This is a genomic window from Streptomyces sp. NPDC058401 (genome assembly GCF_042722885.1).
In the GTDB taxonomy this organism is placed as follows: domain Bacteria; phylum Actinomycetota; class Actinomycetes; order Streptomycetales; family Streptomycetaceae; genus Streptomyces.
Genome location: NZ_JBHXKA010000058.1, coordinates 1 through 50,933, shown reverse-complemented (window position 1 = coordinate 50,933; position 50,933 = coordinate 1). Strand labels below are relative to the sequence as shown.

The window sequence follows — 50,933 nt, the reverse complement described above, 5'->3', positions numbered from 1 at the left end:
CTCCCGAAGGGGGCCGGGCCTTTCCGGATGCCTGCGCCGCTCTGCGTGCTCTGCGCCGCGCTACGCCGCCCTGCTCCGTGCGTGCTACTCCGCCGAGCCGTACATGCGGTCGCCCGCGTCGCCCAGGCCCGGCACGATGTAGCCGTGCTCGTTGAGCCGCTCGTCCACCGCGGCCGTCACCACCGTCACCGGGGTGCCCGCCAGCTCGCGCTCCATGATCTCGACGCCCTCGGGCGCGGCCAGCAGCACCACCGCGGTCACGTCGTCCGCACCGCGCTTGATGAGTTCCTTGATCGCCGCGACGAGCGTGCCGCCGGTGGCGAGCATCGGGTCCACCACGTAGACCTGGCGGCCCGAGAGGTCCTCCGGCATGCGCGTCGCGTACGTGGAGGCCTCCAGGGTCTCCTCGTTGCGGACCATGCCGAGGAAGCCGACCTCGGCGGTCGGAAGCAGCCGCACCATGCCGTCGAGCATGCCGAGACCGGCGCGCAGGATCGGTACGACCAGCGGCCGCGGGTAGGAGAGCTTCACGCCGGTGGTCGGGCCGACCGGGGTGACGATGTCGGCCTGCTCGGTGCGCACGTCCCGGGTGGCCTCGTACGCGAGCAGGGTCACCAGCTCGTCGGCGAGGCGCCGGAAGGTGGCGGAGTCGGTGCGCTTGTCGCGCAGAGTGGTGAGTTTGTGCGCCACCAACGGGTGATCCACGACCTGCAAACGCACAACATCCTCCAAGACTCGGCTGCCGCAGCGAAAGCTGCGACCTGCGACGCCGCTACCTGCGAAAACGGCCGCAAACCCGCGACCCACACCAAAAGGCTACGCGCTGCGCCCACCGCTTCGCGCCCGAAGCGGCGGCCACGCCCGGAAACCCCTGGAGATGCGACCCGCCCGGACCCCCAGCACGCTGGACTGATGACCAACGCAATGGTGATCGCTGCCGTAGACGGATCCGAACACAGCCTCAAGGCCCTGGAGTGGGCAAGGGCTGCGGCAGTGCGCCACGGCACCGGGCTCCTCGTCGCCCACGTGCTGTCCGACAGCGTCCAGCTGTACGCGGCACGCCGCTCCTCCCTCCACGACCGCGGCGAGCCCGAGGAGACCGAGGACCCCGTCAGCGTGCGGATACGGGCCCATCTGGCCGAAGGGGGCCCGCTCCCCTCCGAAGTCCGCTACGAGTCCCTGGAGGGCTCCGTCCCGGAGGCCCTGCGGGACATCGGGGAGGGCGCCCGGATGCTGGTGATGGGCTCCCGGGGCCGCGGCGGCTTCGCCGCGCTGCTGCTCGGCTCGAACAGCCGCGCCGTGGCCACCAGCGCCGGCTGCCCGGTGGTCGTGGTCGCGCACGAGGCGCGCGGGGCGGACGCGGCCGACCAGGCCTCGGCCGGGCGCGTGGTGGTGGGACTGCACGCCGCGGAGACGCCCGACAACGTACTGGACTTCGCGTTCGCGGAGGCCGCCGCGCGGGCCACCACCCTCCAGGTGGTCTCGGCGTACAGCATCCCGCCGTCGCCGACGCTGGTGATCGACAGCCCGTTCGCGGTGATCCCGCCGGAGGCGCTGGTGGGGGAGGACGAGAACGCGGTGCCGGCCGAGCGGGAGATGCTCCGCTCCCAGACGGAGCGGCTCGCGCCGTTCCGGGCGAGGTACCCGGCCGTGCCCGTCGAACAGGCCGCGGTTCCCGGGGACGCGGCCGGGCGCCTGGTCGACACCTCGAAGTCGGCGGCGCTGGTCGTCGTGGGCCGCCACCACCCGCGGCGGCACATCCGGTCCCTGATGATCGGCTCCGTCGCGAACGCCGTGCTGCAGCACGCGCACGGGCCGGTGGCGATCGTCCCGACCCTGCTGGAGCCGGCGGACGCCGCGGACTCGGCGGAGCAGGCACGCCCGGCGGACTCGGCGGGGGAGTCCGGGTAGCCGGGATTGTCGGAATCCGACTGAATTCCTTCCGAGTCGTGGCAGAAGGTGGCATCAAACGGCTGGTCCGAGGGAAGGTGGGGGTTCGGGGGGACGGACCGGACCGGACCAGCCAGGGGCGGTGACCCATGCCCGAAGACGATCACGAGCCACTGGAGACGACGGCGCAGCGCAGAGCACGGCGCGCGCAGTTCCTCCGTGACCTGCACGAGGCCCGGGAACTGCGCGACCGGGTGCAGCCCCGACGTGCCCGTGCCGCCCGCATGCGCCAGCAGATGCGCATGCGCACCTTCCGCTGGTGAGCCCCGCCGAGGGCCCCGGCAGGGTGCCGCCCGGCAGCCGCCGCGGCCCCGGCGCGAGGCCCCGTACAACACGCGCGGCCAGCGCCACGGCGCGGAAGACCTCTCGCATCGGCTCCGTTTCTGCCACGATGCCGACTGGGCGGGGTACGAAACGGTGAGCACTGCGGCCGTTCCACCCCCACCCACCTCCGGCCGGGGGGAACTCCAACCGGCACGCCTATGACCAGTGGGAGAGTCACGGTGTATTTCGCCGCACTGCTCGCGCGCACCGAAGACGGGTGGGAAGCGAGCGACATGGAACTCGACGATGTCGAGTCTCTGAGTGATCTGATCGATCTCGCCCGCTCCGCCTCTGTCGACGACGACACGGTGGTAGCCCTCATCGAACAGGAGGACGCCTGGTTCGGGGTCGTCCGGGTGGACGGCGAGGAGGACCCGCGCTACTACGTGTCCAACGCCTCCGCCGCCTCCCGCAGCTCCTACGGCTCGATGCTGACCGACGAGCTGCTCGGAAAGGACGACGAGGACGACGAACTCGACGAGCTGGACCTCGACGGCACCGAGGACGGCGAGGACGAGGTCATCGCCTCTTACCCGGACGGCGCACCCGCCGACCGAGACCAGGAGGACGAAGACGAGGAAGCGGACGACGGCCACGACGTACGGGCCGGCGCCGAACCGGCGCCCGCCGGCCCGCTCGGCGACCCCAGGCTGCTCGACGACCTCGGGGTGAGCAACAAACAACTGATGACCCTGGACGGGGACGCACTCTCGGAGATCGCCGATTCGCTCGGTGCCACCGAGGTCCTGGAGGCCGTCCGCTAGTGATCCCCGCGCACCACCACACCCCGCACACCACCCCGTACACGCCCGACCCCGTACGGGACCCGTGGCAGGACTCCATGCGCCTGGCGCTCCGGGAGGCCGCCCGGGCGGTGCCGGCCGGCGACGTGCCGGTCGGCGCCGTGGTGCTCGGCCCGGACGGCACGCTCCTGGCCACCGGGCACAACGAGCGGGAGGCGACCGGAGACCCGACGGCACACGCCGAGGTACTGGCGCTGCGCCGGGCGGCCGCCGCCCTCGGGGAATGGCGGCTCCCGGGGTGCACCCTCGTGGTGACCCTGGAGCCGTGCGTGATGTGCGCGGGCGCCCTCGTCCAGTCACGGGTGGCCCGGGTGGTCTACGGGGCGTCCGACGAGAAGGCGGGCGCCGCCGGGTCCCTGTGGGACCTCGTACGGGACCGCCGGCTCAACCACCGGCCCGAGGTGATCGCGGGCGTGCTCGCGGGGGAGTGCGCGCGGCAGCTCACCGACTTCTTCCGCGACCTCTGAAGGTTCCGGGGGTATGGATTTCAGAGCACGGGTCTCCTTGGGCTAAGCTCTCTCTCGGTAGCGTGTCCGAGCGGCCGAAGGAGCACGCCTCGAAAGCGTGTGATGGTGCAAGCTATCCGTGGGTTCAAATCCCACCGCTACCGCTCTGATCGAGAGCCCCGCCCCGCAAGGGTCGGGGCTCTCGGCGTTTCCGGAGTTCGGGCCGTTCGGATGCATCGGACCATTCCCCGGTCGTTCCCGGAGTTTCCGGCGTCCGAGGGACATCCGCGTGACCGCCCGCGCCCTCGGCCGTTGTCACGGCATGACCAAGACCCAGCGCATCCTCGCCGCCTTCGCCCTCGCGGGGGCCGCCGCGGGCCTCGCCGCGCCCGCCGCCTCCGCCGCCCCGATCGCCCCGCTCACCCTCCCGGACCTCCCGGCGCCGCAGGGCATGCCGGAGGGGGCGAGCCCGGGCTCGGTGCAGGAGATCGGCGGTCAGGTCAGCGGCGGCCTGAACCAGCTCAACCAGCTGATGGAGCTGCCGAACCAGCTCGCGCCCGTGATCGCCCCGGTCCAGCCGATCACCGACCTGGCCGGCGGGCTGGAGTAAGCGCTACACCGTTCGGCGGACACCGTTCGGCGGACAACGCGAAGAAGGCCCCGACCTGAGTCGGGACCTTCAACGGTTGGGACGGGGGAAGTGGCATCGGGGGGACAAGCCACTTCCCCCGATGAGGACGGAACCTGCCAGTCCAAGCCGCAGTCAGGGGGGAAGCTTGCGGCTCGGACCCCGCAGTGAGGTCCTGTCCCTCGCTCACCGATTTCCTGCCAGAACCGGTGGGCTCGTGTTCAATACTGCGCCTTCCGGGGCCGCCGGCCCACCGGCAAAGGGCCTGTGCCGCCAGGTCATTGGTCCTTAAAGGTCAGGTGAGTGTTCGAACACGACGGGCTAGACTCTCCCGACCTTGCAGGACCGGTTGGGGAGGCCGACAGCGCACGTGGAAACCAAGAAGCTGATCTCGGGCGCCCTGGCCGTCTTCGTCCTCTTCGTCATCATCACTCAGCCCGTAAAAGCCGCCGATATGGTGCAAATAGGCTTCCAAGGAATCTCGGATGCCGCAACGGCGATCGGCGAGTTCATGACCGAACTGGTGCGCTGAACCCGTACGCTGAAGCGGTTTCCGGACTTCCCGGCCCCCCACTCCGACGGGTGGGGGGCTTTTTGCGTTCCCGCACACGGGGCAAGATGCCCTGTTATGCCCAACTTGCCCTCAACACGGCGATATACGGTGCTTGCACACAGTGCACATGTCTTGTGATGCTATGACCGCTTTTGACGGATGAGTTGATGACGTGACGTGAAGGGGTGGCGTGACCGTGCCGGCCAGTACTGCGCCCGAGGTGCCGCCCCAGCAGGACCCGCAGCAGGAGCACCCGCGGGACCCGCACCGGGACTCCCCGCAGGCCCCGCACCAGGGCCCGCACCGGGATTCCCCGGAGGCGCCGCCACAGGCCTCCCAGCAAGTCCAGCCCCAGGCTCCGCACCAGGCCCCGCACTGGGACTCCCCGGAGTCCCAGCCGCAGGCCCCGCAGGCGGAGTCCCACGTACCGCCCCAGCAGGAGGCTCCCGAGGAGCCTCCGGTCGCACCCAGGCCGCAGAGCCGGGGCGCCGACACCCGGGCCCTCACCCAGGTGCTGTTCGGGCAGCTGAAGGACCTGCAGCCGGGCACCAGCGAGCACTCCCGGGTCCGCGGGGCCCTCATCGAGGCCAACATCCCGCTCGTGCGGTACGCGGCCGCCCGCTTCCGCAGCCGCAACGAGCCGATGGAGGACGTGATCCAGGTCGGCACGATCGGGCTGATCAACGCGATCGACCGGTTCGACCCCGAGCGCGGGGTGCAGTTCCCGACCTTCGCGATGCCGACCGTCGTCGGCGAGATCAAGCGGTACTTCCGCGACAACGTCCGCACCGTCCACGTCCCGCGCCGCCTCCACGAGCTGTGGGTCCAGGTCAACGCCGCCACGGAGGACCTCACCACCCTGCACGGCCGCACCCCGACCACCCCCGAGATCGCCGAGCGGCTGCGCATCAGCGAGGACGAGGTGCTCTCCTGCATCGAGGCCGGCCGCAGCTACCACGCGACCTCCCTGGAGGCCGCCCAGGAGGGCGACGGGCTCCCCGGCCTGCTCGACCGTCTCGGCTACGAGGACCCCGAGCTGGCCGGCGTGGAACACCGCGACCTGGTCCGCCACCTCCTCGTCCAGCTGCCCGAGCGCGAGCAGCGGATCCTCCTCCTGCGGTACTACAACAATCTGACCCAATCGCAGATCAGCGCAGAGCTCGGCGTCTCCCAGATGCACGTCTCCCGACTCCTCGCCCGGAGCTTCGCCCGGCTGAGATCCGCAAACAGGATCGATGCCTAACCGGATCGAGTGGAGGTCATTCTCCGCGTTTCCTGACAGACCGGCAGATTCCCGCCCTAGAGCAGGCCTATCGTGTTCTGTCGCTGGAGATACTTGTCGACATGGCGCTACAGCGTGTTGCCGACATGTGACATTCTGCTGGAACCGCGTTTGCCGCAGCCCCGCCTCCGGTATTCAGGTGGAGGCTGCGTTCCTCCGACGGGCGCGCAGATGAAGCGCGACCGTCCGCGACCTCAAGGGGGTGGCATGTCCGTAGACCAGGGCAGCTCACAGGTGCTCACGCTCGTCAAGCAGCGTGAAGTGCCGGCAGTGTCCCACCGCTCGGAAGCCATCGACACCCGGATCGACACCCGCACCCTCTCCCGCTCCCTCTTCAAGAGGCTCGCCGGCCTCGACGCGGACAGTCCCGAGCGGACCTACGTGCGGGACACCCTGATCGAGCTGAACCTGCCCCTCGTGCGCTACGCCGCGGCCCGCTTCCGGAGCCGCAACGAGCCCATGGAGGACATCGTCCAGGTCGGCACGATCGGGCTGATCAAGGCCATCGACCGGTTCGACTGCGAACGCGGCGTGGAGTTCCCGACCTTCGCCATGCCGACGGTCGTCGGTGAGATCAAACGGTTCTTCCGGGACACCTCATGGTCCGTGCGCGTCCCGCGCCGGCTCCAGGAGCTGCGCCTCGCCCTCACCAAGGCCAGTGACGAGCTCGCCCAGAAGCTCGACCGCTCGCCGACCGTGCCGGAGCTCGCGGCCGTGCTCGGGGTCTCGGAGGAGGACGTCGTCGACGGCCTCGCCGTGGGCAACGCGTACACCGCCTCCTCGCTCGACTCGCCCTCCCCCGAGGACGAGGGCGGCGAGGGCTCGCTCGCGGACCGGCTCGGGTACGAGGACACCGCGCTGGAGGGCGTCGAGTACCGCGAGTCGCTCAAGCCCCTGCTGGCCAAGCTCCCGCCCCGGGAACGGCAGATCATCATGCTGCGGTTCTTCGCGAACATGACCCAGTCGCAGATCGGCGAGGAGGTCGGCATCTCCCAGATGCACGTCTCCCGGCTGCTCACGCGCACGCTCGCGCAGCTCCGCGTCGGCCTGATCGGCGAGTAGCCCCGCCCCGCGCGTCATCGGGGCGCGGGTGCCCGGGTACACGGGTGCCCTCGGGCAATCCACCGCGCCCGCTTCCCAATTGACGACACGTCAGCAAAACTGCCGGGATGCGAAAGGTATCCCGGCAGGCCGTCGTCCTCGTCCTGAGCGCCACGGCCGCCACCGCCGCCCTGACCGGCTGCGGCGGTCCGGCGCGCGAGGGCTACGTGGCCGTGGGCGCGGCCGCTCCCGGCCCGGAGCGGGGCGCCGGGGAGAACGTCGCACCCGGGGCCGGGGTCGAGTTCCAGTCGCTCCCGCAGGCTTCGCCCGGGTCCCCCGCGGCCTCCGGCGGCACGTCGGGCAGCACCTCGGCGGACATCCCGGCCGAGGGCGCGGGCAGCACTCCGGGCGGTACTGCCGGCGGCGCCCCCGGCGGTACGCCGCCCGGCACTCCGGGTTCCCAGCCGCCCGGCGGCTCCGCTCCGGGCGGAGGCGCGCCCACCGCCCCCGGCGGCTCCGGGAACCCGCCCGGCGCCGGACCCGGCACGACGCCGCCCACCACCCCGGGCGGCAAGCCCGGGACCCCGTCCAGCCCGCCCCCGAAGCCGGGGCCGTCCACACCCGCGCCGCCACCGGCCGCGCCGGCGAAGCTGAGCATCGGCGCGCCCACCCGTACCGCGGCGGCGGAGCGCTGGTGCGAGCAGGTCACGGTGGCGTTCACCAACACCGGCGGCACGGCGGCGCGTTCGGGCACGGTGAGCTTCGCGACGCACATCATCGGCGCCCTGGGCGTCGACTGGGCCACCATCAACTCGACCCAGCCGCTGCCCGCGCCGATCGCGGGCGGCACGACGAGGACGCAGACCTACCGGATCTGCGTCGAATCCTGGCGCGTTCCCCTGGGCATGCGCGTGGAGACCCAGAAGGTCACGGCCGCCTGGAACTGAGGGTCGCGGCTCCTCGGAGCCAAAGACCGGGGCCGGAGCCCCGGCCCGGGCCGGGGCCGACGGCCGTCAGAGCGCCAGCCAGGCCACCACGGCGATCAGGACCACGGCGGCGAGGCCGACCCCGATCCAGAGGCCCGCGCCCGGTCCCGACTTGCGCGCGGCACGGTTCTGCATGCGCGAACCCGGGACGGAGGGGGCCGGTACCGGCTCCTCGACGAAGGCCCGGAACATCTGGGTGCTGCCCGCGGGGTCGTAGTCACCCTCGGGAGCCGGTGAGTTGTGGTTCGAGTCGTGATTCGCAGCCATGCGCAGGACCCTAGCCGGTTTTCCGATTCCTTTACCGCCCAGCCCTCCGATTCATTTGCCTGTAACAACCATCTGCTTCTATGGTTGCCCGAAGCAACGACATTCGGAGAGGGGCCCCGGTGACCGCACCTGCCACGCGCTACGCCGAACTGGCCCGCCAGCTCACCGGCATCGGCGCCGTCAAGCGCGACCTCGCCCGGCTCCTGCCCGCCGACTGTCCGCCCGGCTCGGCGGCCGTGCTCACCGTGCTCGACCGCCACGGCGAGATGCGGCTCGGGCGCCTGTCCGAATTCCTGGCCGTCGACATCTCCGTGACCAGCCGGCACGTCGCGCACACCGCCGACCGCGGCTGGATCACCCGCGACACCGACCCCGGCGACGCACGCTGCCGGATCCTGCGCCTGACCCCGGCCGGCCGCACGCTCCTCACCGAGCTCGGCACCCGCCACACCACCGTGCTGGAGAAGGCCCTGGCCGACTGGTCCGACGCGGACCTCGACCACCTCAACATCCTGCTGGCCCGACTCCGATCGAGCTTCACGCTTCCAGACAGCTAGACCGAAGGAAACACATGGCTACGACCACACCCACCGGTGTGCGGGGCGACGGCCGGCCGGAAACCGCTTCCGACAGCGCGCCCATGACCCACCCGCAGATCATGAAGGCGCTCTCCGGGCTGATGCTCGGCATGTTCGTGGCGATCCTGTCCTCCACGATCGTCTCCAACGCCCTGCCCCAGATCATCGGTGACCTCGGCGGCACCCAGTCCTCCTACACCTGGGTGGTCACCGCCGCCCTGCTCTCGATGACGGCGACGACCCCGCTGTGGGGCAAGCTCTCCGACCTCTTCAGCAAGAAGCTGCTGGTCCAGATATCCCTGGTGATCTACGTCCTCGGCTCGATGGTCGCGGGCATGTCCCAGAACACCGGCATGCTCATCGCCTGCCGCGTGGTCCAGGGCATCGGCGTCGGCGGGCTCTCCGCCCTCGCCCAGATCGTGATGGCCGCGATGATCTCCCCGCGCGAGCGCGGCCGGTACAGCGGCTACCTCGGTGCGGTCTTCGCCGTCGCCACCGTCGGCGGCCCGCTGCTCGGCGGGGTCATCACCGACACCAGCTGGCTCGGCTGGCGCTGGTGCTTCTACGTCGGCATCCCCTTCGCCGTCATCGCCCTGATCGTGCTCCAGCGCACCCTGCACCTGCCCGTCGTGCGGCGCGAGGTCAAGGTCGACTGGCTGGGCGCCTTCCTGATCAGCGGCGCCGTCTCGTCCCTGCTGATCTGGGTGACGCAGGCCGGCACCTCGTACGACTGGATGTCCTGGCAGACCGCGGCGATGACCGGCGGCGCCCTCGTCCTCGGCCTGCTCTTCCTCCTGGTCGAGTCCCGGGCGAGCGACCCGATCATTCCGCTGCGCCTCTTCCGCAACAAGACCATCAGCCTGGCCTCGGCGGCCTCGCTCTTCGTGGGCATCGCGATGTTCTCGGGCACGGTCTTTTTCAGCCAGTACTTCCAGTTGGCCCGCGGTGAGACCCCGACGATGTCCGGAATCCTCACGATTCCCATGATCGGCGGGCTCTTCGTCTCCTCCACCGTTTCCGGTCAGGTGATCACCAAGACCGGCAAGTGGAAGGCCTGGCTCGTCTCCGGCGGCGTGCTCCTGACGGCCGGACTCGGCCTGCTGGGCACCCTGCGGTACGACACCCCGTACTGGCACATCGCGATCTTCATGGCGCTGACCGGACTCGGCCTCGGCATGATGATGCAGAACCTGGTCCTCGCCGCCCAGAACCAGGTGGCCCCCGAGGACCTCGGCGCCGCCAGCTCGGTCGTCACCTTCTTCCGCTCGCTCGGCGGCGCGATGGGCGTCTCCGCCCTCGGCGCGGTCATGGCCAACCGGGTCACCCACTACGTCCAGGACGGCCTCGCCGCCCTCGGCCCCAAGGCCGCGGCCCTGGGCCACGGCGGAACCGGCGGGGGCGCGATCCCCGACCTCGCCAAGCTGCCCGAGCCCTTCCGCACGGTCATCGAGTCCGCGTACGGGCACGGCGTCGGCGACGTCTTCCTCTACGCCGCCCCCACCGCGCTGCTCGCCCTGGTGCTGGTGGTGTTCATCAAGGAGGTCGCCCTCCGCTCGAAGCCGGCCGCCCACGAACCGGCCGCCGCGTCGGCGTCGGCGGAGTAGCCGGACGGTCTACGGGGCTGCGGGCGCGGCGGAGCCGGACGGCGCGGCGGACCCGGTGAGTGCGGACCCGGTGGGTGCGGTGTGCGCCTGGATCCCCGCGATCAGGACGTCGAGCGCGAGGCAGAACTCCCCGTCGGGCGGCCGCCGGACGGTGCCCCCGCAGCCGTGCAGGAACTGGGAGACGGCCAGCCGGGCCCCGGCCCGGGTGGCGTCCGGCAGGCCCGTCGCGTCCAGCAGCCGGTGCAGGGCGGCGTCGAAGGCCCGCGCGTGCGGGCCGATGTTCGGATAGGCGGCGGTGAGCGGCGCCACCCACGGGTGGTCCACGAGCAGCCTCCGGTAGCCCCGGGCCAGCGAACGGAGCCGGCCGGGCCAGCCCTCCACGGGCGGCCCGGGCGGCTCCTGCTGTTCCCCGAGCTCGCCCAGGGCGCTGTCCAGGGCGAGTTCGAGCAGATCGTGCTTGGTGTCGACGTACCAGTACAGGGACATCGCGGTGACCCCGAGCCCGGCGGCGAGCCGCCTCATGGAGAACCGGGCCAGCCCCTCGGCGTCCAGCAGCCGCACGGCCGCGGCCGTGATCCGCTCCCGGTCGAGCCCGGCGGGGTCCTCACTGCGCCGCCGGGCGGGTGCGGCCGGCCGTACGGCCAGCCAGACGCTGGTCCGGGCCGTGCCGGGATCGGCCGGGGTGACCATGGAGGCATCCTCCTCACGCGCACGCGCACGGGACCGGCCCGGAATGCCCGGTCCGCCCCCTTGATGCTAGGGGGTGTCCAGGGCCGACGTGAGGTCGTAGAAGGTGGCGCCGCCGATGGTGGAGGCCTTGAAGGTGGCCTTGACCCAGGTCTCGATGGCACTGCTCGCGCCGCCGCCGGGGCCTCCTCCGCCGCGGACCGCGGTGCCGGTCTCCGCTCCGGCGGCGGTCTCACCGTCGGCCGTGGCACCGTCGGCTCCTGCGCCGTCGGCTTCCGTGCCGCTCTGGCCGATGAAGTAGTGGATCTTCCCGGCGCTGACGTACGCCTTGAACTGCTCCAGGGTCGGAGAGGGGTCGCTGCCGTTGAAACCGCCGATGGCCATCACCGGCTGCTGCGAAGCCAGCTGGTAACTGGCCGCGTTCTGCGAGCCGATGGCGGCCGCCGCCCAGGTGTAGCGGTCCGCGTCGGCGCGCAGCGCGGCCGTGGCCTCCGCGCTGGTCTTCGTCCCGCCGAGCAGGCCGCCCATGCCGCCTCCGCCGGGACCGCCGCCCATGGCTCCGCCGGGGCCGCCGCCGGTCCGGGTGCTCCGGCCGCCGTCCGCGGGCCGGCCGCCGGGGGTCCCGCCGCCCGGAGCCTGGCCGCCCTGGGCCGTTGCGCCCGGGGGCATGCCCTGCGGGGCGGCTCCGCCGCCGGGCATCCCGCCGCCGCCACCCGGCATCTCGAAGCCGCGCATCCCGCCGCCCGGGCCGCCCCGGCCACCCGCGACCGCGGGGCCCGCCGTGACGATGGAGCCCGCGTGCGGGGTGGTCACCGTGCTCAGGCAGTACGCGAGGGGACCGGCCAGGGCCACGCCCAGGCCGACTGCCGCGACGCCCAGTGCGGTGCGGCGGCCCAGCCGCGCGGTGAACGGCAGCAGCAGGGCGGTGCCGAGTCCGACAGCGAGGACCAACCAGCGCAACCACGGCACGAACTCCGCGGAGCGACCGAGCAACACGAAGGCCCAGTACGACGTGAGAGCGAGGGTCCCCGCGAGCGTGAGGGAGGCGGCCCGGCTGCCCCGCTCCTCCCAGAGGACCGCGATGCCCATGCCGACCAGGGCGGCGATGTAGGGGGCCAGGGCGACGGTGTAGTACTCGTGGAAGATGCCCTGCATGAAGCTGAACACCACCGCGGTGATCAGCAGCGCCCCGCCCCAGGCCAGGAACGCCGCGCGGGCCATGCCCTCCAGCGAGTCGGTGGCCCGGCGGGCCCGCCAGGTGACCACGAGGCCCGCGACGAGCAGGATCAGCGCCGCCGGCAGCAGCCAGCCGATCTGGCCGCCGATGTTGGAGGAGAACAGCCGGTCGATGCCGGTCTCCCCCCAGCTCATCCCGCCGCCACCGCCTCCGCCGCCACCGGGGCCGCCGGCCATGCCCTCGGCGGCCGCCGTGCGGGCTCCGCCGCCGACGCTGCCGGTCTCCTCGCCGTTGATCCGGCCGAGGCCGTTGTAGCCGAGGGTCAGTTCCAGGAAGGAGTTGGTCTGCGAGCCCCCGATGTACGGGCGGGAGGAGGCGGGCCACAGTTCGACGACCGCCACCCACCAGCCGCCGGCCAGCACCATCGCGAGGGTGGAGAGCAGCAGCTGCCCCAGGCGCCTGCGCAGCCCGGTCGGCGCGCAGACCGCGTACAGCAGGGCGAGGGGCGGCAGGATCACGAAGGCCTGCAGGGTCTTGGTCAGGAAGGCGAAGCCGACCGCGACCCCGGCCCAGACGAGCCACTTGGTGTGCGCCCCGTCGAGGGCCCGCAGCACGCAGTACACGGTGACGGTCATCAGCAGGGTCAGCAGCGCGTCGGGGTTGTTGAAGCGGAACATCAGCGCGGCCACGGGCGTCAGCGCGAAGACGGCCCCGCTGATCAGGGCCGCCACCGGACCGAACTGGCGGCGCACGGCCGCGTAGAGCACGGCGGTCGTGCCGACGCCCATGAGGGCCTGCGGGACGAGGATCTGCCAGGCGCCGAGGCCGAAGAGCCGGACGGACAGCATCATCGGCCACAGCGCGGCCGGGGGCTTGTCCACGGTGATGGAGTTCCCGGCGTCGGAGGATCCGAAGAAGAAGGCCTTCCAGCTCTCGCTTCCCGCCTGGACCGCGGCGGAGTAGAAGGAGTTCGCGTACCCGGACGCCCCCAGGTCCCACAGCAGCAGCACGGCGGTGGCCAGCAGCAGCCCGAGGAACGCGGGGCGTTCCCAGCCGGGCCGCGCGAGGTGCGCCCGGGCGGCCCCGCGGGAGGGGGCGGCCGGGGAGGGCGGATGGAGCGGGAGCGCTGCCGTGGTCATCAGGAGTGGTCCTTCGCGGGAGTGGGGCGCCGTTCGGGGAAGACCCAGGCGCGGAAGAGCAGGAACCGCAGCACGGTGGCGGCGAGGTTGGCGGTGACCAGGACGGCCAGCTCGGTGCCGTGCCCCGGCGTGGCGCTGGCGGCCCCGAGGGCGGCGAGCGATCCGCTGGTCAGGGCCAGTCCGATGGCGAACACCACGAGCCCCTGGGCCTGGTGGCGCACGGCGCGGGCCCGGCCGCGGACGCCGAAGGTCAGCCGGCGGTTGGCGGCGGTGTTGGCTACGGCGGAGAGCAGCAGCGCGGCGGCGTTGGCGAGCTGCGGGCCCGCGGCGGTCCGGGCCGCGGAGTAGAGGAGCAGGTAGAGCAGGGTGGACAGGGCGCCGACCGCGCAGAAGCCCAGGAGCTGGCGGGCCAGCCCGCGCGGCACCCCGGGCAGGGCCGTGCGGTCGCGCGGGTCGTCCCCGAAGGGGCGGGCGAGCCGGTCCAGCGGGAGCGCGCCCACGGCCAGAGCCCTGCCCACCCGCCAGACTCCCTTGAGGTCCTCCGCGGCGGTGCGGGCGATGTGCACGGTGGAATCGGGGTCGTCGACCCAGTCCACCGGGACCTCGTGGATCCGCAGCCCGGCCCGCTCGGCGAGGACCAGCAGCTCGGTGTCGAAGAACCAGCCGGAGTCCTCCACCAGCGGCAGCAGACGGGTCGCGACCTCGCGGCGGATCGCCTTGAAACCGCACTGGGCGTCGCTGAAGCGGGCGGAGAGGGAGGAGCGCAGGAGCAGGTTGTAGGCCCGGGAGATGAACTCGCGCTTCGCTCCCCTGACCACCCGCGAGGAGCGGGCCAGGCGGGTGCCGATGGCGAGGTCGGAGTGGCCGGAGATCAGCGGGGCGACCAGCGGCAGCAGGGCGTTGAGGTCGGTGGAGAGGTCCACGTCCATGTATGCCAGGACGGGCGCGTCCGACTCCCCCCACACGGTGCGCAGGGCCCGGCCGCGGCCCTTCTGCTCCAGCCGGGTGCTGCGTACGCCGGCCACCGAGGCGGCGAGGGCGGCCGCGACCTCGGGGGTGCGGTCGGTGCTCGCGTTGTCGGCGATGGTGATGCGGAAGGGGTACGGGAAGGTCCGGGTGAGGTGCTCGTGGAGCCTGCGCACGCAGGGGCCGAGGTCCGTCTCCTCGTTGAAGACCGGGATCACCACGTCGAGGACGGGCTCACCCGGTACGGGAGCGAGGGGCGCCCGTACCGGGAGCGCTCCGGGAGAGGTGTCGGTAGGCATGACCCGACCCTCCCGGGCCGGGCTGTCACCGCTGTGTGCTGACCCTGTGGCCCGTCTGTGAGTGCGGCTGCGCCGGAGCGGGGGCGGCCGGGTGGGCCAGGGGCAGCAGGACCTCGAAGGAGGTGTGGCCGGGGGCGCTGTGGACGGTGACCTCGCCGCCGTGGGCCGCGACCACGGCGGCGACGATGGCCAGGCCGAGTCCGGTGGAGCCCGCGGAACGTGAGCGGGAGGCGTCGCCGCGGGCGAACCGCTCGAAGACGTGGGGCAGCAGCTCGGGCGGGATGCCGGGGCCGTCGTCCTCGATCCGGAGCCGGACGGCGGATGTTTCACGTGAAACATGGGCCGTGACGGTGGTGCCGGGCGGGGTGTGCGTCCGGGCGTTGGCCAGCAGGTTCACCAGTACCTGCTGGATTCGCGCCGGGTCGGCGTGGACGGGCGCCGGATCCTCCGGGAGTTCCAGGCGCCAGTGGTGCTCGTGGCCTGCGGCCCGGGCATCGCTGACGGCGTCCACGACCAGCGGGGCCAGATCGGTGTCGCAGGTGGACAGCGGGCGGCCCGCGTCGAGCCGGGCCAGCAGCAGCAGGTCCTCCACCAGTCCGGTCATCCGGGTGGCTTCGGACTCGATCCGCCCCAGGGCGTGCCGGGTGTCGGGACCCGGCTCCTCGCGGCCCCGGCGGGTCAGTTCGGCGTACCCGCGGATCGAGGCCAGCGGGGTGCGCAGCTCGTGGCTGGCGTCGGCGACGAACTGCCGTACCCGGGTCTCGCTCTGCTGGCGTGCGGTCAGGGCCGAGGAGACGTGGCCCAGCATCCGGTTGAGCGCGGCGCCGACCTGCCCGACCTCGGTACGGGGGTCGGCCTCGGCATCGGGGACCCGCTCGTGGAGGGCGGGCTCGCCGCTGTGCAGGGTGAGTTCGGAGACCCGGGTGGCGGTGGCGGCGACCCGGCGCAGCGGGCGCAGGGCGACACCGACCAGGACCTGTCCGGCGAGGGAGGCCGCGATCAGCCCGGCGAGGGTCACGAAGACCTCCACCGCGATCAGGGTGTGCACGGTGGAGTCGACCTCGGTGAGCGGGAAGCCGAGCACGATCCTGCCGTCGGGCGAGGTCAGCACCCGGTAGCCGCCGAGTCCGGGCAGCTGCAGTTCGACCGGATCGCTCCGCACGCCCGGGCGGCCGCCGGCGGCTTTGTGCGCGGCCCCGGCGAGGACGGAGGCCTGGTCCGGGGTGAGGGGCGGGTGGGCCCCGGTGCCGGATCCGCCGACGGCGGCACTGCGCTGGCTGCGGACGCTCTCGACGGGCTTGCCCTCGGCATCGAAGCGGGCCCCGACGGCCCCCAGCGGGGATCCGGGTCCCATGACGACGCCGAGGTTGGTGTCCCGGGGGAACTTGCCCGCGCCGGGGCGGCTCGCCATCTCGACGGAGACGCGGAGCTGTTCGTCGACCTTGTCGACCAGGTACGAGCGCAGCGCGACGGTGGTGACGGTGCTGATGGCCGCGCCGACGACGGCGATGAGGGCCACGGCCGAGACGACGAGCCGGGTCCGCAGCGACCAGGGCCGCCGGCTCCACCTGGGGCGGCGGCTCCACCGGGGGCGCCGGCTCCACCGGGGGCGGCTGATCCACCGGGGGCGGCGGGGGCCCGGGGGACGCCCCGGGCGGCCCGGCCGGCGGGGACGGCGGGAGCTCCGGGGCTCGCCGGCCGCCACTAGTCGGCCGGCTTGATCAGGTAGCCGGCGCCGCGACGGGTGTGGATCATCGGCGGAAGGCCGGTACCGGCTTCGAGCTTGCGCCGCAGATAGGAGATGTACAGCTCGACGACGTTGGCCTGACCGCCGAAGTCGTACGACCACACGCGGTCCAGGATCTGCGCCTTGCTCAGCACCCGGCGCGGGTTGCGCATCAGGTAGCGCAGCAGCTCGAACTCGGTCGCGGTCAGATGGACGTCCTGACCGCCCCGGGTCACCTCGTGGCTGTCCTCGTCGAGCCGCAGGTCCCCGACCTCCAGCACCGACCCGCTGCGGGCGGCCTGCGCCGCGCCGGAGCGCCGGACCAGGCCGCGCAGCCGGGCGACGACCTCCTCCAGGCTGAAGGGCTTGGTGACGTAGTCGTCGCCGCCCGCCGTCAGACCCGCGATGCGGTCCTCGACCGAGTCCTTCGCGGTCAGGAACAGCACCGGCACGTGCGGGAGCTCCCTGCGCAGGCGGCCCAGGACGGCCAGCCCGTCCATGTCGGGAAGCATGATGTCGAGCAGGACGACGTCGGGCCGGAACTCCCGTGCCGCGCGCACCGCGCCCGCACCGTCGCCCGCGCTGCGGACCTCGCAGCCTTCGTAGCGCAGGGCCATGGAGAGGAGCTCGGAGAGGGCGGCCTCGTCGTCCACGACGAGGACCCGGCAGGGGCTGCCGTCGGGCCGGACGAGGGCCGTGTGGTTGCCGGTGGACGTGGACGCGTGGGAAGTGGTCGTCGCAGTCATGCGTACACGCTGGCCGCCGCCCGTGAGAGCGCTCTTGCGTGAAGCTGTGAATTCCCTGAGAAACCCCTCCCCGCCCTCAGGGCAGGCGCCCTCAGGGCAGGCGCCCTCAGGGCAGGCGCCCTCAGGGCAGGCGCCCTCAGGGCAGGCGGAAGAGCCGGGCCCCGTTGTCGTGGCAGACGGCGCGCAGCCAGGCGTCGCCGAGGCCGAGGCGTTCCAGGGCGTCGAGCTGGTGCTCGTAGGGGTAGGGGATGTTCGGGAAGTCGGTGCCCAGCAGGATCCGGTCGCCGAGGTCGGCGAGCCGGCCGCGGTCCTGCGGCGGGAAGCCGCTGAACTGCTCCGAGAAGTCGGTGAAGGCCATGGTGGTGTCGAGGCGGACCTCGGAGTACCGGTCGGCGAGGTCGAGGAAGTCGGCGTACTCCGGCATCCCCATGTGCGCGACGATCAGCGGCAGCCCCGGGTGGCGGGCCAGCAGCCGGGCGATCGGTTCGGGGCCGGTGTGCTTCCCGGGGACGGGCCCCGAACCGCAGTGCACGACCGTCGGGATCCCGGCCTCGGCGAGGAGCCCCCAGACCGGGTCGAGCCGGTCGTCGGTGGGGTCGTACCCGCCCACCTGGAGGTGGGCCTTGAACACCCGGGCCCCCGCCGCGACGGCCTGGCCGACGTACTCCCGCACCCCGTCCTCCGGGAAGAAGGTCGCGGTGTGCAGGCAGTCCGGGGTGCGCGCGGCGAAATCGGCGGACCAGGAGTTGAGCCAGGCGGCCATCGCCGGCTTGTGCGGGTAGAGCATGGCCGTGAAGGCCCGGACCCCGAACTCCCGGAGCAGTGCGACCCGCTGCTCCTCCTCGTGCCGGTAGGTGATGGGCCACTCGACACCGGTCAGCGGACCCACCGCGTCGAAGTAGTCCCACACCTTGTCCAGGACCCGCTCGGGCATGAAGTGCGTGTGTACGTCGACCAGCCCGGGCACCCCGAGCCGTTCCCGGAACGCCCGGACGGCCTCAGCCGTCTTCGCGGACAAAGCCGTGGCTCCGCTCGACCGTCGCGATGTGCAGCGTGTAGCTCTCGTACCAGTCGGCGCGCCCCTGCTTCATCGCCGCCTGGTGCTCCATGTCCTTGCGCCACAGGGCGAGGGACTCGTGATCGCGGAAGTAGGCGACGGTGATGCCGAGCCCGCCGGGCGTCCGCGCGGACTCGTAGCCGAGGAAACCCGGATTGCCGCTGACGAGCTCGGCCATCCGCTCGAGCGTCTCGGGGTATCCGCTGTCCTCAACGGTCCGGACACTGGTGAACACGCTCATGACATAAGGCGGTTCGAAGGCCTGCACGGGCTGAATGGTCATGCCCACCACCCTCTGCGGCCGATGCGTGGCATGTCCACTGGAAAACGGCCCGGACAGCCAAAGGGATCCAAGTTTTGACCTTGCCCCCTCCCCGCCCTCCCCCTCCCTGCCCCTCCCGGTCCTGCCCCTCCCGGTCCTGCCCCTCCCGGTCAGAACAGCCCGTCCTGCGCGGCGCCGGTGTCCCGCCCGGTCACGGGGACCACCGCCACGGGCACGTCCGTGGCACCGCCCTCCCCGGGCGCGGTCAGCTCCCACCCCGCGAGCAGCCGGGTGTCCACCACCAGCCCGTCGGCGAAGTGCAGATCGGGCCCGGCCGCGCCGACCAGCCGGCCGGCGACGGTCCCGCCGGGCACCATCTCGGTGATCACCCGGGCAGGGGCTGGCAGTGCGTCGAGCCCGAACACCCCGGCGTGGTCGGTCACCTCGCACTCCAGCCTCTCCAGCGACTCCGGCCATCCCTCCAGCGCCGCCGCCCGTCCGTGCAGGGCCGCCACCTCCGCCGCCCGCTCGGGCTCCGGAGGCAGGTCTCCCCGTACGGACCGCTTGCGGGCATAGGCGATCCGGTCGGGCACTCCGAGGGCCGCCCGCAGCAGTTCCTCGGTCCGGCGGGTGGCCATCAGCGGCCCGCGCCCCAGCCAGGCCCAGGCCACCGCCCCTTGCTCCAGCAGCCGGACCGACCCGCGCTCCTCGGCCGTGATCCCGACCTTGACCAGCCCGGCCCCGAACCAGGCGAGGTACACCCGGTAGGTGCGCGGATCACCGGCATTGGTGTCGGCCGCCACCGAGAAGGAACGGTCCAGGCCCGCGCACTCGGGGCACTGGGCGTTGCCGGCCCGGCCGGGCACGGTCCGCCGCGTCGGGCACGGCGTCCGCCGTCCGGCCCGCCGGACGCCGAGGCAGTGGCGCTCTCCCCGGGCCGCGAAGGCGAGCGGCTGTCCGTACCCGAGGAGGCTGGTGCGCTCGCCCCGTCCCGGTCCCTGCCCGTACCAGCCCATGGCGGGCCGGCCGTCATTCCACCGGAGCCCGGTGCACCGCCAGGTCACAGGGGGAGCGGTCGCTCGAAGAAGGTCTCCAGGACGACGGTGGCCTGCGTCCCGCTGACACCGTCGATGGCGTAGAGGCGGCGCAGGACGTCCTGCAGCTGCTCGGTGGTGGCCGTGCGGACCTTGACCATGACGGAGGCGCTGCCGGCGATGATGTGCGCCTCCTGGATCTCCGCGATGTCCTCGAAGGCGGCCCGCGAGTCGCCCATCCAGGCCGAGGAGTCGACCATCACGTAGGCCAGCACCCCGCTGCCCACGGCCGCCGGATCCACCTCGACCGTGGTCCGCCGGATGACCCCCCGCTCGCGCAGCTTGCGCACGCGCTCGTGGGTGGCTCCCGCGGAGAGCCCGACGGAGGCCGCCAGCGCCGCGTACGGCTGGCCCGCGTCCTCCTGGAGGCGCTGGATCAGCGCCCGGTCGATGTCGTCCACCGAACTTCCTCCCACGTCCCTGCACACCCTCGCCAAGACGCTACCTGATCCTGAAATCACCCCCCGGAGCCGAACACCATTCGGCCCCTTCCCGCCTTGCCCCGGCCCTCGCCCTTCAGCCCTCCGCCCCGGACCGGCTAGCGGGCGACGAACTGCGTCAGGATCGCCTGGACCTCATAGATGTCGACGCCCTTGGTGAAGGTCTTCGCTATCGGCGCCGAGCTGCCCGAGAGCCATATCTTCAGCTCCGCGTCCAGGTCGAAGTGACCGGCGGTCTCCACGGAGAAGTGCGTGATGCTCCGGTACGGAATCGAGTGGTACTCCACCTTCTTGCCCGTGAGCCCCTGCTTGTCGATGAGCACGAGCCGCCGGTCCGTGAACAGGATCGTGTCGCGGATCAGCAGATATGCGGCGTGCACCTGCTCCCCTTGCCCCAGCAGCCGCGCGTACTCCCGGTGCGCCGACGCCGGATCCACGGCGTGCGCGTTCCCGAACAGTCCCATGTGAGCTCCCCCTGCTTTCCCGGTGAACCGATCTCCGGTGAGTCGATCTCCGGAAAACCGTAGCCGCGCGCTTCCGCAACCCGCGTCCCCCGGCAGAGCCATCTCACCCCGTAGCTCCCCGGAGCCAGACCTCATCACTGAGGAGGACAGGAGAGAGGACAGGAGGGAGGAGAGGAGGGAGGAGAGGAGGGAGGAGAGGAGGGAGGAGAGGAGGGAGGAGAAGAGTGAAGAAGAGGAAGGACAACGCAAGAGGCCCCCCGGTGAACCGGGGGGCCTCTTGGGCTGTGCACTCGGCAGGATTCGAACCTGCAACCTTCTGATCCGTAGTCAGATGCTCTATCCGTTAAGCTACGAGTGCTTGGCTGGCCGGGGTTTTGCGCCCCGTTGGCCTTGCGAGAACAACAATACATGGACCTCGCCGGGACGCGAAATCCATTAGCTCCACCCGCTCTGACCTGCGGAAATGGCCTGGAAGAAGATCATCCGGTTGGGTGCCCGGGCATCCCTGCCGGGTGTCCGCGCGAGCAGATCCCGCCGGCTCCCCACCCCGACCGCAGACTCCGAACGCAGAGTCCAGACGCGGAGTCCAGAGGCAGGGTCCAGACGCGGACCCCGAACGCACCGAAGCCCCGGTCCGCAAGGACCGGGGCTTCGTGATGTGCGGAGGCGGAGGGATTTGAACCCTCGATGGGGGGTAAGCCCCAAACCGCATTAGCAGTGCGGCGCCATAGACCGGACTAGGCGACGCCTCCAGCACACCCCCGCGTACGAGGGTGCGTGCAGATGATGACACAGGCCAGGGGCCCGTCACCAATCCGCTCCCACGGTACAAGGAGGGCGGCCCGCAGAGCAAAGCCTTAACCGGCCCCGTGTGCAGAACGTCGGCGCCGCCCCGTCGTTGGTCTGTCGTACGACGTACGGACGACCTGGAGTTCCCCATGCTGCGTCTCGCCGCTTTCGCCGTCACCTCCGCTCTTGCCGCAGCGGCGGCCGGCCCGGCGGGCCCCCTGCCCCCGCTGCCGCCCCTGAGCCGGCTCCTGTCCGCCCCGGCCCCCGCCCCCGCCCCTGACCGGCTCACCATCGCCGTGGCCGACACCGGCAACCCTCGGGCGGACGGCGAGTACCGGCTGGAGTGCGACCCGCCCGGCGGGAACCACCCGCAGGCCGAGGACGCCTGCGCCCGCCTCGAAGCCCTCGCGCGCGAGGGGAAGGACCCCTTCGCCCCCGAGCCCAAGAACCAGCTGTGCACCATGCAGGACGGCGGCCGCGCCACCGCCCGGATCACCGGAACATGGCACGGCCACAGGGTGGACTCCCGGTTCCGCCGGACGAACGGATGCGAGATCCGCCGGTGGAACGACTTGGAACCTGTCCTTCCACGTGGGCGTTCCTGACCTGGGAGGATGCGCCGGTCGGGCGGTATGCACCGGACATCCGCCCCCTCGCCGGGAGCCCGTGCCCTTAGACTCCTCCCGTGACATGCCGGTAGTTGTGGTCAGGGAGGAAGCTCGTCGTGAGCAGCAGGCCATCCCGAGGCGCTGCTCGCCTCGCAGCAATACTCGACGCTCTTCCGGACGCGCTGTTGCTCGTCAACGCCAACGGCACGGTCGTCAACGCGAATTCGATCGCCCTGGAGGTCATGGAGAGCCCCGGTACGGGGCTCGTCGGACGGGGCGTGCTCGACCTCCTGCCCGAGTTCGACTCCAAGCTGATCCCCGGCTCGATGCGCCGGCCCGGCGAGGACGAGGGCGGCCGCGCCCGCCCCAAACGGATGGTCGCCCGCCGCACCGACGGCAGCGAGTTCCCCGTGGAGGTCACCGCGGCCCATCTCGACGGCCGTGACGCCTACCGTGAGCCGCAGCCCTCGTACACGGGCGACGAGCTGCTGATGCTCGTCGTACGGGACCTCTCGCAGACGGTGGACACCGAGGCCGAGCTGGCCCGCTCCCAGCGGCAGACCGAGATGATCCTGCGCGCCGCCGCCGAGGGCGTCGTCGGTACGGACACCGACGGCAGGGTCGTGCTGGTCAATCCGGCCGCCGCCCAGATCCTCGGCTACCGCGCCACCGACCTCGGCAACCGCGAACTGCACGGGCTGGTCCAGCACTCGCGCGCCGACGGTTCGCCGTTCCCCTTCGAGGAGTCCCCGCTCGCCGACACCCTGCGCAGCGGACGCAAGCACCGGGTCCGCGGCCAGGTGCTGTGGAACAAGGCCGGGCAGCCCGTCGCCGTGGACCTGACCACCTCTCCCGTACGGGACGGGGAGCAGCTCGTCGGCGCCGTCATGACGTTCACCGACCGGCGTTCCTACGACGCGCTGGCCGCGCGCCACGCCCAGCTGCTGTCCGTCCTCGAAGACTCCCTGCGCGGACCGCTGGAGGAGCTGCGCGGCGAGCTGGCCACGCTGGCCGCCGACGACGCGGGCCAGCTGTGGCCGGAGGCCAACCAGCTCCTGCACCACCTGGCCGCCGGGTACTCCCGGATGACCACGCTCGTCGACAACGTGCTCTCCTTCCAGCGCCTCGACGCGGGCGGCGAGAAGCTCGACAAGAAGAAGGTGCTGATCGACGGGGTCGTCGCGGCCGGCGTCGACGGCGCGGTCGAGCTGATCGGCCCCGGGCGGGCGCAGTTCGCCGTGCACGCCCCGACCATCGAGGCCGAGGTGGACGCGGAGCGGATCTCGACCGCGCTCGCGCACCTGGTCGCGGACGTCGCCGGGGTGGACGCCACCGGCAAGACCCGTCAGGGCAGCGGGTACATGGACTCGACGATCGTGGTGGCCGCCGCGCAGCGCGGCGAGGTCGTACGGATCGAGGTGCGCGGCCCGTACGAGGGCGGCAACCCGGTGCACGAGCCGATCGTGCGGGGCATCGTGGAGGCGCACGGCGGTGTGCTGCAGACGGTGGAGGTGCCGGGCGCGCCCGGCGGGGCGTACGTACTGGAGCTGCCGCTGGGTGCGGGGGCCGGGACGGTCACCCTGCCCGAGCCGGAGGAGGCTCCGCCGGCCGAGTCCGGGACCGGGACCGGGACCGAGCCCGGGACCGAGGGCGGCCCGGGGCAGGTCTCCGGGGGCCGGCGGGCCCGGCGCGGCGTGGACGCCTTCCTCGACGACGACGCCGCTGCCGACCCGGAAGCCGGTGCGGCCACCGGGAAGGGAGCCGACGGCGGCTCCGGCACCGGCGTGGCGAAGGCCGGCCAGAACCCCGATGGCACCGACGGCGCCGACGGCGGGAGCGCGCTGGCGCTGCCGTCCGGGCGGCGCCGGGGCGGTGAGGCCGCGGCGGTGGCCCGGCCCGGCGACGGCGCTCCCGCGGAGCTCGCCCAGTCCCCCGTGAACCCGGCGGGCCTGGGTGGCAGCGGTACCGGGCGGCGCCGCGGCCAGAACGGCGACGGCAGCGGCGGCGACCCCGCCGCCGGCGGCAACGACCGCCCGGGCGGCCCCGGGCGGCCCGTGCCCGCGCAGGGGACCGCCATGCCCGCGCTTCCGCCCGTGCCGGTGCCTCCCGTGCCGGTGCCCCCGTTCCCGGGGCTCCCCGTGCCGCTGACGGAGCACCCCGCCGGGCGGCGGCGTGCCCTGGGCGCGGCGGGACCGGCGCAGCCGGGCGGCCCCGTGCCGGCGACCGGGCTCGGGCCGAAGCCCGCTCCGATGCCGGCGGCCCCGCCGTCGCCCGCTCCCGTGCGGCCCATCGCCCCCGAGGGCGGCTTCGCTCTGCCCGCCGGCCCGACGCCGGCTGCGCAGCCGCCGCAGGCCCCCGCCATGGCCGGCTCCGCCGCTGCGGCCGAGGCCGAAGCCGCGGGCGGGCGGCGCGGACGCCGGGTGCTGGGCGCGCCCGGTACCGGCTCCGAGGACGCCGAAGCCGCCGCCGGGCGGCCGGACCCGGGCGGGCAGGGCCCCGTAGCCTCCGAGACGCATCCCACCGGGCGGCGGCGTGCGCTGCCCGCGACCCCGGCCTGGCCGGTTCCGGCAGCCCGTACCGCCCCCGAGGACTCGGACGGCAGCGGGCAGATCGCCGTACCCGGAGCCCGGCAGCCGCAGGACGCCCCCGCGGAGGCCGCCGGGGCGCCGATCAGCGTCCGTGCGCTGGGCAGCCTCGGCCAGGGCGGCGGGTCCGGCGACACCAACGGCTCCGGCCGGCGGCGCCGCCTCGCGGAGCCCGTGCCCGAGGGCCGTGCCTTCGCCATAGGAGCGCCCGAGGAGGGCTCGGCCGAGGGTCCCGAGCCGCTGGACGGGCCCGGTGGCGCCGTCGAGGTGGTCAACCGGACCGTGCCGCGTCCCGTGGACGACGAGCTGCCGCCCGAGCCGCTGGACAACCCGCGCCGGCTGCTGGTGTGGCCGGCTCCGGACGCGCAGACGCAGGCCGCGCTCAGCGACCGCGGCTACCGCCCGGTGATCGTGCACTCCCGCGAGGAGGTCGACGCGCAGATCGCCGCGTTCCCCGCCGCGCTGTTCGTGGACCCGCTGACCGGGCCGATCACCCGGACCGCCCTGCAGTCGCTGCGGCAGGCCGCGGTGGCCGCCGAGGTGCCCGTGCTGGTGACGGCCGGGCTGGGGCACGCCACGCGCGAGGCCGCGTACGGCGCCGATCCGGCGGTGCTCCTCAAGGCGCTCGCGCCGCGCGACAGCGAGCAGCATCCCTCCCGGGTGCTGCTGATCGAGGAGCACGACGAGATCGCGGCCGCGCTGACCGCCGCCCTGGAGCGGCGCGGGATGCAGGTCGCGCGGGCCGACGCCGATACGGACGCGGTGGAGCTGGCGACCCGGATGCGGCCGAACCTGGTGGTGATGGACCTGATGCAGGTGCGCCGCCGCCGGGCCGGGATCGTGGACTGGCTCCGCGCCAACGGGCAGTTGAACCACACCCCGCTGGTGGTCTACACGGCCACCGGGATCGAGCCGTCCGAACTGCCGCGGCTGGCCTCGGGGGAGAGCGTGCTGTTCCTCGCGGAGCGGTCCACCACGGCGGACGTGCAGGGCCGCATCGTGGACCTGCTGGCCAAGATCGGCACCAACTAGTCATCCTGGCCGCATGGCCATCACCGACACGAGCGAGCAGACCGTCCCCGCCGACAACGGGGAGGTCAGCCTGCTCATCGCGCGACAGGTCGACCCGGGGCACGAGGAGAACTTCGAGGCCTGGGCCCACGGGATCCTGGAGACGGCCGCGGCCTTCCCCGACCACCTGGGGTACGGCCTGTTCCGGCCGGCCGTGGAGGGCGGGCCCTGGTTCCTGGTGCACCGGTTCCGCAACCAGGCGGCCTTCCAGCGGTGGCAGGACTCCGCCGAGCGCGCCGCCTGGTTCTCCAACTGCCTCGGGCACCACCACAGCGAGATAGCCCGGCGCGAACTGCACGGCATGGAGACTTGGTTCGCGAAGCCGGGTACGGCCCGGCCCGCGCCGCCGCGGTGGAAGATGGCGATCAGCTCCGGGCTGGCCATCTTCCCGATCTCGCTCGCGGGCAACGCGCTGCTCGGGCCGTACCTGGTGAACCTGCACTTCGTGCTGCGGACGGCCGCGTTCGCCGTCGTCTTCAGCACCCTGATGACCTACGTGGCCATGCCCGCGATCAGCAAGCTGCTGCGGCCCTGGCTGACGCGCGGCGAGTAGCCCCGTAGGGCCCGGTGGCTCGGGCGAGCCCGGTGGCTCAGTCGAGCTTGGTGACGTCGAGGGCGCCTTCCGCGTACTGCTTGCGGATCACCTTCTTGTCGAACTTGCCGACGCTGGTCTTCGGCACCGCCTCGACGATCGCCCAGCGCTCCGGCAGCTGCCACTTGGCGATCGTCTGCCCGAGGAAGGCGCGCAGTCCCGCGTAGTCCACGGTGGCCCCCTCCTTCAGGACGACGGTGGCCAGCGGACGCTCGTCCCACTTCTCGTCGGGTACGGCGACGACCGCCGCCTCGGCGACCTCGGGGTGGGCCATCAGCGCGTTCTCCAGCTCCACGCTGGAGATCCACTCGCCGCCGGACTTGATGACGTCCTTGGCCCGGTCGGTGAGGGTCAGGAAGCCGTCGGTGCTGATCACACCGACGTCGCCGGTCTTGAGCCAGCCGTCCTCGCTGAACTTGTCCTCGGGGCGGAAGGGTTCACCGGCCGCGCCGCCGTAGTAGGCGCCCGCGATCCAGCTGCCGCGGACCTCCAGCTCGCCCGCCGACTCTCCGTCCCAGGGCAGGAGGTCGCCGCCGGGGCCGACCAGGCGGGCCTCGACGCCCGCCGGGAAACGGCCCTGGGTGATGCGGTACGGCCACTCCTCCTCGGGAGTCAGACCGGCCGGCGGGTGGGCCATGGTGCCGAGCGGGGAGGTCTCGGTCATCCCCCAGGCGTGGTTGAGGCGCACGCCCAGCTTGTCGTAGGCCTCCATCAGGGCCGGCGGACAGGCCGCGCCGCCGATGGTGACCTGCTTCATCGAGGTCAGGTCGCGCGGGTTGGCGGTGACCTCGGCGAGCAGCCCCTGCCAGAGCGTGGGGACGGCCGCGGCGTGCGTGGGCTTCTCCCGCTCGATCATGTCGGCGAGCGGGGCGGGCTGCAGGAAGCGGTCCGGCATCAGCATGCTGATGCCCGTCATGAAGGTGGCGTGCGGCAGGCCCCAGGCGTTGACGTGGAACTGCGGGACGACGACGAGGGAGGTGTCCTTGTCGGTCAGGCCCATCGACTCGGTCATGTTGACCTGCATCGAGTGCAGGTAGATCGACCGATGGGAGTAGATGACGCCCTTGGGTTCCCCCGTGGTGCCGGAGGTGTAGCACATGGCCGCGGCCTGGCGCTCGTCCAGCTCGGGCCAGTCGTAGGTGTCCGGGCGGCCCGCCAGGAGCTCCTCGTACTCGTGCACGCGCACGCCGAGGCCCTCCAGCGCGGAGCGGTCGCCGATGCCCGCGACCACGACGTGCTCGATCGTCGGCAGGAGCGGCAGGAGCGGGGCGAGCAGCGGCAGCAGGGTGCCGTTGACCAGGACGACCTTGTCGGCCGCGTGGTTGACGATGAACACCAGCTGCTCGGGAGGGAGCCGCAGGTTCAGCGTGTGCAAGACGGCGCCCATGGACGGGATCGCGAAGTACGCCTCGACGTGCTCGGCGTTGTTCCACATCAGGGTCGCGACGCGGTCGTCCTGCCGGACGCCCAGCTCGTCGCGCAGGGCGTTGGCCAGGCGCGTGGCACGGGTCCCGATCTCGGCGAAGCTGCGGCGGTGCGGCTCGGCCTCCCCGGTCCAGGTCGTGACCTGGGACTTCCCGTGGATCGTCATCCCGTGCTGCAGTATGCGGGTGACGAGGAGTGGTACGTCCTGCATGGTGCTCAGCAAAGCGTCCTCCCGGTGAGCGCTGCGGCGCTGCGGCGGCTACGGATGCTGCGATTCTGCGCACGTACCGGTCGGCATGTCACTACCCAAGAGTAGAAACGGGCGCGATGTTTCACGTGAAACATCGGTCGGCCCGGGCCCGGCTCAGCGGACGGGCGTCAGCTCCGGGTCCTCGCGGAGCTTGACGAGCGCGCGGGAGACGGCGCTCTTGACGGTGCCCACGGAGACGCCGAGCAGCTCGGCGGTCTGGACCTCGCTCAGGTCCTCGTAGTAGCGCAGGACGACCATCGCCCGCTGCCGGTCGGGCAGCCGGGTCACCGCGCGCCACATCGCGTCGCGCAGGGCCTGTGCCTCGGCGGGGTCCGCGCCCGGCGGCTCGTCGGCCTCGGGCAGCTCGTCGCAGACGAACTCGTCGACCTTGCGCTTGCGCCACTGGCTGGTGCGGGTGTTGACCAGGGCCCGGCGGACGTACCCGTCCAGGGCGCGATGGTCCTCGATGCGGTCCCAGGCGACGTAGGTCTTGGCCAGCGCCGTCTGGAGGAGGTCCTCCGCGTCGCAGGGGTTGGCGGTGAGCGAGCGCGCGGTGCGCATCAGGACCGTGCCGCGGGTCCGGACGTACGCCGAGAACGACGGGTACGGCGTCGGGTTCGAGGCGAGCGTGCACACAGGCGTGGTCATGCCTCCACGCTAGGAGCGGCGCGGCCCCGTGGGATCGGCCGCAAGTGCCGAAGCGGGATCCCCCTCAGGTTGTAGGGCTGAGGCCCGCCCCACCTCCTGAAGGTGGAGGAGGCGGGGCATCCACGGGGCTTCCACGGGGCTTCCTCGGGGCTTCCGCCGGGGGGCGGATCAGCCGTCCGCGCCCAGGATCAGGCCGGAGGTCGGGACCCCCGTACCCGCGGTGACCAGGGCGTGGGCGGCGCCGGTGACCTGGTTGACGGAGGTGCCGCGCAGCTGGCGGACCGCCTCGGCGATGCCGTTCATGCCGTGCAGGTACGCCTCCCCGAGCTGACCTCCGTGCGTGTTGAGCGGCAGCGCGTCCGCGGCCACGAAATCGGCCGCCTCCCCCGGTGCGCAGAAGCCGAACTCCTCCAGCTGCATCAGCACGAACGGCGTGAAGTGGTCGTAGAGGATGCCGACGTCGATGTCCGAGGGCCGCAGTCCGCTGGTCCCCCACAGCTGGCGGGCGACCACGTCCATCTCCGGGAGCCCGGTGAGGCCGTCCCGGTAGAAGGAGGACATGGCCTCCTGGCGGCGCCCCGCGCCCTGCGCCGCGGCCGTGATCACGGCCGGCTTCTGCCTCAGGTCGCGGGCCCGTTCGGCGGTGGTGACGACGATGGCCTGGCCGCCGTCCGTCTCCTGGCAGCAGTCGAGCAGCCGCAGCGGCTCGACGATCCAGCGCGAGGCCGCGTGGTCGGCGAGGGTGATGGGCTTGCCGTAGAAGTAGGCGGCCGGATTGTTCGCGGCGTGCCGGCGGTCGGTGACCGCGACGTGGCCGAAGGCCTCCGGGGTCAGGTTGTAGGCGTGCAGGTAGCGCTGGGCCGTCATGGCCACCCAGGAGGCCGGGGTGAGCAGCCCCCAGGGCAGCGACCAGCCGAGCGCCGCGCCCTCCGCCGAGGGCTCGCGCTGCTGGACGCCGGAGCCGAAGCGGCGGCCGGAGCGTTCGTTGAAGGCGCGGTAGCAGACCACGACCTCGGCGACCCCGGTGGCGACGGCCAGGGCGGCCTGCTGGACGGTGGCGCAGGCCGCGCCGCCGCCGTAGTGGATGCGGGAGAAGAAGGAGAGGTCCCCGATGCCGGCCGCCTGGGCGACGGTGATCTCGGGGCTCGTGTCCATCGTGAAGGTGACCATGCCGTCCACGTCGGCGGGGGTGAGCCCGGCGTCGTCGAGGGCCGCGTGGACGGCTTCGACGGCCAGCTTGAGCTCACTGCGGCCGGAGTCCTTGGAGAACTCGGTCGCGCCGATGCCGGCGATGGCGGCGCGGCCGCCGAGCTGGTCAGGGGTGCGGACGCTCATGCCGTGCCCTCCGGGGTGCCGAGGGGGCCGGGACCCGCCGCCGCGGTGTGCGGCGCGGTGTCCGGTGTGGTGTCCGGCGCGGTGTCCAGCGTGACGGTGACGGTGCCGGTGACGTGGTGGCCGATGCGGTTGGCGCCGACCACGCGGATCTCGGCGGTGTCCCCGTCGAGGGCGGTGACGGTGCCGGTCAGCGTCATGGTGTCGCCGGGGTGGTTCGGGGCACCGAGGCGGATCGCGACCTTGCGCAGGACCGCGCGCGGGCCGAGGTGGTCGGTGATGTACCGGCCGACCAGGCCGTTGGTCGTCAGGATGTTCATGAAGATGTCCGGGGAGCCCTTCTCCCGCGCGAGCACCGCGTCGTGGTGCACGTCCTGGTAGTCGCGGGAGGCGATCGCACCCGCGACGATCAGGGTGCGGGTGACCGGTATCTCCAGCGGCGGCAGCGTGTCGCCGATGTTCATGCCTCGTCCCCCTCGGACGTGTCTTCGGACAGGACCGCGCCCAGCTCGGCCAGCAGTTCGCTGCCGCAGCCCAGGTACGCGTCGAGCTGGCGTCCCCACAGGAAGTGCCGGTGGACCGGGTGGTCGAGGTCGGCGCCCATGCCGCCGTGCAGGTGCTGGCCCGCGTGGACGACCCGCTTCCCCGCTTCCGAGGCCCACCAGGCCGCCGTCAGCGCGTGCTCGCCCGCGGGGAGTCCCTCGTCCACGCGCCAGGCCGCCTCGTACGCGGTGACCCGTATCGCCTCGGTGTCCATGTAGGCGTCGGCCGCGCGCAGCATGACGCCCTGGTTGGTGGAGAGCGGCCGGCCGAACTGCTCGCGGGTGGAGGTGTACTCCACGGCGCGGGCCAGCGAGCCCGCGCAGACGCCCGCCTGGAGGCCGGCGAAGGCGGTCCGGGCGACGGCCAGTACGTCCGCGCAGGCGTCCTCGCCCCCGACCCGTTCCGCCTCGGCGCCGGTCAGCGTCAGGGTGCCGGCCGACCAGGGGGCGGTGGTCTCCACCGGCTCCGTACGCACCCCGGGCGCGTCCGTCCGTACGAACCACAGGGCTCCCGTCCCGTCCGGGACCAGGACGTGGGTGGCCTCGCGCAGCCAGGGGACGGCGAGGGCGCCGCCGGTGAGCCGGCCGTCCGGCGAAGCGGTGATCCGGCCGCGGTCCGGGAAGGCCCCGGTGGCGACCGCCTCGCCGGAGCCGAGCGCGGGGAGCAGCCGGGCGCGCTGCTCGGCGGTGCCGTGCCGGGTCAGGGCGAGGATCCCGTACACGCACGTGGCGGCGTACGGGACCTGCGCGGTCGTGCGGCCCTGTTCCTCCAGCAGGAGCACCAGGCCGAGCAGGCCGACGTCCTCGACGGCGGCGGTCAGCCCGGCGGCGGTGAGGGCCTTCCACAGTTCGGCGTCGCTGCCGGTGCCGGCGGCGCCGAGGCGGTCGTGGGTGGAGAGGTCGCCGAAGATCTGGGCGGCGAGTCCGGCCGCGGCGGCCTGTTCCTCGGTGGGGTGGAAGTCCATCAGCCTTCGCTCCCCCGGAAGACGGGCAGTTCCAGTTCCTCGTCCACGCGCAGGAACTCCAGGTGGACGGGCAGCCCGATGCGGACCTTGTCGTACGGGACACCGGTGATGTTGCTGACCATGCGGACCCCTTCGGCGAGTTCGACGAGAGCCACCGCGTAGGGCGGGTCGAAGGCGGGGAAGGGCGGGTGGTGCATGACCACGTAACTGAACACCGTGCCGGCGCCGGACGCCTCGACCGTGTCCCAGTCCGGGCTTCCGCAGGTGTTGCAGCCGGGGAGCCAGGGGAAGCGGAGCGTCGCGCAGGCGGTACAGCGCTGGATCAGGAGCTTGTGCTCGCGGACGCCGTCCCAGAAGCCCCGGTTGTCGCGGTTGATCACGGGGCGGGGGCGCCGGGCGGGCTTCTGCGATTCGGCGGGCTGCTGCAATGCGGTCGGCTTCTGCAATGCGGTCGGCTGCTGCGATTCCGTGGGCTTCTTTGCCGCCGGGGCGTACTTGAGGATCCGGAAGCGGTGGGTCCCGGCGAGTTCGCCGTTCGCGCGGACGTCCATGCGGGTGGTCACGAAGTGGCCCGTGCCCAGCTTGGTGGTCTTGCGCGGCGACACCGAGTCGATGACGGCATCGAAGGTGATCGCATCGCCGGGGCGCAGCGGCCTCAGGTACTCCTGCTCGCAGTCGGTGGCCACGACGGAGGTGCAGCCCGCGCCGTCGAGCAGCGCGAGGAGGTCGTCGTAGGCGGAGGAGCGGTCGCTGTGACCGGAGAGCCCGCCCATCGTCCATGCCTGGAGCATGGTGGGCGGGGCGATGGCGTCCGGCCCGGTGTAGGCGGGGTTGGCGTCGCCCATCGCCTCGCACCAGTGGCGGATCATCGGCTCGTTGACCGCGTCCTTGCCCTGGCCAGCGGTGGCGGCGGGCTGCCCTTCGAAGGACGCGAGCAGGGTGTGGAAGCGCGCCGCTTCCGCTGCCGTCTCCGCTTCCGTCTCCGCTCCTGCTGGTGCCGCTGCCGCCTCCGCGGCTTCGGTGGCGGGCCTGGCGGTCATCGCTTCCTTCCCTTCATACCGAGCCGCATCATGGCGACGATCTCCCGTTGGACCTCGCTGACGCCGCCCCCGAAGGTGTTGATCTGGGCGGCCCGGTTCAGTCGCTCCAGCTCCCCGCCCGCGAAGACCCCGGGGCCGGATCCACGGACGAGCGCCTCCTCCCCCACCACCTCCTGGCAGATCCGGTACACCTCGACGGTGGACTCGGTACCCAGGAACTTCACGCCGCTCGCATCTCCCGGGGCCAGCGTGCCGGCGCCCACGTCCTGGACGAGGCGCCAGTTGAGGAGGCGTACGGCGGCGAGGCGCGCGTGGGCCTCGGCGAGCCGCGACTGCACCCAGGGGCGGTCGGCGGGACGCTCGCCGGTGACCGGGTCGGGGGTGCGGGCGTGGTCGAGCGCGCCCCGGTAGAAGTCCTCGGACTGCATGCCGATGGCGGCGAGGGCGACGCGTTCGTGGTTGAGCTGGTTGGTGATCAGCCCCCAGCCGCCGTGCTCGGGGCCGACAAGGTTGCCGGCGGGCACCCGGATGGAGTCGTAGTACGTGGCGGTCGTGGTCAGGCCGCCGACGGTGGCGATCGGGGTCCACGAGAAGCCGGGATCGTCGGTGGGCACCAGGATGATGGAGATCCCCTTGTGCTTGGGAGCCTCCGGGTCGGTACGGCAGGCGAGCCAGATCCAGTCCGCGTTCTGGGCGTTGGACGTGAAGATCTTCTGGCCGTCGATCAGCCAGCCCTGCTCGTCGCGGACGGCCCTGGTGCGCAGGGAGGCGAGGTCCGTGCCCGCCTCGGGCTCCGAGTAGCCGATGGCGAAGACGAGTTCGCCCTTGAGGATCCGGGGCAGGAAGTAGTCCTTCTGCTCCTGCGTCCCGTACTTCATCAGGGTCGGGCCGACGGTGTTGAGGGTGACCATGGAGACGGGGGCGCCGGCCCGGTAGGCCTCGTCGAAGAACACGAACTGCTCGTCCGGGCCGCGGCCCTGGCCTCCGTACTCGACGGGCCAGCCGAGTCCGAGGAGTCCGTCGGCGCCTATGCGGCGCAGCAGTGCGCGCTGTTCGGCGGGGTCCTCGGGCACCCCGTCCGGCAGCAGGTTTCCGAAGTACTCCCGCAGCTCGGATCGGAGCCGCAACTGGCCTTCGGTCGGGGCGAGGTGCACGGCGCTGGCCTCCCGGCATCGCATCGTCAAGTGGAGCTGACTGTCCGTCAGATTCCACGTGGATGTCAAGGCCGGGGCGCTGTGACGGAGCACGTAAAACGCCCGAGGGCGCCCGCGTTACCGGACCCCAGCCGGTCCGGTCGCGCAGGCGCCCTCAAGAGTCGGTGCGGCTCAGGCCGCGGCTACCACCAGGGGTAGAAGTTCACCGCGACGGTGGAGTTGTGCTGGTCGATCGCCGTGAAGGCCGAGCCGTTGACCTGCGCGGTGTTGTTCTGGTTGGACGCGCCGGATCCGGTGGCCACCTGCTGGGAGGTGGAGGAGTTGCCGTGGTTGTTGCCACCCACGCCGCTGCCGATGATGCTGGCGACGCTCGCATTCGATCCGTCGTTCGCGAAGGAGCCGTTGTCGGCCGATGCCACCCCGCCGAAGAGGGCTACGGCGAGGGGGAGAGCGGCGACGGCGGCGATGACGCGGGCGGTACGGATGCTTGCCATGTCTTTATCCTCCAGAAAACCGAAGTGGGGTTTGCTCCAAGGCAGTTGGCCGACCGCCTCGGTCGTTCCGTGTGGTGACGACGTCGCGAGACCAGAGTTGCCCACCGAATCCCCGGCGAACCACCCCGGAGTCCTCGATTCCCCCGCAAGCATGACCAACATCGGATAAACCCCATTCACGCCCCCGGCGCCCCAGGTCAGCGCCTTGAGACCCGCTGAAACCCCCGCCGGGCAAGGGACGAACCGTTCCGCCAAACCGGCCGGCCCCGGACATGCCGAAAAGGGCCGCGTCGTCCGGGAACCCCACCGTCTCCCGGGCCTACGGCCCTGCGCTGCCAAGCTTCACGCCCCCTGCACGCCCCCGGCGCTCGCCGGGGCCTTCCCACTGTGCCCCGCTCCGGGGCACCTTCACGGCACGATCCGCGGTCGCGGCCTGCTCACACCGACCGACCGGGCTCCAGCGCCTGCTGCCGGGCTGTTCTCGCGTCCTGCTGCCTTGGTGCTGCTTGCTCTTGCGTGCTCTTGCTTGCCCTTGCGTGCCCTTGCGTGCTCTTGCGTGCTCCTACGTCCTGCGTACCGGGCGCCGCGCACTGGGCCCTACAGCTTGCACCTGCGCGCACTGCGTCCTGCGGTCAACGGGTCCTGCGTCCTGCGTCCTGCGTCCTGCGTCCTACTGTGGACGGATCCTGCGTCCTGCTCTGAACGGTTCCTGTGGCTCACGGGCGCCGCATCTGCGCGGTACGAGTGCTCCGGGTACTGCGGGTACTGCGGGTACTGCGACTGCTCCAGCCGCGCACTACGCGGCGAGCGCCATCTCCCGGCGAGCGGCTCCGACCCGGGCGGCTGCGGTGATCGCGGTGCTACGGAGGCCGTCGCCACCCGTTCCGGACTCGAACTCGGCTCCGGAGCCGGCGGCCAGGGCGGTGGTGGAGCGGCGGACGGACGGGGTCTTGCCGTGGGCCTCGGCGCGGATGCGCTGCTTGATGGTGGGCGGGAGCGAACCACCGCGCATCATCGCCCTCCAGGTCCGCCGGGCCATGAAGGCCGGCCGGTTCACGGCGACGGCCGCGGGGGAGGCGGGGGAGGAGGAGAGCGGGGTGGCGGCGGTCTGGGCGACCTTGCCGCCGAAGCCGAGGGAGGCGAGGAGGGCCACGAGGGCCGCGAGGACGGTGGTCCAGATCGACGTGATGGTGCTGCGGTGAGCCATGACGGGTCCCTCATTTCACGATGTTCCGACGGGTGGATCTGAATACATTCGTCATGATGCGGGCGCAACCGGAACACCTCCACGACGCGCGCCGATCTTCTGACAAACACCACTCAAAGGGGCTAATCGCATAATTTCGACCCCTTGGACCCTCGCGCAGAACCGGGCCGGACTTCCACCGGCAGAGCGCCATCTCCCCTTCTATGGAGGGCTGTTGACAGGCAAGCGGCCCGCCCAGCATGCTCCGCCCACAGCGCGGCGGATCTTCTTCTCATGGTCGGGGGACCAGGTTCCATGCAGAACCGAAACGTCCTGATATCGGGTACGGGCAGCGCGGGCACCGCCTTGGCCCAGTGGCTGCGCCACCACGGATTCCGGCCGACCGTGGCCGAGTGCGCCTCCGCCCTCCGGGAGGGCGGTACAAGATCGACATCCGCGGTGCCGCGCTCGACGTGGTCTCCCGTGCCGGAGTCCTCGACGCGGTCCGCGCCCAGCGGACCGACGTCCAGGGCGGCTCCATCGTCAACGCGGCGGGCAGGTGGCCACGCTGGACGGTGACACCTTCGGCGGCAGGGCGAGCCACGACGCGGAGATCCTGCGCGGTGACCTGAACCGGATCCTCTACGAGCTCACCGTCGACGGGGCCGACGGCGTCGAGTACCTCTTCGGCGGCTCCATCGCCTCCGCCACGGAGACCGCGGACGGCGTCGAGGTGACGTTCGACAGCGGCGCGAGCCGTGGCTTCGACCTGGTCGTCGGCGCCGACGGACTGCACTCCCACACCCGAGCGCTGGCCTTCGGCCCCGAGGAGCGCTTCATCGGGGACCTCGGCTACTACGTCTCGATCTACAGCGTCCCCAACCACCTCGACCTCGACCGCTGGGAGCTGACCTGCGTCTCCCCCCTGCGCACGGCCCTGACGTACAGCACCGCCAAGGACACCGGCGCGAAGGCGATGTTCCTCTTCGCCTCGGAGCCGCTGGAGTACGACCGGCACGACGTGTCCCGGCAGAAGAAGCTGCTGGCGGAGGCGTACGCGGACGAGGCCTGGGAGGTGCCCCGGCTCCTCGCAGCCCTGGACGAGGCCCCGGACTTCTACTTCGACTCCCTCAGCCAGGCCTACCTGGACCAGTGGTCCAAGGGCCGCACCGCCCTGGTCGGCGACTCCGCGTACTGCGCCTCGCCCGCCTCCGGCCAGGGCACGAGCCTGGCCCTGTTCGGCGCCTACGTCCTGGCGGACGAGCTGGCGGCGGCCGACGGTGACCACGTGTCTGGCTTCGCGGCGTACGAGCGCGAGATGCGCCGCTTCGCGGAGGAGAACCAGAAGCTCGGCCCCTCGAACATCAAGCACATGGTCATGCGGACCAAGCGCCAGATCTCGATCCAGCTGACCCTGCTCTCCCTCCTGGGCCGCCTGCCGGGCAAGGAGCGCATGATGACCAAGGTCATGGAGCCGATCCAGAAGGCCGCGAACTCCATCACCCTCAAGGACTACTGACCGCGCCCCCGAAGCCCTCCACCACGCGGGCCGCATCCGCACCGAGGGCAGGGAGCGGCACGCAGCCGGGGTCAACCGATGGGGGCGGCGAGAAGGCACTACGCTCGTGATCCGCATCGGCTTGGGGGAGTTCGGAATGCAAAGTGTCGTCGTCACACCGGGCGGTGACCGGATGCGCTGGGTGGAGCTGCCCGGGGTCGTACCGGCGCGGGTCTATCTGCACGGGCTGGGGGCCACCTCGCCCGCGTACTTCGCGGCGAGCGCCGTGCATCCGCTGCTCGCCGGGCGGTGGTCCCTGCTGGTCGACCTGCTGGGGCACGGGCACAGCGACCGGCCCGAGGAGTTCTCGTACACGCTGGAGGCGCATGCCGACGCGCTCGCCGCCGCGTTGGAGCAGGCCGGTACCGGCGCCGCCGAGCTGATCGCGCACAGCATGGGCGGCGCCGTCGCCATCGTGCTGGCCGACCGGCACCCCCACCTCGTCTCCCGGCTGGTGCTGGTCGACGCCAACCTGGATCCGATCCCGCCCGACCCCACCGCCACGGGCAGCAGCGGGCTCGCCACCTACACCGAGCAGGAGTTCCTGGCCGGCGGCTGGGCCGAGGTGCGCGACCGGGTCGGCGAGCACTGGTGGTCCACCATGCGACTGGCGGGCCGCGTCGCCCTGCACCGCAGCGCCGTCCACCTGGCCGCGGGCACGACGCCGACGATGCGCGAGCTGCTCCTGCGGCTGAAGATCCCGCGCAGCTACCTGCTACCCGCCGAGGACGGCACCCTCCCCGGGACCGAGGCCCTGGAGGCGGCCGGGGTGGCGGTCGTCCCCATCGCAGACTGCGGGCACAACATCATGCTCGACAACCCCGACGGCTTCGCCCTGGCCACCGCAGACGCCCTGGCCGGGGCATGAGGAACACGTCCCGGAAAGGCACACCGTGAAACTCCCCCTGCGTCGCCGCAGCGTGGGCATGCTGCTCCTCTGCGCCTGCGTCCTGACAGCCTGCACCGATGGCCCCGACCCCTCCGTACCGTCGGCCGGCCCCACATCGACCAGCACCTCCGCCGCCCCCTCCGCAGCGGCGCTGGCCGATCGCTACCAGCAGTCCGGCGGGGACCCGGACGTGTACGGCATCGACAAGGAACCCGGCACCGACGGCGGCGCGCCGCGCCTCGTCATCCGGACGCGGAATCCCGACAGCGACGATGCGGTGTTCCAGAAGCAAAAGGAATCCATCGTCCGGTTCCTGACCCGGGAAGAAGGACTCTCACCGACCCAGGGCTACTTCATGGACGTCTACGGACCTGACGGCGCCCTGCTCCACCGGCTGGACGCCCGCCCCTGACACGGAGCCCAGGGGACATGACGAAGGGGTGTCCCGTTCCCGGGACACCCCTCTGATCAGCACGTCGTCTGACCTGCATGCGGTGGGTGTGGGATTTGAACCCACGGTGACTCGCGCCACGACGGTTTTCAAGACCGTTCCCTTAGGCCGCTCGGGCAACCCACCTGGCGCGTACAGAGTACCGGGCGGTGGGGGTGGGCGGCGCTGGGGATTCCCGGGAGGTCAGGCGGCTAGGCGGTGAGGAGGACACCCCCGTACGAGGCTCCGGCCACCACCACCCAGGCCGCAAGGCCCAGCAGGGCGGCCCGGCCGCCGGTACGGGACAGGGTGGGCAGGTGGACCGCGCTGCCCAGGCCGAACAGGGCCGCGGCCAGCAGCAGTTCCTGCGCGGTGTGCGCCCATTCCAGCGCCACGTCGGGCAGCACCCCGGTGGCGCGCAGCGCGGCCGCCGCCAGGAATCCGGCCACGAACAGCGGCACCGGAGCCGGCCGGCGTCCCGAGGAGGTGCGTACTCCGCGCCGGCGGGCCCGTACCGAGAAGGCCACTGCGGCGACCAGCGGGGCCAGCAGCGCCACGCGCATCAGCTTGATCAGCACCGCTTCGCCGAGGGCGCCGGGGCCGGCCGTCTGGGCGGTCGCCACCACCTGGCCGACGTCGTGGACGCTCGCACCCACCCAGCGGCCGAAGTCCGGGTCGGAGAGGCCGAGCGGGGATTGCAGGAGCGGGAGCACCGCGATGGCGAGGGTCCCGCACAGGGTGACCAGGGCCACCGAGGAGGCCACGTCCTCCTCGTCGCTGCCCGACACCTGACTGACGGCTCCGATGGCCGAGGCCCCGCAGATCGAGTAGCCGGTGGCGATCAGCAGCGGCTGGTCCCCGGGGAGTCCGAGCCGCCGGCCGAGCCAGAGGGTGCCGAGGAAGGTCGCCGCCACCACCGCGGTCACCATCGCCACGGTGGCCCAGCCCAGCTGGAGCACCTCGTCCAGCCCCAGTGCCAGGCCCAGCAGGACGATGCCGATCCGCATCAGGCGCCGCCCGGCCAGGGAGAGTCCCGGGCGTGCGGGGCCCCGTACGAAGCCCCGTAGGCCGGGGAGGTGTGCGGCGGTGATGCCGAGCACCACCGACACGGTCAGCATCGGGGCCCAGGGCGCCAGCCGGTGCACCGACCAGGCCACCAGGACTCCGGCCGCCGCGAGTCCCAACCCGGGCCACGGTGACGATGTTTCACGTGAAACATGGACCGGAACCGGTGATCCCGCCCCGCGCACCGGGCGGTTCAGGATGGCCATCAGTCGCTCGGCAGCGTGTAGACGCGGCGGACACTGCTGCCGAGGCGTACGACGTCGGCGCCGTAGACGTGCAGGGATATCGCTTTGGTGCGACAGGAGTTGCGGACCTTGTGGATGTCTCCGGGCGGGGCGAACCCGCAGACGTCACCGGGGCCGTTGACCACGTGCTCGGTCGCCACCAGGCGGGCTCCGGTGGTGGCCGTGGCGGGGGCGAGGCGGTAGCGGAGCTCGCTCTCCTCGCCCTCGTGCACCCCGGCCACGCACCAGGAGACGTGGTCGTGGATGGCCGTCTCCTGGCCCGGCAGCCACACCAGGGCCACCACGGAGAAGCTGCCGTCCGGCTCCGCGTGCAGAACGTGCTGCCGGTAGCGGTCCGGGTGCCCCTCGCGCTGCTCCGCGGTGAGCAGACCGGGTGCCCCCAGGTGCGGAGCGAGGCGCTCGCCGACCAGGTAGGCGGTCAGATCGGGGGCCAGCCCCCGGTCCACGACCGTTCGGATCTCGCTGACGAGGGCGGCCGTCCTCGCGGTCGTGCGGGCCGGCGTGGTGGTGGTCATATGGGGAGCGTCGAGGAGCCCACCCATCACGTCCAACGACAGTTATGAGCTGAAATCCCAAGCCCGGCTTATGGGTTGGAGGTGGTGCCACGCTCCGCCGGCGGGTCGTTCAGCAGCCCACGCGGTTCGAGGCCGCCTGCTTCAGGGCCTGCAGTACCACCGCCGTCGCCGGGACCCGCAGATGGTCGCGGTACACGTGTGCGGCGATGTGACGGCGGGCGGCGGGCAGCAGGGCCCGCCCGCACACCTTGCTCAGCGAGAGCGAGGGCAGCACCAGCGCGGGCATCATGGCCACGCCCAGGCCCTGTGCAACCAGGCTCTGGACCACCAGGTTGTCGTCGGTGGCGAAGCGGATGTCGGGAACGAAACCGAGCCCCGCGCATTCGTGCAGCAGGTTCGCCCGGCAGCGCGGGCAGCCCGCGATCCAGCGCTCCTCGGAGAGGTCCGCGAGGTGCACGGCCCGCCGCCGGGCCAGCGGGTGGCCGGTCGGCAGCAGCACCGTCAGCTGGTCTTCCATGAGCCTGACCTCGGCCACCTCCTCCGGCACCTCCTCGTGCAGGCCGGGATAGGTGAAGGCCAGGGTGATGTCGCACTCGCCCCGTTCCAGCCTGCGCAAGGAGTCCGGGGGCTCCCCCTCCAGAAGCTCGACCTGGATGCCCGGATGCTCCTTGGCCAGGCTGCTCAGGGCTTCCGGGACCAGGGTGACGTTGGCACTGGGGAAGCCGCACAGCCGGACGCGGCCGGTCCGCAGCCGGGCGTACGCCTTCAGCTGGGCCTCGGCGGCGGAGAGGCTGCCGAGGATGGCCTCGGCGTGCCGGGCCATGGACTCCCCGGCCTCGGTGAGCTGCATGCGGCGCCCGACGCGGGTGAACAGCGGGGTGCCGACGGCGCGTTCGAGCGCCTTCATCTGCTGGGTGATCGCGGGCTGGGTGTACCCGAGGACCCGGGCGGCGGCCGAGTAGGACCCCGAGGCGACCACTTCGTGGAACGTCCGTATGTGCCGCGAATCGAACACGGTCGAAGCATAAGCGGACGTTGGGAGGGGCCGCAGGCACAATCGCGCCTACGGCCCCTCGCCATCAAGCCAGTTGGTCCTGCCGCCCCGCCGGGGACCACCCCGTGCGCGGCGGCCGGCCGCTACTTGTCGCCGACCCGCGAGCCGAGCGTGATGTCCACCGTGGTCGGCTTGCCGCCGCGCAGGTAGGTCAGCTTCACCGTGTCACCCGGCTTGTACGTCCAGATCTCGCTGATCAGGGTCGGGCCGCTGTCGATCGGCTTGCCGCCGAGCTCGGTGATGATGTCGCCGGGCTTCAGTCCCGCCTTGCCCGCAGGACCGTTCGGGTCGACCAGCTCGTTGGCCGAGGCGCCCGTCTCGGAGATCTTCGCGCCGTCGGTCTTGGCCGCGAGGTCCACGGAGACCGAGATCACCGGGTAGACCGGCTTGCCGGTCTTGATCAGCGATTCGGCGACGTTCTTCGCCTGGTTGACCGGGATCGCGAACCCGAGGCCGATGGAGCCCGCCTGGCCGCCGCCGAAGCCGCCGTTGCCGGCCGACTGGATCGCGGAGTTGATGCCGATGACCGCGCCGCGGCTGTCGAGCAGCGGACCGCCGGAGTTGCCCGGGTTGATCGAGGCGTCCGTCTGGAGGGCGCTCATGTACGAGTTCTTCCCGCCGGAGGCGTCGCCCGAGGCGACCGGGCGGTTCTTGGCGCTGACGATGCCGGTGGTGACCGTGTTGGACAGGCCGAAGGGGGCGCCGATCGCGATGGTCGAGTCGCCGACGGCGACCTTGTCCGAGTCGCCGAGGGGCAGCGGCTTGAGCCCGGACGGCGGGTTCTTCAGCTTGATGACGGCGACGTCGTACCCCTGGGCCCGGCCGACGACCTCGGCCTCGTACTTCTTGCCGTCGGAGAAGGTCGCGCTGAGCTTGCCGCCGTTGGCCGCGGAGGCGACCACGTGGTTGTTCGTGAGGATGTGGCCCTGCTGGTCGTAGACGAAGCCGGTGCCGGTGCCGCCCTCGCCGTCGCCGGCCGAGGCCTCGATGGTGACGACGCTGGGCAGCGCGCCGGCGGCGAGGCCCGCGACGGAGCCGGCATCGCGCTTGAGGTCCTTGGGCGTGTTGCCGGCGCTGACCGTGGTCGAGCCGGAGCCGTCACCGCTCCGTTCGGCCGCCCAGTAACCGACGCCGCCGCCGACACCGCCCGCGAGGAGCGCCGCCGCGAGCACGCCGGCGATCAGGCCGCCCTTGCCCTTCCGCTTGGGCTGCGGGGCACCCTCGGTGGCCAGGGGCACGCCCCAGCCGCCACCGCCGTGGCCGTCACCGGCCCCGTACGCGGGGGCCGCGGGCGGCGGGGGAGGCCAGCCCTCGGCACCCGTCGGCTGCGGGGCGGGGGCCTGGGCGTACGCCGGGGTGACCGGCGGGGCCGGGCTCTCGGCGTACGCGGGAGCCGGGGCCGGGTTCTCGGCGTACGCGGGAGCCGGGGCCGGGGCCGGGGCCGGATGCTGGGCGGGCGCGGCGGGCTGCGCCGCCGGGGTATGGGGGAGCTGCTGGGTCGGCTCGGTGCCGGGCGCGGGCGTCGGCGGCAGCTGCTGCGTCGCCGGGTCCACGGGCGCCGGTGCCGCGGACGCGGCGGGCGCGGCGTCGACGGGCGCGGCCACCGGGGGTACGGGCGGGGCCGCGGGGGGCGTCGGGGCCGCGGTGCCCTCGTTCTCGGTGCTCACAGCGCTCTCTCCTCGTCACACACGGCTTCAGAAATACGGGCGATATCGGTCCGACTGAACGTTCGACGTGCCGTACAAGTTCCTGGGCAAAGCCTTTCCCATGACCCGTCAGAGCACTGTAAGCCGGACCTGTGAGTCTCCCCCATCCTTTATCTCCGACATTTCGGGCGCATCCCCAGAAGCACCCACAGGACTCTCCCCGACATCCGGACCCCTCTCGGTGGCACCATGAGCCGGTGACCCACGCAACGCCGCGCCCCATCCAGGTCGTCGCCCACCGCGGCGCCTCGGAGGATGCCCCCGAACACACGCTGGCCGCCTACCGCAAAGCCATCGAGGACGGGGCCGACGCCCTCGAATGCGATGTCCGGCTCACCGCCGACGGCCACCTGGTCCTGGTCCACGACCGGCGGGTGAACCGCACCTCCAACGGGCGCGGCGCCGTCTCCGCCCTGGAGCTGGCCGACCTGGCCGCCCTCGACTTCGGCTCGTGGAAGGACCGGGAGGAGTCCCCCGACTGGGACGCGGACCCCGAGCGGACCTCCGTGCTCACCCTGGAGCGGCTGCTGGAGCTGGTCGCGGACGCCGGGCGGCCGGTCCAGCTGGCCATCGAGACGAAGCACCCGACCCGCTGGGCCGGACAGGTGGAGGAGCGCCTGCTCTTCCTCCTCAAGCGCTTCGCACTGGACGCCCCGCCCGCCGAGGGTCCGCACCCGGTCCGCGTGATGAGCTTCTCCGCGCGCTCCCTGCACCGGATGCGGGCGGCCGCGCCCACGGTCCCGACCGTCTACCTGATGCAGTTCATCTCGCCCCGGATGCGGGACGGGCGGCTGCCGGCCGGAGTACGGATCGCGGGGCCGGGCATGAGGATCGTGCGCAACCACCCGGCCTTCATCCGCAAGCTCCAGGCCGCTGGACATTCCGTTCACGTATGGACGGTGAACGATCCGGAAGATGTTCAGCTCTGCGCTGATCTGGGCGTGGAAGCGATCATCACGAACAGACCGCGACAGGTTTTGTCACAGCTGGGTCGCTGACATCCCGTTTTGCGCATCCGTCCCACGCGAAACACCCGTTACGGGGTGTGCACCGGCGCATCCACTCCGCATTCGGTCGCTCCGAATGCGTCAGAGGGCTCCGCTCCGGCGGTTTCCGGTCCAGGCCATTGGGGCATCCAGACCATGCGTGGGGCTAAGGAGGTTCCGGGGGTGGCGTTGATGGTGGCACAAGAAGTGCCCACGTCGTCGTGCATGGACGTGTCCCATGGTCCTGCGGGCGTGGGCGAGGCGAGGCACCGGATGCGCGAGCAGCTGCGCATCAGCGGGGTGTCCGAATCGATCGTGGATGACGCCGTACTGATCCTTTCCGAACTGCTCAGCAACGCCTGCCGGCACGGCAGACCACTGGGCGTACGGGAGATCGGCGACGGCGGGATACACGCGTCGTGGCGCGTCGACAAGGCGGGGCGGCTGACGGTCGAGGTCACGGACGGCGGCGGGCCCACCCGTCCCATCCCGGCCAAGCCCTCGGTCACCGCGCGGGGCGGGCGGGGGCTGAACATCATCAGCGCCCTGGCCCAGGACTGGGGTGTCCGGGACGGAGCGGCGGGTGAGGTCACCGTCTGGGCGACCGTTGCCTGCGGGGCCCGGCACGAGGATTTCGCTACGCGCGTTGCGCCCCCGGCGATCGATTTCTGCACGGCCTTCGACGATCTCGACACCTGATCCGACCGGTCCCCGGCCGCAGGTGGACGGATGGCGGCCGTCCGGGAGCGCACGCCGACAGTGCTCCCGGCCGCACCCCACCGGTTGCGGCGGTATGAACGGCTAGGCTCGCGCCCAGACCGACGCCGTACCGCCGCAACCGGGAGACACCCACGATGGCCAAGAAGCGCCCCGCCGCGAAGTCCGCAAAGCCGCAGCTCAACAACGGGGAGATCCCGGTGGTGGGCGCTCGCGAGCCCTGCCCCTGCGGATCCGGGCGCCGTTACAAGGCCTGCCACGGCGCGGCCGCCGCGCACGCCGTGACCGAGCACGTGGCCCGCCCGTTCGAGGGCCTGCCCGGCGAGTGCGACTGGGTGGCGCTGCGCGAGCTCGTCCCCGCCGCCACCGTGCCGCTGACCCTCAAGGGCGGACTGCCCGAGGGCGTCCCCTCCGTCACGCTGGTGACCGTACTCCCGCTGGCCTCGCCGGCCCTGCGCCGCGAGGACGGCTCCGTCCTGCTCGGCCTGCAGAACGACTCGACCACCGGCGACCTCGCCCGGGACATGGCCGACACCCTGGAGCGCGCCCTCGCGGCCGAGCCCGGCACCGTCGTCGCGGCCCGCCGGGTTCCGGCCGAAGGCCCGCGACTTCAGGATCTCCTGTCCGCGGACGACGGTTTCGAGCCGGTTGTACACAGCGGGTTCGAATTCTGGATTCCGGAAGCGGAGAGCGCGCAGAGCGCTTCCCCGGAGATCGCCGCCTCCCTGGAGCGCGCCAACGCGGCCGCCATCCCGACCGTCAAGCTGACCGGCGTGGATGCCGCCTACTGGTGCGAGACCCCGGACAAGAACCACCTGCGCTGGGTCATGCCGCACCCCGAGGAGAAGCTGCTCGACGCGCTCGCGCGCCTGCACGCCGCGGGCACGTCCTCGCTCGGCGAGGGCACCAAGCTGGTCGGCTCCTTCCGCGCCCACGGCCTGATGGTCCCCGTCTGGGACCTGCCGACCGGGGTCTCGGCCGAGGACGTGGAGAAGCCCGCCGCCGAGCTCGCGGAGCGGCTCGCCACGGCCCTCGCGACGGACGCGCCGCTGACCACGGAGGAGCGCCGCGCCCGCGGCGGCCTCACCAACCGCCAGGTCACGCTCAGCTGACCGGACGGCCGGCCCGTTCGCGGGCCGGCCACGAGGGTCCCCGACAGGGCCCTCGGGAGGGGCTGTGGAGACGTCACCGGTGACCCGTCACCGGTGACCGGTGTCACAACTCCCGGTAATCGCCTGCAAATCGGTGTCCGAATATCAGAGATCGAATTTGCGAACAGGCGATCTCTTGTTACCGTTCTTGTAGCCCGGTCGCTGGTGCATCCCCCGTCGCCAGCGACCGGGCCCTTGATTTTCCGTGACGCTCAACCGTCACCCGGTACCGGTGAGTTGCTCCCGGACCGCAGGAGCAGGGCTCCTTCATCATCCGGAACTGCAAATTCCGCTACGGCCGAGTAGTCCCCCGGAACCCCGGCCGACTCCTCCCTCGGCGTTTCGCACAGCCCCGGCTCGTCGCCCGCGCCGACCGCACAGCGGATCTGCACCGTGCGCCCCGCCGGACCCATCACCGTGAGCACCGTGTCGAGCGGGCGGCCGCTGGTGTTCCGGTAGTAGCTGCGCCCCCACGTCCGGCCCTCGCCCGACAGGACGCACGTCTGCGCCTCCACCCCCTGCGGCGAGGACAGTTCGGGTCCGCAGCGGGCGTCCGTACGCGGCTGCTCGGCAGGGCCCGGGCGGGCCGGCGCCGAGGCCCGGCCCGACGTACGGGACCCGCCGGAGGCGGAACTCGCGGCCGAGCCGCCCGAATCGGCCGAGCCTCCCGAATTCCCGGTGCTCCCGGGGTTCTCCGAGTCCGTGGAACCCGACGTCCCCGAAGCACCCTTGGCGGGGTTCCCCAGGCCGAAGGTGGAGAGCAGCCCGCCACCCTTTCCATCGCTCTGACCGGCGAAATCCGGCCCGGCGATCGCTCCCGCCAACGGGAGCGACAAGATGATCAACACACCGGCGCCGATACCGATCAGGCGGAGATTCATTCGCCGAAGATAGCGATGCGGGAATGGGGCACGGAGATCCCCGCGCCCAATTCCCTTGGAAACTCGTCTCGCTGACACCCGTACGAGTGATCCGTCAGCACACAGACCCAGCACACAGACCCAGCACCAGAGCTCAGTACGCGAGCCGGCTCCCGCCGCCCGGCGCACCGCTGCTCGCCTCCACCAGCGCGTCCACGACCGCCTCCACCTCCGGCAGCCAGATCTCCCCGGCCCCCGCGGGCTCGCGCTCCCACCGCACCTGGCCTCCGCCGACCGCGGGGGAGGGCGGGAGGAGCAAGTAGCCGCCCTCGCCGTGGAAACGCAGCGAGGAGGGCACGTGGTCCTTGGCGTAGAGGATCTCGCCGAGCCGCTCCAGCGAGTACGGCTCCACGAGCAGCGACCACCGCGTGGGCGTCGCCACGATCGGCCCGAGCCGCATCCCCTCGGCGTCCAGCCGTACGACGGCGCGCGCGGCCGCCGCGGCGGGCAGGCTCACCGCGCAGGGCGCGCTCCCGCCGGTGGCCAGCAGGATGGGGGCGCACGCCCGGTTGGCCCACCACCAGGACACCATCCGGGGGTCGGTGGTGGCCGCGAGCAGTCCGGGATCGAAGGGGTGTGCGCCGGGTACGACGCAGTCGGGGTCGGGGCAGGCGCACCGGGCGCTGTCGGCGCCGGAGCGTCCGACTCCCGGCAGCACGGGCCAGTTCCAGGTGGTGGCGCAGGTCAGCGCCGCGTCGAGGAGGGCCGGCGCATCACCCTGCGGCGGGGCGGGGCGCAGGGATTGCAAGCGATTGCGGAGCCGCTGGAGACGCCTTCCGAGGATCTCGCGCATGAGCGCTCGTTCCTTTCCGTTGAACGTCGAGGGCCACATCACACCATGTAAGCGGTGGTTCACCACACGTGCACGTTTCGCGTCACTGTCCGCTTGAAGCAGGTTCACACGGTTCGTGCGGTTTTCTTACGGGTCCATGAAACGTCCGTCGGGGGCGGTACGCGACCCGGGACCGCGCGGGGGACGGCTCTCGTCGATGGGGACGACGGACCGTGCCCGACGGTTCCCGTCGGGCACCGGGCTGCGCCAACTCTCCCCGGGTGCAACGGATTACGTACCCGGGTCGGCCGGCGGACTCGCCCAGTCGACCGCAAAAACCGTCTGCTTCCCGCTTTTTCCGGCCAAGTTCTAGCCCGGACCGAACAGTGAGTTGCCGCCCCACGGACACCAGGATTCCCACCTGGGCAATGCTGGACATCGCTCCTCGTGTGCGTGTAGATGTGGATTCATTGATAGCGGCGCAGCATGATCTGGGGGTTTGCGATGCTATATGGCGAATCGCACCAGCTGGAAAGGCGGACGCCATGAGCGCCCCGCATCTGCCGAAAGTGGCTGGAATCGATCCAGCCGTCACAGCGTCCCCGCACACTGTGGCGCCCACAACGGTGCCCACGGCCGTGTCCACACCGACGAGCCCGAGAACGGCCCACGCCCCGGCGCAGGGGCCCGCTGCGAGCTCGGTCATTCAGGACCGTCTCGCCGGCATGGTCTCCGACCTCACCACCCTCCACGAGCTCACCGAGCGGCTCGCCCGCGCCAGTGACCTCACCTCCTCCCTCCAGGAATTCCTGCGGGCGGGCGCGGCCCTCGTCGGCGCCCGGCGCGGGCTGATCGTCCTGGAGCCCTCCGACGGACTCGGCCCCACCACCACGATCGGCCTCGGGCTCGGCCACGCCGACCTCGGCCACATCGAGACGGTGCCGCGCAGCGCCACCTCCTACGGCCGCATCCTCGACGGCCTGCCCGACGCACACGGCGGCTCGGAGTTCCTTCCCGAGCCCGGCACCACGCCCGGCACCGGTGCCGGCGGGTACACCACACCCGTCGACCCCCGCCACCGCGAGGTCGCCGCCCGCCTCGGCTACGCCGCCAGCTACGCGCTGCCGCTGACTGCCGAAGCCACCGGCCGGCTCGGCGCCGCCGTCTGGCTCTACGACGAACAGGCCGAGCCCAACGACCGCCAGCGCGACCTGGCCGGGCTGTACGTCCGGCACGCCGCCGAGCACCTGGCCCGGATGCTGGAGGTGGAGCGCGCCCGCGCCGGCCTGGCCACCATCGCCGAGGAACTGCTGCCCAGCCGGCTCCCCCGGATCTCCGGGGTCCAGCTCGCCGCCCGGCACCACACCGGCCCGCACGGCGGAGGCGACTGGTACGACGCGCTGCCGCTGCCGGAGGGCGCCCTCGGCCTGGCCGTGGGCTCCGTCACCGGCTCGGGACCGAGCGCCGTCGCCGCGATGGGCCGGCTGCGCGCCTCGCTGCGGGCGTACGCCGTCATGGAGGGCGAGGACCCCGTCGCCGTCCTCTCCGACCTGGAGCTGCTGCTGCGCCTGACCGAGCCCGCGCGCTCGGCGACCGCCCTCTTCGCCTACTGCGAGCCCGCGGGCGGCCCGAACGCGAACGGCCCGGCGAGGAAGCTCATCCTGGCGGGGGCCGGGCACACCCCGCCGCTGCTGATCGGCGAGCGGCGCACCGAGTACGTGGAGACCACCCTCTCCGCGCCGCTCGGAATGCTGTCCTGCTGGGAGGCTCCGAGCGTGGAGATCGAGCCCGCGCCCGGAGAAACGGTGCTGCTCTACACCGACGGCCTGCTCCGGCGCACCGGGGACCCGATGGACCGGGCGTACGCGCGGCTGCACGCCGCCGCCGCGGGGATCCCCCGTAGCGCCCGCGAGGACCCGGCCGCCATCTGCGACCACATCCTGCGCACGGTGCTGCCGGACGGCGAAGGGGACGGCCCGGCGGCACCGGCGGACGCCTCGGAGGACATCGTGCTGCTCGCGGCCCGGTTCGAGTGACGAGGCGATGAGGTGACGAGGGCGGGGCGACGAGCAGCGGGGCGATGAGCGGCGGGGCGTGTGACGGTGTGGCCGGGTTTAGCTGATTTGTCACACGACCCGTCGGGGGGCGTCCGCTCACACATACGATGGATGAGGTCCATACCCGGTCCGTGTCCGTCGTACTGAGGAGAAGACGTGGCTGACGAGCTCACCCCGGAGACCCCGGAAGAAGAGCAGCCCAAGAAGAAGCACAAGCAGCGCAAGAACGGGCTGTACCCGGGTGTCAGCGAGGAGCTCGCCGCGAGCATGCGCACGGGCTGGGCAGACACCGAGCTGCGCGGACTGGAGCCGATCGCCCAGGCCTCGCACACCGCCGCCCGCCGCTCCGCACTGTCCCGGCGCTTCCCCGGTGAGCGCCTCGTCGTCCCCGCCGGACGGCTGAAGACGCGCTCGAACGACACCGAGTACCCCTTCCGCGCCTCGACCGAGTACGCGTACCTCACCGGCGACCAGACCGAGAACGGCGTCCTGGTCCTGGAGCCCGCGGGGGAGACCGGCCACCACGCCGCCGTCTACCTGCTGCCCCGCTCCGACCGCGAGAACGGCGAGTTCTGGCTCTCCGGCAGCGGCGAGCTGTGGGTCGGCCGCCGCCACTCCCTCACGGAGGCCGAGCAGCTCCTGGGCATCCCGGCCAAGGACGTGCGCAAGCTCCCCGAGGAACTGGCCGAGGCCGAGGGCCCGGTCCGTACCGTGCGCGGCCACGACTCCGTCATCGAGACCGCTCTGACCGACAAGGTCACCAAGGAGCGCGACGAGGAACTGCGCGTCTACCTCTCCGAGGCCCGCGCCGTGAAGGACGCCTTCGAGATCGGCGAGCTGCAGAAGGCCGTCGACTCCACCGTCCGCGGCTTCGAGGACGTCGTGAAGGTGCTCGACAAGGCGGAGGCCACCTCCGAGCGCTACATCGAGGGCACCTTCTTCCTGCGCGCCCGCGTCGAGGGCAACGACGTCGGCTACGGCTCCATCTGCGCCGCCGGCCCGCACGCCTGCACCCTGCACTGGGTCCGCAACGACGGCGACGTCCGCTCGGGCGACCTGCTGCTGCTCGACGCCGGTGTGGAGACGCACTCCCTCTACACCGCCGACGTCACGCGCACGCTGCCGATCAGCGGTGCGTACACCGACATCCAGCGCAAGATCTACGACGCGGTGTACGCGTCCCAGGAAGCCGGCATCGCGGCCGTCAAGCCGGGTGCGAAGTTCCGCGACTTCCACGACGCCTCGCAGCACGTGCTCGCCGAGAAGCTCGTCGAGTGGGGTCTGCTGGAGGGACCGGTCGAGCGCGTCCTGGAGCTCGGCCTGCAGCGCCGCTGGACCCTGCACGGCACCGGTCACATGCTCGGCATGGACGTCCACGACTGCGCCGCCGCGCGCACCGAGGCGTACGTCGACGGCACGCTGGAGCCCGGGATGTGCCTGACGGTCGAGCCCGGTCTGTACTTCCAGGCCGACGACCTGACCGTGCCCGAGGAGTACCGGGGCATCGGCGTCCGGATCGAGGACGACATCCTCGTCACCGAGGACGGCAACCGGAACCTGTCGGCCGGTCTGCCCCGCACCTCCGACGAGGTCGAGGCCTGGATGGCGCGGCTCAAGGGCTGACGCCACCGCTCGTACGCGCCGATGGGCGGCACCCTCCGCGGGTGC

General features: G+C 72.3%; 48 protein-coding genes, 4 tRNA genes and 1 pseudogene. 23 read left to right on the top strand and 30 right to left on the bottom strand.

Annotated elements, in window-relative coordinates:
- Positions 1 to 84 precede the first annotated feature (84 nt).
- Positions 85 to 720, bottom strand: coding sequence for a uracil phosphoribosyltransferase (gene upp, locus ACFWNV_RS21980; protein ID WP_267758966.1), 636 nt, complete (start codon positions 718 to 720; stop codon positions 85 to 87).
- A gap of 192 nt (positions 721 to 912) precedes the next feature.
- On the opposite strand from upp, the gene ACFWNV_RS21975 reads away from it, so the two are divergent.
- The 10 genes from ACFWNV_RS21975 (at position 913) to ACFWNV_RS21930 (ending at position 7,974) form a co-directional block, all read left to right on the top strand.
- A complete protein-coding gene (locus ACFWNV_RS21975) occupies positions 913 to 1,911 on the top strand; it encodes a universal stress protein (protein ID WP_383949559.1) in 999 nt (332 codons plus the stop codon).
- Positions 1,912 to 2,039: 128 nt separating this feature from the next.
- Positions 2,040 to 2,213: a hypothetical protein gene (locus ACFWNV_RS21970; RefSeq protein ID WP_254381952.1), complete on the top strand. Its 174-nt coding sequence runs from the start codon at positions 2,040 to 2,042 to the stop codon at positions 2,211 to 2,213.
- Between the two features lie 240 nt (positions 2,214 to 2,453).
- Positions 2,454 to 3,038, top strand: coding sequence for a hypothetical protein (locus ACFWNV_RS21965; protein ID WP_383949564.1), 585 nt, complete (start codon positions 2,454 to 2,456; stop codon positions 3,036 to 3,038).
- Positions 3,039 to 3,115: 77 nt separating this feature from the next.
- Complete coding sequence (tadA, locus tag ACFWNV_RS21960; protein ID WP_383949561.1) at positions 3,116 to 3,544, top strand: tRNA adenosine(34) deaminase TadA; 429 nt, start codon at positions 3,116 to 3,118, stop codon at positions 3,542 to 3,544.
- A 56-nt stretch (positions 3,545 to 3,600) separates the two neighbouring features.
- Positions 3,601 to 3,687 (top strand) — tRNA-Ser (locus tag ACFWNV_RS21955).
- 125 nt (positions 3,688 to 3,812) lie between these two features.
- Positions 3,813 to 4,133 carry a hypothetical protein gene (locus tag ACFWNV_RS21950; RefSeq protein ID WP_383949557.1) on the top strand — a complete coding sequence of 107 codons (321 nt, stop codon included), beginning with the start codon at positions 3,813 to 3,815 and terminating at the stop codon, positions 4,131 to 4,133.
- A gap of 388 nt (positions 4,134 to 4,521) precedes the next feature.
- A complete protein-coding gene (locus tag ACFWNV_RS21945; RefSeq protein ID WP_383949554.1) occupies positions 4,522 to 4,683 on the top strand; it encodes a hypothetical protein in 162 nt (53 codons plus the stop codon).
- Between the two features lie 217 nt (positions 4,684 to 4,900).
- On the top strand, positions 4,901 to 5,947 hold the full coding sequence (locus tag ACFWNV_RS21940; RefSeq protein ID WP_383949551.1) for a SigB/SigF/SigG family RNA polymerase sigma factor: 1,047 nt from the start codon (positions 4,901 to 4,903) through the stop codon (positions 5,945 to 5,947).
- Positions 5,948 to 6,193: 246 nt separating this feature from the next.
- Positions 6,194 to 7,048: an RNA polymerase sigma factor SigF gene (locus ACFWNV_RS21935; protein ID WP_243341827.1), complete on the top strand. Its 855-nt coding sequence runs from the start codon at positions 6,194 to 6,196 to the stop codon at positions 7,046 to 7,048.
- Between the two features lie 107 nt (positions 7,049 to 7,155).
- Positions 7,156 to 7,974: a hypothetical protein gene (locus ACFWNV_RS21930; protein ID WP_383949548.1), complete on the top strand. Its 819-nt coding sequence runs from the start codon at positions 7,156 to 7,158 to the stop codon at positions 7,972 to 7,974.
- 66 nt (positions 7,975 to 8,040) lie between these two features.
- Here the strand turns inward: ACFWNV_RS21930 and ACFWNV_RS21925 are convergent, their stop codons facing one another.
- Positions 8,041 to 8,280, bottom strand: a complete 240-nt coding sequence (locus tag ACFWNV_RS21925) for a hypothetical protein (RefSeq protein ID WP_383949546.1) — start codon at positions 8,278 to 8,280, stop codon at positions 8,041 to 8,043.
- Between the two features lie 80 nt (positions 8,281 to 8,360).
- Between ACFWNV_RS21925 and ACFWNV_RS21920 the strand changes: the two genes are divergently transcribed.
- Together ACFWNV_RS21920 and ACFWNV_RS21915 are read left to right on the top strand one after the other, a co-directional pair.
- Entirely contained in the window at positions 8,361 to 8,837 is a 477-nt protein-coding gene (locus tag ACFWNV_RS21920) for a MarR family winged helix-turn-helix transcriptional regulator (protein WP_383949543.1), read from the top strand.
- Between the two features lie 14 nt (positions 8,838 to 8,851).
- Positions 8,852 to 10,462, top strand: a complete 1,611-nt coding sequence (locus ACFWNV_RS21915) for an MDR family MFS transporter (protein ID WP_383949540.1) — start codon at positions 8,852 to 8,854, stop codon at positions 10,460 to 10,462.
- A 9-nt stretch (positions 10,463 to 10,471) separates the two neighbouring features.
- On the opposite strand, the gene ACFWNV_RS21910 is transcribed toward ACFWNV_RS21915, so the two are convergent.
- From ACFWNV_RS21910 to ACFWNV_RS21855, 12 genes are all read right to left on the bottom strand, one after another.
- Positions 10,472 to 11,152 (bottom strand): TetR/AcrR family transcriptional regulator, encoded by a 681-nt coding sequence (locus ACFWNV_RS21910; protein WP_383949537.1) that lies wholly within the window; start codon positions 11,150 to 11,152, stop codon positions 10,472 to 10,474.
- Between the two features lie 66 nt (positions 11,153 to 11,218).
- Positions 11,219 to 13,465, bottom strand: coding sequence for an ArnT family glycosyltransferase (locus ACFWNV_RS21905; RefSeq protein WP_383949534.1), 2,247 nt, complete (start codon positions 13,463 to 13,465; stop codon positions 11,219 to 11,221).
- Positions 13,465 to 14,730: a glycosyltransferase gene (locus tag ACFWNV_RS21900; RefSeq protein ID WP_383949531.1), complete on the bottom strand. Its 1,266-nt coding sequence runs from the start codon at positions 14,728 to 14,730 to the stop codon at positions 13,465 to 13,467. The genes ACFWNV_RS21905 and ACFWNV_RS21900 overlap by 1 nt, the downstream gene beginning before the upstream one ends.
- Before the next feature lie 25 nt (positions 14,731 to 14,755).
- Complete coding sequence (locus tag ACFWNV_RS21895; RefSeq protein WP_383949528.1) at positions 14,756 to 16,249, bottom strand: sensor histidine kinase; 1,494 nt, start codon at positions 16,247 to 16,249, stop codon at positions 14,756 to 14,758.
- Positions 16,250 to 16,434: 185 nt separating this feature from the next.
- Positions 16,435 to 17,202, bottom strand: a complete 768-nt coding sequence (locus tag ACFWNV_RS21890) for a response regulator transcription factor (RefSeq protein ID WP_383949525.1) — start codon at positions 17,200 to 17,202, stop codon at positions 16,435 to 16,437.
- 136 nt (positions 17,203 to 17,338) lie between these two features.
- On the bottom strand, positions 17,339 to 18,220 hold the full coding sequence (locus ACFWNV_RS21885; protein ID WP_383949522.1) for an amidohydrolase family protein: 882 nt from the start codon (positions 18,218 to 18,220) through the stop codon (positions 17,339 to 17,341).
- Positions 18,201 to 18,542 (bottom strand): antibiotic biosynthesis monooxygenase family protein, encoded by a 342-nt coding sequence (locus tag ACFWNV_RS21880; protein ID WP_383949519.1) that lies wholly within the window; start codon positions 18,540 to 18,542, stop codon positions 18,201 to 18,203. The genes ACFWNV_RS21885 and ACFWNV_RS21880 overlap by 20 nt, the downstream gene beginning before the upstream one ends.
- 149 nt (positions 18,543 to 18,691) lie before the next feature.
- A complete protein-coding gene (locus ACFWNV_RS21875; protein WP_383949516.1) occupies positions 18,692 to 19,537 on the bottom strand; it encodes a DUF2797 domain-containing protein in 846 nt (281 codons plus the stop codon).
- A 44-nt stretch (positions 19,538 to 19,581) separates the two neighbouring features.
- Positions 19,582 to 20,016 (bottom strand): Lrp/AsnC family transcriptional regulator, encoded by a 435-nt coding sequence (locus ACFWNV_RS21870; protein ID WP_383949513.1) that lies wholly within the window; start codon positions 20,014 to 20,016, stop codon positions 19,582 to 19,584.
- Positions 20,017 to 20,153: 137 nt separating this feature from the next.
- Positions 20,154 to 20,519: a PH domain-containing protein gene (locus ACFWNV_RS21865; protein WP_254381969.1), complete on the bottom strand. Its 366-nt coding sequence runs from the start codon at positions 20,517 to 20,519 to the stop codon at positions 20,154 to 20,156.
- 285 nt (positions 20,520 to 20,804) lie between these two features.
- A tRNA-Arg gene (locus ACFWNV_RS21860) sits at positions 20,805 to 20,877 on the bottom strand.
- Between the two features lie 303 nt (positions 20,878 to 21,180).
- Positions 21,181 to 21,271: transfer RNA gene (locus ACFWNV_RS21855), tRNA-Ser, on the bottom strand.
- Positions 21,272 to 21,457: 186 nt separating this feature from the next.
- On the opposite strand from ACFWNV_RS21855, the gene ACFWNV_RS21850 reads away from it, so the two are divergent.
- From ACFWNV_RS21850 to ACFWNV_RS21840, 3 genes are all read left to right on the top strand, one after another.
- Complete coding sequence (locus tag ACFWNV_RS21850; protein WP_383949509.1) at positions 21,458 to 21,913, top strand: SSI family serine proteinase inhibitor; 456 nt, start codon at positions 21,458 to 21,460, stop codon at positions 21,911 to 21,913.
- A 119-nt stretch (positions 21,914 to 22,032) separates the two neighbouring features.
- The gene (locus tag ACFWNV_RS21845; RefSeq protein WP_383949506.1) at positions 22,033 to 25,533 is read left to right on the top strand and encodes a PAS domain-containing protein; all 3,501 of its coding nucleotides are present in this window, start codon (positions 22,033 to 22,035) and stop codon (positions 25,531 to 25,533) included.
- Between the two features lie 13 nt (positions 25,534 to 25,546).
- Positions 25,547 to 26,125, top strand: a complete 579-nt coding sequence (locus ACFWNV_RS21840; protein ID WP_383949503.1) for an antibiotic biosynthesis monooxygenase — start codon at positions 25,547 to 25,549, stop codon at positions 26,123 to 26,125.
- Between the two features lie 37 nt (positions 26,126 to 26,162).
- Here the strand turns inward: ACFWNV_RS21840 and ACFWNV_RS21835 are convergent, their stop codons facing one another.
- From ACFWNV_RS21835 to ACFWNV_RS21795, 9 genes are all read right to left on the bottom strand, one after another.
- Positions 26,163 to 27,812 carry a long-chain fatty acid--CoA ligase gene (locus ACFWNV_RS21835; RefSeq protein ID WP_383949500.1) on the bottom strand — a complete coding sequence of 550 codons (1,650 nt, stop codon included), beginning with the start codon at positions 27,810 to 27,812 and terminating at the stop codon, positions 26,163 to 26,165.
- 141 nt (positions 27,813 to 27,953) lie between these two features.
- Positions 27,954 to 28,487 carry a SigE family RNA polymerase sigma factor gene (locus tag ACFWNV_RS21830; protein WP_383949497.1) on the bottom strand — a complete coding sequence of 178 codons (534 nt, stop codon included), beginning with the start codon at positions 28,485 to 28,487 and terminating at the stop codon, positions 27,954 to 27,956.
- A 168-nt stretch (positions 28,488 to 28,655) separates the two neighbouring features.
- Entirely contained in the window at positions 28,656 to 29,822 is a 1,167-nt protein-coding gene (locus ACFWNV_RS21825) for a lipid-transfer protein (protein ID WP_383949495.1), read from the bottom strand.
- A complete protein-coding gene (locus ACFWNV_RS21820; protein WP_383949492.1) occupies positions 29,819 to 30,283 on the bottom strand; it encodes a MaoC family dehydratase in 465 nt (154 codons plus the stop codon). Before ACFWNV_RS21820 ends, ACFWNV_RS21825 begins: the two co-directional genes overlap by 4 nt.
- Positions 30,280 to 31,326, bottom strand: coding sequence for an acyl-CoA dehydrogenase family protein (locus tag ACFWNV_RS21815; protein WP_383949489.1), 1,047 nt, complete (start codon positions 31,324 to 31,326; stop codon positions 30,280 to 30,282). Before ACFWNV_RS21815 ends, ACFWNV_RS21820 begins: the two co-directional genes overlap by 4 nt.
- Positions 31,326 to 32,366 (bottom strand): bifunctional MaoC family dehydratase N-terminal/OB-fold nucleic acid binding domain-containing protein, encoded by a 1,041-nt coding sequence (locus tag ACFWNV_RS21810; protein WP_383949486.1) that lies wholly within the window; start codon positions 32,364 to 32,366, stop codon positions 31,326 to 31,328. The genes ACFWNV_RS21815 and ACFWNV_RS21810 overlap by 1 nt, the downstream gene beginning before the upstream one ends.
- Positions 32,363 to 33,520 (bottom strand): acyl-CoA dehydrogenase family protein, encoded by a 1,158-nt coding sequence (locus tag ACFWNV_RS21805; protein WP_383949483.1) that lies wholly within the window; start codon positions 33,518 to 33,520, stop codon positions 32,363 to 32,365. The genes ACFWNV_RS21810 and ACFWNV_RS21805 overlap by 4 nt, the downstream gene beginning before the upstream one ends.
- A gap of 182 nt (positions 33,521 to 33,702) precedes the next feature.
- Positions 33,703 to 34,014 (bottom strand): hypothetical protein, encoded by a 312-nt coding sequence (locus tag ACFWNV_RS21800; protein ID WP_383949480.1) that lies wholly within the window; start codon positions 34,012 to 34,014, stop codon positions 33,703 to 33,705.
- A gap of 796 nt (positions 34,015 to 34,810) precedes the next feature.
- Positions 34,811 to 35,221, bottom strand: a complete 411-nt coding sequence (locus ACFWNV_RS21795) for a DUF6344 domain-containing protein (RefSeq protein ID WP_383949477.1) — start codon at positions 35,219 to 35,221, stop codon at positions 34,811 to 34,813.
- Between the two features lie 538 nt (positions 35,222 to 35,759).
- On the opposite strand from ACFWNV_RS21795, the gene ACFWNV_RS21790 reads away from it, so the two are divergent.
- From ACFWNV_RS21790 to ACFWNV_RS21780, 3 genes are all read left to right on the top strand, one after another.
- Positions 35,760 to 36,719 (top strand): FAD-dependent monooxygenase, encoded by a 960-nt coding sequence (locus tag ACFWNV_RS21790; RefSeq protein WP_383949474.1) that lies wholly within the window; start codon positions 35,760 to 35,762, stop codon positions 36,717 to 36,719.
- Positions 36,720 to 36,855: 136 nt separating this feature from the next.
- Positions 36,856 to 37,626, top strand: a complete 771-nt coding sequence (locus ACFWNV_RS21785; RefSeq protein ID WP_383949471.1) for an alpha/beta fold hydrolase — start codon at positions 36,856 to 36,858, stop codon at positions 37,624 to 37,626.
- Positions 37,627 to 37,651: 25 nt separating this feature from the next.
- Entirely contained in the window at positions 37,652 to 38,059 is a 408-nt protein-coding gene (locus ACFWNV_RS21780) for a hypothetical protein (protein ID WP_383949468.1), read from the top strand.
- 80 nt (positions 38,060 to 38,139) lie between these two features.
- On the opposite strand, the gene ACFWNV_RS21775 is transcribed toward ACFWNV_RS21780, so the two are convergent.
- The 5 genes from ACFWNV_RS21775 to ACFWNV_RS21755 form a co-directional block, all read right to left on the bottom strand.
- Positions 38,140 to 38,224: transfer RNA gene (locus ACFWNV_RS21775), tRNA-Ser, on the bottom strand.
- Between the two features lie 65 nt (positions 38,225 to 38,289).
- Positions 38,290 to 39,348, bottom strand: coding sequence for a YeiH family protein (locus ACFWNV_RS21770; protein ID WP_383949466.1), 1,059 nt, complete (start codon positions 39,346 to 39,348; stop codon positions 38,290 to 38,292).
- On the bottom strand, positions 39,348 to 39,902 hold the full coding sequence (locus ACFWNV_RS21765) for a cysteine dioxygenase (RefSeq protein ID WP_383949463.1): 555 nt from the start codon (positions 39,900 to 39,902) through the stop codon (positions 39,348 to 39,350). The genes ACFWNV_RS21770 and ACFWNV_RS21765 overlap by 1 nt, the downstream gene beginning before the upstream one ends.
- A 109-nt stretch (positions 39,903 to 40,011) precedes the next feature.
- Positions 40,012 to 40,917 carry a LysR substrate-binding domain-containing protein gene (locus ACFWNV_RS21760; RefSeq protein WP_383949460.1) on the bottom strand — a complete coding sequence of 302 codons (906 nt, stop codon included), beginning with the start codon at positions 40,915 to 40,917 and terminating at the stop codon, positions 40,012 to 40,014.
- 122 nt (positions 40,918 to 41,039) lie between these two features.
- Entirely contained in the window at positions 41,040 to 42,623 is a 1,584-nt protein-coding gene (locus ACFWNV_RS21755) for a S1C family serine protease (RefSeq protein ID WP_383949456.1), read from the bottom strand.
- A 236-nt stretch (positions 42,624 to 42,859) separates the two neighbouring features.
- Between ACFWNV_RS21755 and ACFWNV_RS21750 the strand changes: the two genes are divergently transcribed.
- The 3 genes and pseudogenes from ACFWNV_RS21750 to ACFWNV_RS21740 all read left to right on the top strand — a co-directional run bounded on the left by ACFWNV_RS21750 (position 42,860) and on the right by ACFWNV_RS21740 (position 45,477).
- Positions 42,860 to 43,660 (top strand): glycerophosphodiester phosphodiesterase, encoded by an 801-nt coding sequence (locus ACFWNV_RS21750; RefSeq protein ID WP_383949453.1) that lies wholly within the window; start codon positions 42,860 to 42,862, stop codon positions 43,658 to 43,660.
- 85 nt (positions 43,661 to 43,745) lie between these two features.
- Positions 43,746 to 44,347 (top strand): annotated as a pseudogene (locus tag ACFWNV_RS21745) (ATP-binding protein).
- Positions 44,348 to 44,502: 155 nt separating this feature from the next.
- A complete protein-coding gene (locus tag ACFWNV_RS21740) occupies positions 44,503 to 45,477 on the top strand; it encodes a DUF5926 family protein (RefSeq protein WP_383949450.1) in 975 nt (324 codons plus the stop codon).
- A 251-nt stretch (positions 45,478 to 45,728) separates the two neighbouring features.
- Here the strand turns inward: ACFWNV_RS21740 and ACFWNV_RS21735 are convergent, their stop codons facing one another.
- Together ACFWNV_RS21735 and ACFWNV_RS21730 are read right to left on the bottom strand one after the other, a co-directional pair.
- Entirely contained in the window at positions 45,729 to 46,397 is a 669-nt protein-coding gene (locus ACFWNV_RS21735) for a hypothetical protein (RefSeq protein ID WP_383949447.1), read from the bottom strand.
- Positions 46,398 to 46,530: 133 nt separating this feature from the next.
- On the bottom strand, positions 46,531 to 47,229 hold the full coding sequence (locus tag ACFWNV_RS21730; RefSeq protein WP_383949445.1) for a bifunctional DNA primase/polymerase: 699 nt from the start codon (positions 47,227 to 47,229) through the stop codon (positions 46,531 to 46,533).
- Between the two features lie 407 nt (positions 47,230 to 47,636).
- Between ACFWNV_RS21730 and ACFWNV_RS21725 the strand changes: the two genes are divergently transcribed.
- On the top strand, positions 47,637 to 49,244 hold the full coding sequence (locus ACFWNV_RS21725) for a PP2C family protein-serine/threonine phosphatase (protein ID WP_383949442.1): 1,608 nt from the start codon (positions 47,637 to 47,639) through the stop codon (positions 49,242 to 49,244).
- 177 nt (positions 49,245 to 49,421) lie between these two features.
- Positions 49,422 to 50,888, top strand: coding sequence for an aminopeptidase P family protein (locus ACFWNV_RS21720; protein WP_383949439.1), 1,467 nt, complete (start codon positions 49,422 to 49,424; stop codon positions 50,886 to 50,888).
- The last annotated feature ends 45 nt before the right edge of the window (positions 50,889 to 50,933 follow it).

Excerpts from the sequence above, each read along its gene's own strand:
- ACFWNV_RS21975 (WP_383949559.1), top strand. The coding sequence starts at position 913 with ATGACCAACGCAATGGTGATCGCTGCCGTAGACGGATCCGAACACAGC.
- ACFWNV_RS21970 (WP_254381952.1), top strand. The coding sequence starts at position 2,040 with ATGCCCGAAGACGATCACGAGCCACTGGAGACGACGGCGCAGCGCAGA.
- tadA (WP_383949561.1), top strand. The coding sequence starts at position 3,116 with ATGCGCCTGGCGCTCCGGGAGGCCGCCCGGGCGGTGCCGGCCGGCGAC.
- ACFWNV_RS21935 (WP_243341827.1), top strand. The coding sequence starts at position 6,194 with ATGTCCGTAGACCAGGGCAGCTCACAGGTGCTCACGCTCGTCAAGCAG.
- ACFWNV_RS21930 (WP_383949548.1), top strand. The coding sequence starts at position 7,156 with ATGCGAAAGGTATCCCGGCAGGCCGTCGTCCTCGTCCTGAGCGCCACG.
- ACFWNV_RS21925 (WP_383949546.1), bottom strand. The coding sequence starts at position 8,280 with ATGGCTGCGAATCACGACTCGAACCACAACTCACCGGCTCCCGAGGGT.
- ACFWNV_RS21920 (WP_383949543.1), top strand. The coding sequence starts at position 8,361 with ATGGTTGCCCGAAGCAACGACATTCGGAGAGGGGCCCCGGTGACCGCA.
- ACFWNV_RS21915 (WP_383949540.1), top strand. The coding sequence starts at position 8,852 with ATGGCTACGACCACACCCACCGGTGTGCGGGGCGACGGCCGGCCGGAA.
- ACFWNV_RS21910 (WP_383949537.1), bottom strand. The coding sequence starts at position 11,152 with ATGGTCACCCCGGCCGATCCCGGCACGGCCCGGACCAGCGTCTGGCTG.
- ACFWNV_RS21905 (WP_383949534.1), bottom strand. The coding sequence starts at position 13,465 with ATGACCACGGCAGCGCTCCCGCTCCATCCGCCCTCCCCGGCCGCCCCC.
- ACFWNV_RS21900 (WP_383949531.1), bottom strand. The coding sequence starts at position 14,730 with ATGCCTACCGACACCTCTCCCGGAGCGCTCCCGGTACGGGCGCCCCTC.
- ACFWNV_RS21890 (WP_383949525.1), bottom strand. The coding sequence starts at position 17,202 with ATGACTGCGACGACCACTTCCCACGCGTCCACGTCCACCGGCAACCAC.
- ACFWNV_RS21880 (WP_383949519.1), bottom strand. The coding sequence starts at position 18,542 with ATGACCATTCAGCCCGTGCAGGCCTTCGAACCGCCTTATGTCATGAGC.
- ACFWNV_RS21875 (WP_383949516.1), bottom strand. The coding sequence starts at position 19,537 with ATGGGCTGGTACGGGCAGGGACCGGGACGGGGCGAGCGCACCAGCCTC.
- ACFWNV_RS21865 (WP_254381969.1), bottom strand. The coding sequence starts at position 20,519 with ATGGGACTGTTCGGGAACGCGCACGCCGTGGATCCGGCGTCGGCGCAC.
- ACFWNV_RS21850 (WP_383949509.1), top strand. The coding sequence starts at position 21,458 with ATGCTGCGTCTCGCCGCTTTCGCCGTCACCTCCGCTCTTGCCGCAGCG.
- ACFWNV_RS21840 (WP_383949503.1), top strand. The coding sequence starts at position 25,547 with ATGGCCATCACCGACACGAGCGAGCAGACCGTCCCCGCCGACAACGGG.
- ACFWNV_RS21830 (WP_383949497.1), bottom strand. The coding sequence starts at position 28,487 with ATGACCACGCCTGTGTGCACGCTCGCCTCGAACCCGACGCCGTACCCG.
- ACFWNV_RS21825 (WP_383949495.1), bottom strand. The coding sequence starts at position 29,822 with ATGAGCGTCCGCACCCCTGACCAGCTCGGCGGCCGCGCCGCCATCGCC.
- ACFWNV_RS21820 (WP_383949492.1), bottom strand. The coding sequence starts at position 30,283 with ATGAACATCGGCGACACGCTGCCGCCGCTGGAGATACCGGTCACCCGC.
- ACFWNV_RS21815 (WP_383949489.1), bottom strand. The coding sequence starts at position 31,326 with ATGGACTTCCACCCCACCGAGGAACAGGCCGCCGCGGCCGGACTCGCC.
- ACFWNV_RS21810 (WP_383949486.1), bottom strand. The coding sequence starts at position 32,366 with ATGACCGCCAGGCCCGCCACCGAAGCCGCGGAGGCGGCAGCGGCACCA.
- ACFWNV_RS21800 (WP_383949480.1), bottom strand. The coding sequence starts at position 34,014 with ATGGCAAGCATCCGTACCGCCCGCGTCATCGCCGCCGTCGCCGCTCTC.
- ACFWNV_RS21795 (WP_383949477.1), bottom strand. The coding sequence starts at position 35,221 with ATGGCTCACCGCAGCACCATCACGTCGATCTGGACCACCGTCCTCGCG.
- ACFWNV_RS21785 (WP_383949471.1), top strand. The coding sequence starts at position 36,856 with ATGCAAAGTGTCGTCGTCACACCGGGCGGTGACCGGATGCGCTGGGTG.
- ACFWNV_RS21770 (WP_383949466.1), bottom strand. The coding sequence starts at position 39,348 with ATGGCCATCCTGAACCGCCCGGTGCGCGGGGCGGGATCACCGGTTCCG.
- ACFWNV_RS21765 (WP_383949463.1), bottom strand. The coding sequence starts at position 39,902 with ATGACCACCACCACGCCGGCCCGCACGACCGCGAGGACGGCCGCCCTC.
- ACFWNV_RS21740 (WP_383949450.1), top strand. The coding sequence starts at position 44,503 with ATGGCCAAGAAGCGCCCCGCCGCGAAGTCCGCAAAGCCGCAGCTCAAC.
- ACFWNV_RS21735 (WP_383949447.1), bottom strand. The coding sequence starts at position 46,397 with ATGAATCTCCGCCTGATCGGTATCGGCGCCGGTGTGTTGATCATCTTG.
- ACFWNV_RS21730 (WP_383949445.1), bottom strand. The coding sequence starts at position 47,229 with ATGCGCGAGATCCTCGGAAGGCGTCTCCAGCGGCTCCGCAATCGCTTG.
- ACFWNV_RS21725 (WP_383949442.1), top strand. The coding sequence starts at position 47,637 with ATGCTGGACATCGCTCCTCGTGTGCGTGTAGATGTGGATTCATTGATA.